The sequence below is a fragment of the Collinsella aerofaciens genome (assembly GCF_015670795.1).
Classification (GTDB): domain Bacteria; phylum Actinomycetota; class Coriobacteriia; order Coriobacteriales; family Coriobacteriaceae; genus Collinsella; species Collinsella aerofaciens_Q.
Genome location: NZ_JADPCJ010000001.1, coordinates 144,710 through 202,380, shown reverse-complemented (window position 1 = coordinate 202,380; position 57,671 = coordinate 144,710). Strand labels below are relative to the sequence as shown.

The following is a 57,671-nucleotide window of genomic DNA, read 5'->3' as shown; positions in this document are numbered from 1 at the left end:
GCGATTTTGGCCCCTACGCCCAGACCGAGCGCCTGGACCTGTACAAGCAGGCCGCCCAGAAGCTTTGGGACGAGGGCAAGGCCTATCCCTGCTTCTGCACCAAGGAGCAGCTCGACGCCGACCGCAAGGCCGCGCAGGAGCGCAAGGACCCCTTCCAGGGCTATCAGCGCCGTTGCCGCAATCTTGATCCCGAGGAGGCCCGCCGTCGCATCGAGGCCGGCGAGTCCTACGTCCTTCGCATCAAGGTGCCCGAGGACCGCGGCGACGTCGTTATCCACGATGCCGTCCACGGCGAGGTGACCTTCGATGCCAAGGAGCTCGACGACTTTGTCATCTTCCGCTCCGATGGCACGCCCACGTACAACTTCGCGACTGTCGTCGACGACGCCATGATGAAGATCACCCATGTCATCCGCGGCGACGACCACCTTTCCAACACCCCGCGCCAGGTCATGGTCTACGAGGCCCTCGGCGCGCCCGTGCCCACGTTCGCCCATATTTCCATGATTCTGGGCGCCGACGGCAAGAAGCTTTCCAAGCGCCATGGCGCCACCTCGGTGGAGGAGTACCGCGACGCGGGTTACCTGCCCGACGCGTTCGTCAACTACCTGGCGCTGCTTGGCTGGTCGCTCGACGGCGAGACCACGATCATCCCGCGCGATGTCTTGGCCAGCAAGTTCTCGCTCGACCGCATCTCCAAGAACCCGGCGACCTTCGATCCCAAAAAGCTCGACTGGGTCAATGCCGAGTACATCAACGGCATGTCCGACGCTCAGTTTGCCGACGAGATCATGGTCCCCGAGCTGCACGAGGCGGGCCTCATCGAGGGTAACGTCGAGTACGGCGAGGACTGGATCGACGCGCTTGCCGCCATCGTCAAGCCGCGCACCAAGATGCCGGCCGACGCCGTGACCGTCGCCGCCCCCATCTTTGCCACGGCCGAGACGCTCGAGTATGACGAGAAGTCCGTCAACAAGGGCCTGGCCAAGGAGGGCATGGGTGCCATTCTGGACGCCGCCAAGGCCGCGCTCGAGGGTGTTACCGAGTGGACCGCCGAGGCCATCGACGCCGCGCTTGAGCCGCTGCCCGAGCAGATGGACCTCAAGAAGCGCGTGGTGTTCCAGGCCGTGCGCGTCGCCATCTGCGGCAACATGGCGAGCCCTCCGCTGGGCGAGACCATGGCACTCGTCGGCCGCGATGACTGCCTGGCGCGCATCGACCGCGCCCGCACGATGGCGTTGTAACAGTCGCGTAAACGCATGTATCCGAGCCCCGCTCACCACGAGTGGGGCTCTTGTTTCTAAAGACGTATGGGATGGGAGGTACAGAGACCATGGCCGAGCAACTATCGCTGTTTGGTTCGCCTGAACCGGAGGAAGCTCCGAAGTCTGCGGCCCCTGCCGCCGCCCCGGCGCAGCCCGATTTCGCACCCGAACCCATCGCCGCCTACTCGAGCGTGGTCCTCGACATCCCGACCCGTGCGCTGTCCGAACCGTTTGCCTATGGCATTCCGCAGTCACTCGCCAACGATGTCCAGATCGGCTCCACCGTTCTAGTTCATTTTGGCAATCGTGCCGCCGCAGGCTACATCGTCGATATTGCACCCGAGCTGGGCGACCTGCAAGGCAACGACGCTCTCGATCCCGCGCGCATCAAGCCTATCGAGGCCATCCTCAGCAAGGCGCTCTTTACCGCCGAGGCCGCCCGCATTGCGCGTTGGATGAGCCGCGAGTATGTCGCGACGCTTTCCGAATGTCTGCGCCTGTTCTTGCCTCCGGGCGGCAGCCCGCGTGTTGTTAAGGGCGACGACGGGGCGTGGACAGTTGAGCGCCCAGCCGTCAAGCCTATCCAAAACCGTTGGGTGATGCTCACTCCCGAGGGCTTTGACTATACGCCGCCCAAGACTGCCGTTCGTCAGCGGCAGCTCATCGAGGCGCTCCAGTGCGGGCCGGTCACGACGCGCGACCTCAACCTGCTCTACAACAGCATGTCGGCGACCATCAAGGCGCTTGAAAAACGCGGTGTCGTGGTGGTGGAGGAGCGCCGTGCCTGGCGCGGCTGCAGCGAGCAGACTACGCTGTCCTCCGCGAGCGGCAAGGCGCCGGTCGCGCTCACGAACGGCCAGCAGCAGGCGCTCGCGCAGATTGAGCGCGCTCGTCTGGATGCGCACGGCGACGTGGTGCTCGTGGACGGCGTTACGGGCTCCGGCAAAACCGAGGTCTACCTCTCCGCTATCGAGCGCGTGCTCGCGGCCGGCCGCTCAGCGTGCGTGCTTGTGCCCGAGATCTCGCTGACGGCTCAAACCGTCGGTCGCTTCCGCTCGCGCTTTGGCGAGACGGTCGCCGTGTTCCATTCGCGCCTTTCGGCCGGCGAGCGCCTGGACCAGTGGGACATGGTCGCCAGCGGTGCAGCCCGTGTTGTCGTCGGCGCGCGTTCGGCGCTTTTTTGCCCGCTCTGCGACCTGGGCCTCATCATCATCGACGAGGAGCACGAGACCAGCTATAAGCAGGGCTCCAGTCCGCGCTACCATGCGCGCGAGGTGGCGGCCGAGATGGCGCGCCGCTATCGCTGCCCGCTCGTGTTGGGCTCGGCCACGCCTTCTGCCGAGGCCCTCGACCGCTGTCGCCGCGGCACGTACAACGGTGCCACGTGGACGCGCGTCGAGATGCCCGAGCGCCCGGGACATGCCGTGCTACCCACGGTTCGCATTGCCGACCTGCGCCGCGAGTTTTCGCACGGCAGCCGCTCCATGTTCTCAAAACCGCTGATGGAATGCTTGGAACGTGTTGTCGAGCGCCGCGAGAAGGCCGTGCTGCTGCACAACCGCCGCGGTTTTGCGCCGTTTTTGATGTGCCGCGAGTGCGGCTGCGTTCCCACCTGCAACCACTGCTCCACGGCGCTTACGTACCACGAACGCACCCATACGCTGCAGTGCCACACCTGTGGTTCGTCCTGGCGCGTGCAGCCGTATCCTGCACCCACGAGTCGCTGTCCCAAATGCGGTAGCCGTTACCTGGCAAAAATGGGCCTGGGCACGCAGCAGATCGAGGACGCGCTGCACCAGATGCTGCCCGAGGATGTCGCCATCATTCGCATGGATGCCGATTCCACGCGCGGCAAGGACGCACACAAAAAGCTTCTCGAGCAGTTCGATGCCGCCGATTGCGCGGTGCTGCTGGGTACCCAGATGATCGCAAAAGGTCTCGATTTTCCCGAGGTCACGCTCGTGGGCGTTGTCAATGCCGACTTTGCGCTGAAGCTGCCCGATTTTAGAGCAGGGGAGCGCGCCTACGATCTGCTGGAGCAGGTCGCGGGCCGCGCCGGCCGCGGCGATCGCTCTGGCGAGGTTATCATCCAGACCTATCTGCCCGAGGACCCGGTCATCCGCGCCGTCGCCGAGCACGATCGCTCGATCTTTACCGACTACGACCTGGGCCAGCGTCGCGACGCACTGTATCCGCCGTTCGTGCGCCTGGTCAACATTTTGGTGTGGTCGGCGAATCGTGCTAATGCGCAGGACTATATCGGGCGCATCGCAAGGCTGCTCAAGCGTCGTTGGCATGCCGCCGCTCCCGACTTTTTGCGGGCGGGCAGCGCGGTGCCCCAGGTGCTTGGTCCGGCTTCGTGTGTAATCGAGAGAGCCAAGGACCGTTACCGCTTCCATCTGCTTGTAAAGTCGCCGGTAGGGTACCATGTCTCTGATGATATCGACGCCTGCCTCAAAGAGGTGGGCTCCGTGCGCGGCGTGAGCGTGAGCGTTGACGTCGACGCCTATGATTTGATGTAACAACTCGAAAGGATGGCCATGGAAGCCAACGGAATCGTACTGTCGCCCGACCCTCGTCTGCGCCAGGAGTGCGCAGTCATCGAGGAGATCACCCCGGCGATCGAGGCGCTTGCCGAGAAGATGAAGAAGATGATGTTCGACAACGGCGGTTGCGGCCTGGCTGCCCCGCAGATCGGCGAGCTTATTCAGCTCGTCACCATCGACTGCGATTACAGCGACAAGAACGACTATGACCCCTACGTGCTCATCAACCCTGTCATTGTTGAGCAGAGCGACCACCTGGTGCCGTTTAGCGAGGGCTGCCTCTCTATCCCTGGCATTAGCTGCGAGATCGAGCGTCCCGATCATGTTGTCGTCGAGGCGTACGACCTGGATGCCAACCTGATTCGTTACGAGGCCTCGGGCGACCTGTTCTGCGTGTGCCTGCAGCATGAGATCGATCACCTGCACGGCAACACCATGTTTGAGCGACTGAAGCCCATGCAGAGGATCAAGGCAGTCAAGGAGTACCAGGACGCCCTGGCCCGCGGCGCTCGACCGGGCGAGACGGAGTAGGTCGTCCGTCCCCGGGGCGCCCGCCTATATCATCCCGTGCTCAAACATTCTCGCTGCGCTGCGAAACTGCGCGCGGGACGATATAGGCGGGCGCCCCGGGGACTACGTTGACGCTGCTTGTCTCGCCCGGGTGCCATCGGGCCAGGGAGGGGCGTCTTCGCTGATAGGTGCTTTGTTGGGAGGGCTGCTTTTATGCGGCTCTTTCTTTGGTTTTGGGTATATTTGTTCTTGTTGAATTGTTATTGCGGATGGGCCGTGTACTTGGCTTTCCGCCGTTATTTGTAGCTGTCTCGGCTTTGGTTGAGGGGAGACGTTCTTTATGCGTATTGTGTTTATGGGTACGCCTGATTTTGCTGTGCCTTCGCTGACTTCGCTTGTTGAGGCTGGGAATGAGATTGCGCTTGTCATTACTCGTCCCGATGCTGTTCGTGGGCGTGGTAAGAAGCTTGAGCCTTCTCCTGTTAAGGCCAAGGCGCTTGAGCTGGGGTTGCCGGTTGTTGAGGCCAATCGTATGACGCCCGAGGTTGTCGAGTCGCTTCAGGCTGCGCAGGCTGATATATTCTGCGTGGCTGCCTATGGCTGCATTTTGCCCGATGAGGTGCTGCATATGGCGCCGCTTGGTATTGTGAATGTTCATGCTTCGCTGTTGCCGCGTTGGCGTGGCGCCGCTCCCATTCAGCGTGCGATTCTTGCTGGTGATGAGGTTGCCGGCGTTTCCATTATGCGTATTGGGCATGGCGTGGATACGGGCGCTTATTGCGCGCAGGCCTCGACCTCGGTTGCCGGTAAGCATGCCGAGGCACTGACGATGGAGCTTGGCGAGCTGGGTGGTAAGCTGCTGGCCGATACGTTGCCCTCGCTTGCCGATGATACGGCGGTGTGGACCGAGCAGGATGAGTCCCTTGTCACGCATGCTGCCAAGATTTCCAAGCAGGAGATGCGTCTGGATCCGCAGATGGGGGCGTTCGATTGTGTGCGTCACGTGCTGGCTTCGTCCGACACCGCACCCGCTCGCTGCGTGATTGCCGGCAAGACCGTGCGTGTGCTCGATGCCGCGCCTGCCGACCTGTCGCTTGCCGAGGGCCTTGTTGCCGTTAAGAACAAGCGTGTTTACCTGGGTCTTTCCGATGGTGCGGTAGAGCTGCTCGAGGTTAAGCCCGACGGCAAGCGTGCCATGGCTGCTTCTGCCTGGGCTGCCGGCCTGCAGGGTGCCGATCTTACGTGGGGTGTTTTGTCATGAGCAAGCTTTCCCCCGCGCGCAAGCTCGCACTCGATGTGCTGATGGAGGCCGACCGTCGCGGCATGTATGCGCGTGACGTGCTCTCTGCTCGCGCTACGGCCAAGGCTATTGACCAGCGCGATTCCGCGTTTGCCGCTCGCCTGGCACTGGGTGTTGCCGCGACGCAGGGCATTTTGGACGAGCTGCTCGATCAGTTCCTCGATAAGCCCAAAAAGGTCGCGCCGCGTGTTCGCATGGCGCTTCGCATCTCGGCCTTTGAGATGCTCTACCTGCATACCCCTGGCCGCGTTGCCGTGAGCCAGGGTGTTGAGCTGGTTCGCAGCGGCGCTAAATCGGCTGCCGGTTTGGCGAACGCCGTGCTGCATAAGGTTGCGGACAACGTTGAGGACTTTGCCACTGCGGCGGATGCCGATGAGTCCGAGCGCCGATTGGTTCGCCTGTCTCGCCTGATGGGCATGCCGCGCTGGCTGTGCGCTCGCATTATGGCCTCGTTCGATACGCCCGAGGGCGCGCTCAACTTTGCCGGAAATCTTGCGCCCGCGCCGCTCGCTTTGCACGAGAACGCCTTTGCAACCAAGCCTGATCCGTACCTATCGCAGCTTGTGGCGCCGGTATTCCCGGGCTGCCATGCGCCGGTCGATGCGCAGGCCACGGTTGCGTCGGGTGTGTTTGAGCGCGCGGCTGCCGTGGCCTCGGACCTTAACGCTCAGCTTATCGCTACTGCGGCTACTCGTCCCGGGCGCTGCCTAGAGATTGGCGCCGGTCGTGGTACCAAGACGTATGTGATGATGTGCCAGGCTAAGCGTGCCGGCTACGACCGTCAGCACACTGCACTCGATTTGCACGATCGCAAGTGTGACCAGAATCTCGCGCGTCTGCATAAGGCGGGTATTACGGGTGTTCGCACGGTTTCGGGCGATGCCTGCGAGCTTGACGAGGTCCTCACGTCGTTCGACGCGATGCTTGGTAAACCCGTTCTGTTCGATACAGTGTTTATCGATGCCCCATGCTCTGGCACCGGAACCATGCGTCGTCATCCCGAGATTCCCTGGCGCCTTGCCGAAAGCGATGTGACGTGCGAGCTGCCCAAGCTGCAACTGACGATGCTCAAGGAAGCAGCCGCGCGCGTAGCTGCCGGCGGCGAGCTCATATATGCGACGTGTTCGGTCTTTGATGAGGAGAACGCGCAGGTCGTGGATGCGTTTTTGGCTTCGCCTGAGGGCGCAGGCTTTAGACTGGTACCCCTCTCCGAGGCGCAAATCCTGCAGCTCCCCGAGTTTGAACAAGCCAAGAAGCTCGTCTCCGTACGCCAAAACGACCGCGGACTTTTCCAAAGCGTGCCGGTAAACGCCGACTCCTACGACGGCCACTTCTGCGCCCGCCTGGTCCGCAAGTAACAACTAAGTTGCGGTGAAATAGGGATTGAAAAGCTGCTTCTACCTGCTAAACAGTCCTTATTTCACCGCAACTCAGGCGGTCATGCGAGCGGAGATCGCAATAGCGGTATTGAGTGGTAAAAATAGCTCTGTCTCAAACTTGCTGCTATCAAAAGTAGGGCGGATTACGGGGCCAGATTGGTGATGTCCGGCCATAGCAAAAATGGCCTAAATAAAACCGCAGGTAGATGGCTTGTTGAAATTTGCAAATGACCGGAATGGATAGAGGTTGTCAATTCAGCCCCGTAATCCGGCAGAGTTTTGAAATGTTACATACATAGCATCAGCCCGAAATCTCGTCTATAGAAAAGTTGCGGTGGAATAGTTCCTGTTTGGCCGTTGGATGGGCCGATTCAGGAACTATTTCACCGCAACTCATAAGGAAACCTGGGTAGCTAAAGAATCAGCCCCGCGATTGGTTTCGGTCGCGGGGCTGATTGGTTTCTAGTGATTATGCGGGCAGTTGGCGCAGCAGCCGTTGGTGGCGCTGGTGCTGGAGCCGCCACTGCGCTGGTCGGTGTTGTAGAAACCGCTGCCGTCGAACTTAATGCCGCTGGCCGAGAACGTCTTGGATGCCGGGGCACCGCAGCTGGGGCATACGACCTCGGGCGTCTCGGTCATGGGATGCTCAACCTCAAACACGTTGCCGCAGCTCGTGCACTTGTAATCGTAGCGCGCCATAATACTTCCTTTTCAGCACAAAGCGGGCAGATCACTCTGCCCGCAAAAATTCAAACAGCTGTAACTGTACCCTATATCCGGGGTTTTATCACGCTTCGCCCCAGAATCTATGGGTGCTGCGCAGGAGCTTCGCAGTTTTCTCCTCAGCCGCAGCAATGTCGGCCTCCTGCGCCTGCCAGGTCCAGTTGCCCGTGGCCACGCCCGGCACGTTCATACGTGCATCGTCGCCCAGCCCCAGCACGTCCTGCAGCGGCATCATCACGAGCGGAGCATCGCTTGCCAGGGCATCGCCCATGAGCTCGCTTGCCAATGCAATGCCGCTCGGGTCGTCGCCGCCCGCAAAGGAATGCGTGCACCATCCGGCAAGCGTCGAGGTGTCGTGCGTCGAGGTGTACAGGATCTTGCCAGGCGTGGGATGAATTCCGCAGCGAACGTCGTAGTTGCTAAACTCCAGCACGTCCATGCCGGGGAAACCGCAGGTCGAAGCCATGGCGCGAACGCCAGGCGTCAGATAGCCTAGATCCTCGACGATAAAGTTGAGCGGACCCAGCTCGTCGTAGGCGGTCTGGAACAGGTCTTTGCCTGGTCCCGCAAGCCAGCGGCCGTCGGCACAGGCCTCGCCGGCGGGGATGCTAAAGTAGCTGTGGAAACCCAGGAAGTGGTCCAGGCGCACACGGTCGTAGAGCGCGAACGCACGACGCAGGCGATCCATCCACCAGCGATAGCCGTTCTTCTTCATGTGATCCCAGCGGAAGGTGGGGTTTCCCCACACCTGGCCCTCGGGCGCAAAGTTGTCGGGCGGCGCGCCCGAAATTTCAATCGCCTTGCCGGTGTCGGATAGCCAGAAGTTTTCGGGCTCGCTCCACGCGTCGGCCGAATCGTCCGAGACATACATCGGGATATCGCCGATGACCTCGATGCCCTTCTTGTGTGCATAGTTCATAAGCTCGCACCAGGCAAGGTCAAAGCGATACTGCATGTACGCCTGCAGCTCGGCCTCGTCGTGGAATCGCTTGTCATCGATCAGGTACTCGTTGTAGCGCGCGACATCCGCCGGCCAATCGTGGCGCGACAGTCCCTCAAAGTGCTTCTTTACCGCCATGTAGACGCAGTACTTCTCGAGCCAGTCGGCGTTGCGATGTTTAAACGCCGTGTACAGCGGGTCGGCATCCTCGCCGCCGCGGGCCTTCCAGGTGACGAAGTCGGCGGCCAGCTCCTCGTGGCTCTCGGGCAGCAGGTCGATATTGCCTGCAAAGGCCGAGGGGCCGGCATAGGGGGAGCGGAAGAAGTCCGTAGGATTGACGGGCAGGACCTGCCAGTAGCGCATGCCCATGGCGGCCAGGTGATCGATAAATCGACGCGTGGGCGCACCGATTGTGCCGGGCTTGCCGTCATCGGTCGGCACCGAGGTGATGTGGCACACGACGCCCGCGCCATGATCGAGCGGCTCCTGCAGGCGCTTCTCGGCATGGTGATAGATGATCGAAGAGCCCAGCGAGTACAGGTCGAGCGTGACTGTGCCGTTGTGGATTTCGCACTCGTGTCCGCTGATCACGTCGCTAGCACATTCGCCGAGCGCCGGGATCGTCACGCAGTGCGAATTGCGCAGGCTGCGGTTGATGATAACCGTCGCGGCCTCGCCGTCTTTGCCCGTGCGGGTGTAGGCCAAGACGTCGTCGTTGAGAGCGAAGGCCTTGATCTCGCCATTGACCATAAAGGGTAGCGCGCGGCGCACAGCAGACGCGTTCTTAACGATGGCCAACGTATCGAAGTCGTGGAGCTGGTCCTTGGTCGGCAGGGTACGGCGATTGCCCGGATCGGTGAGGCCCTCCAGGCCGTACTCGTCGCCATAATAGATCGAGGGCACTCCTGGGAAGGTCATCTGCATGAGCGTTGCCAACCAAAAACGGCTCTTGGCCAGGCCCATCGAGTTCTCGTCCAGGCGCCATTTGCTGCGCTCGCTCTCGGGCAGCTGCGACTCGTCGGGGCCACCACCGAGCACCGAGATAATGCGCGGGCGGTCGTGGCTCGAAAGCAGATTGAGCGCGCAGGCCAGTGCCTCGCGCGGGTAGTTCTCGCGCAGGGTCTCGATGTCCTCAGCAGCTTGATAGGCATTCTTGTAGCCCATCAAAAAGCCGATGACCATGTCGCGGAAGGGGTAGTCCATAGCGGAGTCGAGCTCAGAGCCCTGCAGGTAGCGGCGCAGGTGGCCATAGCTGATCTTGTTGGAGGCGTCTTCCCAGACCTCGCCGAGCAGCAGTGCGTCGGGCTTCTCGGCGAGCACGGCCTTTTTGATTTCGGCAAGGAAGTCGTCGGAAAGCTCGTCGGCCACGTCCAGGCGCCAACCATGGGCACCGGCGCGCAGCCATTTGCGGATCACGCCGTCCTTGCCCAGGAGCCGCTCGCGCACCAGTTCGGAGCTCTCGTTGATGGCGGGCATGTTGCCCACGCCCCACCAGCAGTCATACGAACCGTCTTCATGGAAGTAAAACGCATCGCGCCACGGCGAGTCCTCGCTCTGCCAAGCACCGACGCCGGGATAATTGCCGTAGCGGTTAAAGTAGATCGAATCGTCGCCCGTGTGGTTGAAGACGCCGTCCAGGATGATAGAAATGCCGAGCTTCTCGGCCGCCTGGCACAGCTCCGTAAAGTCCTGCTCGGTGCCCAGAATCGGGTCGATCTTGGTGTAATCGGCCGTGTCGTAGCGGTGGTTGCTCGCGGCCTCAAAGATGGGGTTGAGGTAGATGGCCGTAAAGCCTAGCTCGGCAATGCGGGGCAGGTCATTTTGGATACCCTTGAGCGAGCCGCCGTAAAAATCCCAGGTCTTGATGGAGCCGTCTTCGGCACGCTCGTACTCGGGCGGCTCGTTCCAGTCCTCGACCATGCGGCGCTGGATTCCGTTGCGCGGTTTTTCGATCTCGGCCAGCGTACGCTCGCGCCAATGCTCGTCGCGGGCATAGCGGTCGGGGAAGATCTGGTAGACCATGCCCCGCTCGTACCAGGTGGGACGGTTCTCGCGGTGCTTGTAGACGGTAATCTGGAACGACGGGACCTCGGCGTAGTCGTAGGTTACGCCCTCGCCGCCGGTGCGGCCCTGCGGTGCACCCAAGCGGACCTCGGGCTGGCCCTCGATATTGCAGATAAAGCTGTACCAGATAAGACAGGGCTCAGTGCACTCAAGCTCTACGGTAAATATGCCGTCGCCCTCGTGCGTCATGGGGTACAGAGACTCACCGATTTCATCGACCCAGGTACGCAGGGTGAGCGTTGCCTGGTTGGGGTCGGCATCCTCCAAAATCACCGAGAGCGAAACAGAAGTTCCAGCGGTCACGGCGCCAAAAGGAGTGCGAAACTGCGGTAGACGGCTGTTGTGAATCAATCTCATAATACGGTCCAGTTCAATAGAATCACGGCCTGCGGGCCATGGGCTTTACGCACAGGATGTAAGTATATCTGTTGTACACAGGCTGTATAAACAACATCCGTTTACCATCGGCGAACGGTTGTCCTAGAAAATCGTTTTACCATCCAAATTTTCGCGGTATTCGAAAACGCCCAGACGGATACTATTTGTTGTCAAACAAAAGTACATCGGTTTACTACGACGAATTGAATGATCTTAACCACGGTCATTTTTGTGATACTAAAACCGCAGGTAGAAGCGTTGTCAATTTCGTAGATTACTCGCCGTGGTCGGCCTGAGCCATTTTGTCGTAGTAAACCGCCCTCTTTTTAACGCAGAAGTTCAACCAAGAAGAGGGCGCCTGGTTGGGGCGCCCTCTTTTGCGTTGGATTAAGTTTTAATCGTCCAGACTAGCGACGCTTGCGGGTGGCCGTTGCCTTACGGACGGAGGTCTTCTTGGTCGGAGCCTTTTCCTCGGCCGGAGTGGCGGGGGAGACCGGGGCCTCCTTTGCGGGCTCGGTCTTTGCCGTAGCCTTCGGAGCGGTCTTGACCTCGGCGGCCTTCGGCGCCGGCTCGCCCTTTACCGCGGGCTTTTCCTCGGCCTTAGCCTTTGCCTTGGGAGCCGCAGCCTTGGTTGTGGTCTTCTTCGCCGTCGTCGTGGTGCGCTTGCGCGTGGTGGTCTTGGCGGCCGGCTTTGCCTCGACAGCGGGCTCGGCCTTGGACTCGGCGGGTGTCTCCTCGACTTTGGCGGCCGGCTTTGCGGCGGCCTTCGCGGTCGTCTTCGCCGTCGTCTTCGCGGCGGCCTTCGTCGTAGCAGCTTTGGTCGTCGTCGACTTCGTAGCCGTGGCCTTCTTGGCGGTCGTGGTCTTGGACGCGGTCGCCTTCTTGGCAGCGGTCTTGTCCGGAGCCTTTGCCGCAGGCTTAGCCTCGGCCTTTACCTCGGGAGCGGCCTCAGCCTCGGCGGTCTTCTTGGCAGCGGCGGCCGTGCGCTTACGCGTGGTCGATGCCTTGGCAGTAGTTGCCTTGGCAGTAGTTACCTTGGCAGCGGTGGTCTTGCTCGCAGCGGCCTTCGTTGTCGTGGTCTTCTTAGCCGTTGTCTTGCGGGTGGTCGTCTTCTTGGCGGCAGGTTTTGCTGCGGGCTTAACTTCGGCATCGGCAGCCGGCTTCTCCTCGGCCTTGGGCGCCTCGGCGGCAGCGGGCTCCTTAACGGGCGCCACAGCCGCAGCAGCCTCCACAGCCGCCGGCCTCTCAATCTCCGGATGCATAAAGAAGTACAGGTCCAGATACTTGTCGGCCGAGCGCGTCCAGCTAAAGTCCTGGCTCATGGCCTGCGTGACCAGCTGGTTCCAGGCATCGCGGTTGTCCCAGAACAGGCGTGCCGCGCGGAACACCGCGTCGCCCATCTCGTCGCCGTTAAAGTTGCTAAACGAGAAGCCCGTGCCCTCGCCGGTAAACTCGTTGTACGGCTGCACGGTGTCCTTCAGGCCACCGGTCTCGCGTACGATAGGCAGAGTGCCGTAGCGCATGGCGATGATCTGCGACAGGCCGCAGGGCTCAAACTTCGAAGGCATCAGGAACATATCGGCGGCGGCGTACATGCGCTGCGACAGCGCAGGATCGAACTCGATGCGCGCGGCCATGGTGCCGGGGTACTTGTCCTGGAAGTAGCGCAGGCCGTCCTCGTAGTCGCGGTCGCCGGTACCCAGCACGGCCACCTGAACGCCGCCGGACAGGATTCGGTCGAGCGCGTACATGACCAGGTCCATGCCCTTCTGGCGCGTCAGGCGCGTGACCATCACCATAAGCGGGCGGTCGTCGCGAACCTCGAGCCCCAGCTCTTCCTGCAGCTTGGTCTTGCACACGGCCTTGCCCCCACGGTCCTCAACCGTGTAGTTGGCGGCAATGCGCTTGTCGGTTGCCGGGTCAAAGGCCGCCACGTCAATGCCGTTGAGGATGCCCTGCAGCGCGTAGGAACGCTCGCGCAGCACGCCGTCCAGGCCCTCGCCAAACTCGGGTGTCTGGATCTCGCCCGCATAGGTGGGGCTCACCGTTGTGATGGCGTCGGCATAGTGCAGCGCGCCCAGCATGTAGTTGATGCTGCAGGCGTCGCAGCGCAGCTGCGAGGCGGCCGCCGGAATATGCGCCACACCCAGGATGTCCTCCATCACGGTGTCGCTAAACTGGCCCTGGAACGCCACGTTGTGGATCGAGAACACGGTCTTGACGCGGTCGTACAGCGGCAGGCCCTGGTAGAACTCGCGTAAGAACACTGGTGCCAGTGCCGTCTGCCAGTCGTTGCAATGCAGGATGTCGCACTCAAAGCCGGCCGGCAGGTGCTGCAGGCTCTCGGTGATGGCCTTGGAGAAGAACGCGAAGCGCTCGCCGTCGTCAAAGAAGCCGTACGGATAGTCGCGCGCAAAGTAGCGCTCGTTGTCCACGAACATATAGGTGACGCCGTCGTGCTCGAGCTTCTCGAGTCCACAGTACTCATTGCGCCAGCCCAGGCTCACGTAAAAGTCGGAGAAGTGCTCCATCTGCGCCTTGTACTCGTCCTTGATGGTGGCGTACTTGGGCACCATCACGATAACCTCGGCGCCGGCGCGCACGAGCGCCGCAGGCAGCGAGCCCGCCACGTCGCCGAGGCCACCGGTCTTAACAAACGGTGCGCACTCGGCCGAGGCAAACACGATCTGCATCTTTTTGCTGGTTTCTGCCATATTGTCTCCCATGTTGTAATTCGAGAATAGCCGCCTGGCGCTAACCGGGCGGCTATTCTACATGTTACGAGCGATGTTGCGGTGCCAACGTTAACGCACGATGGTGGTGTCGGAAGTTAACGGAGCCTTGCCCAGCACCAGAATGTTCTCGGGCGTGCCGCGAAGCTCGGTATTGGTGGGGACCACGTTGTTCTTATCCAGGATGGCATTCTCAACGCGTGCGCCGCTCTTGATGATGCAGCTCTGGTTGATGATCGAGTTGGTCACCGAAGCGCCTTCCTCGACCACGACGCCGCGCGACAGGATCGAGTTGCGCACGGTGCCTTTGATGATGCAGCCGGCCGAGATGATCGAGTTGCACGCGTGGCTGCCGGTCGCATATCGCGAAGGCGGCACGTCGTGAGCCTTGGTCAGGATCGGGCGCTCGGGATCGAAGAGCTGGTCGGCTACGGTCTGGTCGAGCAGGTCCATGCTGCGGCGATACAGCGACTTCTCGCTAAACACGCCCACGACCTCGCCCTTGTACTCGTAACTGCACACGTCGATGTTGCCAAAGTCGCCCTGGAGCGCCTCGAGCAGGTCTAGATAGTCGGCGGCTTGGTAGTGGTCGATGATCTCGAGCAGCGTCTCGCGGTTGACGATGCAGCAGTCCATGGAGGCGTTGTCGCCGTACACGACGCCGGCGCTCACGCCCGTCAGGCGGCCGTTCTCGTTAATCTCGAGCTTGGTCTCGTCATCGACGTTGCGCGTAGCCTTGCAGTACACCACGGTCATCTGGGCACCGGAGTTCTCGTGCGCGTCGATGATGGTGTTGAGGTCCATGTTAAAGATGATGTTGGTGCCCATCATCACGACATAGGGCTTGTCCGAGCGCTGGAACAGCGTCTTGTTGGAGATGATGTCGCGCAGCAGGAAGCGCATGCCGCCCTTGGTGGTGCCATACGCGTTGCCGGGCACCATGAACAGGCCGCCCTTCTTGCGGTCCAGGCCCCAGTCCTTGCCCGAGCCCACGTGGTCGATCAGTGAGCGGTAGTTGCCCGGCATGACGACGCCGACGGTCTTAATGCCGGCATTCATCATGTTGGACAGCGGGAAGTCGATCAGGCGGTAGCGGCCCAAAAACGGAACGGACGCGATGGGGCGGTCCTTGAGCAGCACGCTGCCGTAGGTCGAAGAGTAGTTAGCGGTGATATAACCGATGGCCTTGCGATTGATCATCGGATCATTCCCCCTTCCCGATAACGACGTCATTTCCAACGACGGCCGTATCCTTGGTGGTATCGACAGAGCCGAGCTTCACGCCCTCTTCGACCGTGGAGTTCTCGCCCAAAATAGCGCGGCAGATGTGCGCGCCGCTCTTAACGTGCGCACCCGGCAGCAGCACGGAGTCCTCGACCACGGCGCGCTCCTCGATGATGACATCGGTCGAAATGATCGAGTGGCGAGCGGTGCCGTAGATCTTGCAGCCGTTGGAGACCAGGCAGTCGTCCAGGCGGCCGTCCGGGCCAATGTAGTGCGGCGGACGCGTGGTGATGTTGGACATGATGGGGAAGTGCTTGTCGAACAAATCGAACTCGGGGTTGTTGCCCAGCAGGTCCATCGAGGTCTCGTGGAAGCTGGCGATGGTGCCGACGTCCTTCCAAAAGCCGTGGAACTCGTAGCTGTACAGGCGCTTGCCCTCGCCGAGCAGTTTGGGGATGATGTCCTTGCCAAAGTCGTGGCTCGAGCGCTGGTCTAGAGCGTCCTCTTCGAGCGCCTCGATCAGCACGTCGGCCGAGAAGATGTAGATGCCCATGGACGCGAGGTTCGAATCGGGCTTATCGGGCTTCTCGGTGAACTTGGTGATGCGGCCGTCCTCGGGGTCGGTGGTCAGGATGCCAAAGCGGCTGGCCTCTTCCCACGGCACGGGCATAACGCTCACCGTGAGGTCGGCGTTGTTCTCAATGTGCGTCTTGAGCATCTTGCGGTAGTCCATGCGATACAGGTGATCGCCCGAAAGAATCAGGACGTACTTGGGGTCGTTGGCCTTGATGTAGTCCAGGTTCTGCGTAATGGCGTCGGCCGTGCCCGCATACCAGGCGCCACCGGTCTGCGTCTCGTACGGCGGCAGAATCGACACGCCGCCGTCGCGGCTGTCCAGATCCCAGGCCTCGCCGGAGCCCACATAGGCATGCAGCAGGTAGGGGCGATACTGCGTCAGAACGCCCACCGTGTCGATGCCCGAGTTGGAGCAGTTGGAGAGCGAAAAGTCGATAATGCGGAACTTGCCACCAAAGCTAACCGCCGGCTTAGCGATCTTTTGGGTGAGTGCCCCCAATCGGCTGCCCTGTCCTCCTGCGAGGAGCATCGCGATGCATTCTTTCTTACTCATCGATTTCTCCTTCTGTCATCGATGTTCCTAACCCATTAGCGACGGGCGCGGCGCTCGGTCGCGCCCGTCGAGTAATGCCGTGCTGGCATAGGGGAGCTCGCGCGCCTTTACGCGTGCCAGATCTCGTCGCGGTACTCGCGAATGGTGCGGTCGCTCGAGAACCAGCCGCTCGAGGCAGTGTTGAGCAGGGCCTTGCGGTTCCAGGTCTCCTGGTCGCCATAGCTGCCGGTGAGCTTCTCCCACGCATCCACGTAGCTGCGGAAGTCTGCCATGACCAGGTCGGGGTCGTTGTTGTTCATGAGCTCGTTGTAGATGCTCTCGAAGTTGCCCGAAAGACCCGCAAACGTGTTGTCCTTGAGCTCGTCCATCACGCGGCCCAGACGCTCGCGATCGTTGTTGAGCGTATCCCACGCAAAGTAGCTGTTGGATGCCCAGAGCTGCTCGACCTCAGGAGCGGTCAGGCCAAAGATGGCCTCGTTCTCGCGGCCGGCCAGGTCGGCGATTTCGATGTTGGCGCCGTCGAGGGTGCCCAGCGTAATGGCGCCGTTCATCATGAGCTTCATGTTGGACGTGCCCGAGGCCTCCTTGCCGGCCGTGGAGATCTGCTCCGAGATCTCGGCGGCGGGGTAGATGAGCTGGGCGTTGCTCACGCGGAAGTTGGGGATAAAGCAGACCTTCATGACCTCGTTGACGCGCGGGTCGTTGTTGATGACATCGGCCACGGAGTTAATGAGGCGGATGGTCTCCTTGGCGAAGGTGTAGCTCGAGGCGGCCTTGCCGCTAAAGATGAAGGTCGTCGGCGTCACGTGGAAGTTGGGATCGGCGATACGACGGTTGTAGATGTCCATCACCTTCATGATGTTCATGAGCTGGCGCTTGTAGGCGTGGAAGCGCTTTACCTGAACATCGAAGACGGTGTTGGGATCGATGACCAGACCGGTCTCGGCCTTAACGTAGGCAGCCAGGCGCTCCTTGTTGGCGCGCTTGGAGGCACCCACGGCTTTCAGGAACTCGGTGTCGTCCTTAAACTCCTTGAGCTTTTCCAGCTCAAAGGCGTCCTTGAGCCAGCCGTCGCCAATAGCCTCTGTCACGAGCTTGGCATAGGTGGGGTTGGCTTCGGCAAAGAAGCGACGGTGCGAGATGCCGTTGGTCTTGTTGTTGAACTTCTCGGGCGTCAGGGCATAGAAGTCCTTGAGCACGATGTTTTTGATGATGTCGGAGTGGATCTTGGCCACGCCGTTGACGCTGTGGCTGCAGATCACGGACAGGTTGGCCATGCGAATCTCGCCGTCCCACAGGATGGCGGTCTGACGCAGACGCTCCTGCCAGCCCTCCTGCGTGGTGTCGAACGACTCGTGCCAACGACGGCTGATCTCGTCGATGATCTGGTACACACGGGGGAGGAGCTTGGAGAACATGCCGATGGGCCACTTCTCCAGGGCCTCGGGCAGGATGGTGTGGTTGGTGTAGCTCACGACCTGCGTCACGATGTTCCAGGCGTCATCCCACTCGAGCTTCTTCTCGTCGATGAGGATGCGCATGAGCTCGGGGCCGCACATGGCCGGGTGCGTGTCGTTGGTGTGGATGGCAACAAACTGCGGCAGCAGATCCCAGTTCTCGCCGTGCTCCTTCTCAAAGGTGTCGAGTAGGCTGTAGATGCCGGCCGAGACAAACAGGTACTCCTGCTTCAGGCGCAGCAGACGGCCGTGCTCGCCGGCGTCGTTGGGGTAGAGGATGGCGCTGATGGCTTCGGCCTCGGCGCGCTCGGCGTCGGCCAGGGCATAGTCGCCGCGGTTGAAGGCTTCCAGGTCAAAGTGCTCCTCGACCGGCTCGGCGGCCCATACGCGCAGCTTGTTGACGGTCTCGCCGGCATAGCCCACCACGGGGATGTCATAAGGGACGGCCAGGATGTCCTGCGTGTCCACCGTGCGGTAGAACGTGCGGCCGTTCTCCTCAAAGCCCTCAACATGGCCACCAAACTTGATGGTCACGGCCTTGTCCTGACGGCGGACCTCCCAGGGATAGCCGTGGGTGAGCCACTCGTCGGTGGCCTCGACCTGGCTGCCGTTGATGATCTCCTGCTTAAACAGGCCGTAGCGGTAGCGCATACCGTTGCCGTAGCCGGCGATGCCCTCGGCTGCCATGGAATCCAGGAAGCATGCGGCAAGACGGCCCAGGCCACCGTTGCCCAGCGCCGGATCGGGCTCCTGATTCTCGATGACGGACAAGTCGAAGCCCATGTCGTCGAGTGCCTCGGCGACCATATCGCGCACGCCAAAGTTGAGCAGGTAGTTGTCGAGCAGGCGGCCGATCAAAAACTCGATAGAGAAGTAGTACACGCGCTTCTTGCCCTCGGCGGTGGCGCGGGCGTCGCTCTTGGTGGCAACGGTGCGGGCCTTCTCGGCCACGAGCTTGGCCAGGGCGTTGAAGCGGTCGAGGTCGCTGGCGGCCTCGACGCTCTTGCCGCTGATGCTCATGACGGCATCGCGATAGAGTTCGGTAAACTCCTGCTTGTTGTCGAAGATCTTATTCATACGTTCCTTCCCCCGGGGATGATTCTCCCGGAACGGTTATGACTTGTATCCTACGCCCCGTCGGGGCGGGTAATTACAGCTGTAACGGTTTTGTTACGGTTTCTTGGCAGGAGCCTTAACAGCAGCCGTCTTGGCCTTGGGAGCAGCCTTTTTTGTGGCCGCCTTCTTGGCCGTGGTGGACTTGGCTGAAGCCTTGGCAGCCTTCGCCTTGGCCGGAGCCTTCTTGGCTGCCGCGGTCTTGGGCTTCACCGAGGACGCACACTTGCGCGTCGCCTTCTTGGGCTCCTCGACCACGGGCGGCTTGTAGCTACTGGGACCGCGGCGTTTAAGCACCACGCCTGCCAGGCCGGGCACCTTAATCTCGATAGAGTCCATCTGCCCGTTCCAGGGATAGGGCTCGCTCGAGCAGGTGTAGGGCTCCTCACCGGCATAGCCGCTGCCACCAAACTCGGGACGGTCGGAATCGAAGATGACCTCCCAGTCGCCCTCGCGCGGCACGCCCACGCGGAAGCTCTCGTAGCTCGCCGGGTCAAAGTTGATCAGGATTACCAGGTCGTCATCAATATCTTCGCCCTGACGCACAAAGCTCACGATGGACTGCTTGGAGTTGTCCGCGTCGATCCAGGTAAAGCCGTCGTCGGTGTAGCCGCGCTCGTACAGGGCCGGCTCGGCGGTGTACAGGTGGTTGAGCGCCTTGATAAACGCCTGATGATGCTTGTGGGTCTCGTACTCCTCGGTCAGGAACCACTGAATGGACTCGTAGTAGCGCCACTCAATAAACTGGCCGATCTCGTTGCCCATAAAGTTGAGCTTGGCACCGGGGTGCGTCATCTGGTAGAAGGCCAGCGTGCGCAGACCTGCAAACTGGCGCCACCAGTCGCCCGGCATGCGGCCGATGAGCGAGCACTTGCCGTGTACGACCTCGTCGTGGCTGAGCGGGCAGATGAAGTTCTCGGTAAAGGCGTACATGATGGAGAACGTGAGCAAGCCGTGGTTGCCGGGGCGCCACGGAAAATCAGTCTGCATGTAGTGCAGGGTGTCGTTCATCCAGCCCATGTCCCACTTGTAGTGGAAGCCCAGGCCGCCGTCCTGCGGCGGATAGGTCACGAGCGGCCACGCGGTGGACTCCTCGGCCATCATCATCACGTCGGGGTAGTGTGCCTCTACAGCGCAGTTGACCTGGCGAATAAACGCGCTGGCGTCCAGGTCCTCCTCGGTACCGTACTTGTTGAACTTCTTTTGGCCCGGATCGTCGATGCCAAAGTTGAGGTACAGCATGCTGGACACGCCGTCCATGCGAATGCCGTCCACGTGGAAGTTCTCGAGCCAGTACAGCACGTTGGAGACCAGGAAGGAGCGGACCTCGCCGCGGGCGAAGTCAAACTTGTGCGTGCCCCAGTTGGGGTGAATCTCGTGCTCAAACAGCATGTGGCCGTTAAAGGTGGCAAGGCCGTGGGAGTCGGCGCAAAAACCGCCGGGCACCCAGTCCATGATCACGCCGATGCCCGCTTCGTGGCATGCATCGATAAAGTGCATGAGCTGCTGCGGGTTGCCGTAGCGCGACGTAGCGGCGTAATAGCCGGTTGTCTGGTAGCCCCAGGAGCCGTCGAAGGGATGCTCCATAAGCGGCATGACCTCGATATGCGTATAGCCCATGTCGCGCACGTAGTCCACGAGCTCCACCGACAGGTCGTCGTAGGTGTAGAACTCGCCGCGCTGCGCGGGGAAGGGATCCATGGGGCCGGGGTAGTTGCCGTACTCGTCGGGCTCGCCCTGCGGCGCGTCGCCGTGGCGCTTCCACGAGCCAATATGCACCTCGTAGATGTTGAGCGGCTGCGACATGTGGTTATGGTCGGCACGGCGCTTGAGCCATGCGGCGTCGTTCCACTGGTAGCCATCGAGGGTCCACAGCACGCTGGCGGTACCCGGAGGGCACTCGGCCTTAAAGGCGTACGGATCGGCCTTATAGAGCTTTTCGCCCTCGTTGGTCTCGATAAGGTATTTATAGAGCTGACCCTGCTCGGCGCCAGGAATAAAGCCTTCCCAAATAGCGCTCGTATGCATGGGCACCAGCGGGTTGGCTTGCTCATCCCAATCGTTAAATTCGCCAATGACATGGACGCTCTTTACGTCGGGCGCCCAAACGCAAAAACGCCAGCCGCGCGTACGGTTCTGCGTGTCGGGGTGCGCGCCCATCTTTTCCCAGCTGCGCTCCCACGTACCGATGCCAAACAGGTAGACATCGTCTTTGGTGAGCTCCGGCGCGTGCGGGGCGGCTTTACGGGTAGCAGGCTTTTTGGTTGCTGGCTTAAGCTTTGTATCGCTCACGTTTGATCCCATCATGACGCGGCAGCGTGTTGCCTTGGTGACTAGATGCGAAAGGTCCAAGGCTGCACGAATCGAAGGGACGGCGACAGTTCTATGATTCGTTCCACCTCGCGTGCTCGGTGGAACTTTCGGCAAAAACTACGATAACACCTGTACGTTAGTTTTATGAACGAAAGTGGATTTGCGGTGGCGTTTAATCGGTAAGCGCCATGTTTATACCACTGGCAGAATTGCGATGGTAAAACTCTTGACAGCTTTACCAATTAGGGTTTCTAGATTGTTAGGTTTACGTTTGGTAAAACGTTTTTAGCAGGTTGTTTACCATTTGACATCGAAAGGCTCGTTTATGGACCGCATCGCTGCCCCAAGTGTTGCTTTTATTTTCGATTGCGACGGCACGCTGGTTAATAGCACTCCCGTTTGGGCCTATGCCCAGCCCGAGTTATTGCACCGCCACGGAGTTGACGTGACGGTCGACGATTTTGCCCAGTTTGAGCATTTGTCGCTCGAGGACGAGTGCCAGGCCTACCACGATATCTGGGGCATTGGCACAAATGGCGAGGAGCTCTACCGCGAGTTGAGCGACATTCTGATCGATGGCTACTCAAAGGTGCCGCCGCGCGAGGGCCTGATTGCATTTCTGAAGCAGGCGAAGGAGGCCGGTATTCCCATGTGCGTTGCCACGTCCACGCCGGCCGAGCTGGTTACGTCTGCACTTGCGGGCGCCGGGCTCGATACCTACATGGAGTTTATTACCACGACGGGCGAGGCGGGACGCTCCAAGCAGTTCCCCGATGTGTACGAGCTGGCGCTGCGCCGCCTCGAGGAGCGCCACGGCTGCAAGTTTGAGCGCGCCTGGGTGTTTGAGGACGCCGTCTTTGGTCTAAAGAGCTCTGGCACCGCCGGCTTTAAGCGCGTGGGCATCTATGACCCGCACGGCCGTATGGAGCGCGATGAGGTCCGCGACAACTGCGAGATCTTTATCGACGGCTATGAAGACCTGGATCTGGCCCGCGTGCTTGCGTTTGAGGGATAGGCGAGAGCTGTGGCTTGCAAGGTATTGGTGGTTTGCGGCTCGCCCGTGGTGGCGAGCGCGGATCTGTTGCGTAGGTTGGCGGGGGAGTGCGATCACGTTGTCGCCGTGGACCGCGGGCTCGACGCGCTGCTGGGCGCGGGACTAGGTTGCGACGTCTACGTGGGCGACGCCGACACCGTAAGCGATGAGGGTCGCGCGTTGGTCGATGCCGCCGAGGCCTTTGAGGTGGAGCGCCACGACCCCTACAAGGATTATACCGATCTGGCGCTGGCGCTCGATTCCGTCCGCCGTCGCTGGCCGGGTGCCGAGGTGGTTGCGACCTGCGCCACCGGCGGCCGTCCGGATATGGCACTTTCCGTACTGGGGTTGCTTGCGGGCTACGAGGATGCCCCCGTCCGGATCGAAGAAGACGAAGTAACGGCCAGAATCCTGCACCAGGACGAGAGCTGGACCATCGAAAACGCCGAGGGCAAAACCTTCTCCATCATCGCCATAGCTCCCAACACAGAGATAAGCGAACACGGCCTAGAATGGGAACTAGACCACAGCCCCCTAGGACTCTTGGCTGACACGGGCATTAGCAACGTAGTAAGATCAACAGCCACGATCCAAGTCCACGCTGGCACTGCCATCGCTTACCTCCACAAGTAAAGGCCATCGCATCAGGGTTTTATCGGGACGGTGGCTAAAAATAATCGCTCGTAGAGTGATTATTTTTAGCCACCGTCCCGATAAAACCCGTAAGTAAGAAGATCAACCCAAAAAACATCTTGCACAACTAAGAATCTTCCCCTATAGTATCTCCTCGTCACGGGGGCGTAGCTCAGCTGGGAGAGCGCTTGACTGGCAGTCAAGAGGTCAGGGGTTCGATTCCCCTCGTCTCCACCACCGTGAATGCAAAGCCTCCGGGAAACTGGAGGCTTTTTTTCATATGCAGCCACCGCGCAAACCAAAGTGACTCCACACCAGCACCCACACCCAAAAAAGTTGCGCAATTTATTTCCCACTTCTGTACATAGTTTGTTAACCCAGCATAATTCCTTATTGCATTTCCCGCCGTCAGCGTTGTGGCTCGGGCGGTGCGTGCCAACAACTACACCCGCATAAACCTGCGTCAATGTGAACAAGTTTGCAAAATAACCCCCTTTAGCACTGCAAATGTACGATATGTTGCCGCGCACGGCCTAAATCGGTTTCTAGTTGCCTTGTGCTAGGATATCTATCGTTACATGGGTTCAACTGTGCCCACGGCTCCAGTAAGCCGCAAAGCGCAGGGTCGATCAGCATCCGGCCGTAACGGCGGTGCCAGAAAAACCACGAGCCCCAATAGCGTCGTCATGCGTATCGCATTGAATGATTTTGTTCTTGTCTATGTGCAAGTTCATTCGATTCGGCATTTCATGACAAATCGCAGCAGTCCTACAGCTGTTTGCGCGTGGTCCAGTTTTGTTCCCGCTTGACTGGATCGCGCGCAGCCAGCTGGAGTCGCGTTCATTTTTGCGATACACGTTCGCGACTCTAGCCACTGCACTTATACATACCGTTCACGGTGGGGCAGAGCCACGTGCTTGTCTAACTGGGCTCAGGGTTTGAATATGGAGCGCCTTCGCGCACAAGCGCCCTGGCGTAGCCATACCCAAACCCCGTGAGCCACACGTAAGACAGCAAGGGGGTGGTGCTCGTGTGGTATGTGATTCAGGTCATTAACGGTCGCGAAGACATAATGCGCGAGCGCATAGAGCATATGGTGCCGGCTGGCGTCATGCAGGAGCTCTTTTATCCCCAATTTCAGACCGAGATCAAGGTACACGGCGAATGGGTCAATACGACCAAGCCGCTCTTTCCCGGTTATCTTATCTGCGATACGGCAGATCCCCGTACCGTGCAACAGTACCTGCTACGCATGGACGACTTTGCCCGGGTGTTATCCCAGGACGGTCAGTTTGTGCCGCTGGCAAAAGAAGAGGTCCAGCTTATTGGCGGCTTTACGCATAGGGGAGACCGCGTAGTGCCCATGAGCGAGGCCCTAAAAGACGGCGACCAGGTCGTAGTTACGGCAGGTCCGTTGCTGGGCCACGAAGGCCTTGTCAAAACCATTAATAGACGCAAGAGCACTGCTTATTTGGAGCTCAACCTGTGCGGCCGTCGCGTAACTACGCGCGTTGGTCTCGCGGTGCTTTCGGCCGAGCAGCGCGTAATGCGAAACCTTAAAAAGGCGATCGTTTAGCTGTTGGCGACAGCTAAACGGAACAGGGAGGATCCTCGGGGGCGGGACGTAGGTTTGAAGGAAATACCGTCAGATTAAACTGAATATTCAGCAGAAGCGCCGGTGGGGGCCGCGCTTGTTGCCCAGGCCATGAGTGGCGGCGAGGTGACCGTTCGCTACAAGGCCATGGAGGCCGTGAAGGACTGGGACCGCACGCGTCTGGGCTACCGGGCCGTTAAACGCACGTTCGACATCGTGTTCAGCGGCTGCGTGTTGGCTGTCATCGCCATTCCGAGCCTGATTTTGGCCGCGGCCATCCGCCTGGAGAGCGAGGGCAACCCCTTCTACAGCCAGATTCGCATGGGCCAGACCCACCGCGACGGCAGCCTGTCCACCTTCCGCATGTGGAAGTTCCGCAGCATGTACAAAGATGCCGACGAGCGCCTCGCTGAGCTCAAGGAACAGAACGAGATTGCCGGCGCCATGTTCAAGATGAGGGAGGACCCCCGCGTCACGAAGATAGGCAAGTTCATCCGCAAGCACTCCATCGACGAGTTCCCGCAGTTCGTCAACGTGTTCCTGGGCCAGATGTCCGTTGTCGGCCCACGCCCGCCGTTGCCGAATGAGGTCGCGGAGTACACCGAGTACGACCTGCAGCGCCTGGCCGTGAAGCCCGGCATCACCGGCTGGTGGCAGGTTACGGAGCGCAACTCGACCGGGTTCGACGGCATGGTCCGCCGAGACTTGGAGTACATCGCCAAGCGCGGACCCGTTACGGACCTCAAGATCGTCATCCTCACGGTGATCGAGGTCATCACCGGCAAGGGTGCGTGCTAATGCTCCAAGACTATTCAAGATTCGCTGAACTCAAGCGCGTTCCCGTAATCGATGTTCCGATCACGGGAACCAATATGTCTGAGTGTGTCGAGTTTCTTACTCGTCATATAGATGAGTTACATGGCGAATATATTTGCGTTTCAAATGCTCATACCTCGGTTATGGCTCATGACGACCCCTCCTATTGGGTCTGCCAAGCCGAATCCCTCATGTCCGTTCCCGACGGCAAACCTTTATCTGTTATCGGATGCAAAACAATCGAGTCAATGGGGCGTGTGACCGGTCCCGATCTGATGCGAGAGATATTCAGCATTTCCGCGCAGCAAGGATGGAGCCACTACTTTTACGGCAACGAGCAGAAGAACCTCGAGGCTCTCAAAGATTCACTTCAAGAGGAATATCCGGGATTGAAAATCGCCGGCATGGAGCCTTCGGCCTTCCGTCCGCTCTCCGATGGAGAGAAACGAGAGCTATCCCGACACATCGCAGAATCAGGTGCGGACTTCGCATGGATCGCGTTGGGTGCACCCCGTCAGGAAGTCCTCATGCATGAGCTTAAAGGCGGCCCCCAACCTTTGATGATTGGCGTCGGTGGCGCGTTCAACGTTCTCGCTGGCGTGGTGCCAGAGGCGCCGATGTGGATGCAAAACCTGAGTCTTGAGTGGCTCTATCGATTGATGCAGGAGCCGAAGCGACTCTTCAAACGTTACCTCGTAACTAATACGAAATTTCTCTTTTACCAGTTTACAAAAGCCAAACGTAAGGAAGGCAAATAGATGAACGATTCGACCACCTTTAAAGACAAGACCCTCATGATCACGGGCGGCACCGGCTCGTTCGGCAACACCGTGCTCAAGCACTTCATGAACACCGACCTGGCCGAGATCCGCATCTTCTCGCGCGACGAGAAGAAGCAGGACGACATGCGCCACCGCCTGCAGGAGAGGTCGCCCGAACTCGCCTCCAAGGTGCGATTCTTCATCGGCGACGTCCGCAACGCCCAGAGCGTGCGCGACGCCATGCACGGCGTGGACTACATCTTCCACGCCGCCGCACTCAAGCAGGTGCCCTCCTGCGAGTTCTTCCCCATGGAGGCCGTCCGCACCAACGTCATCGGCACGGACAACGTGCTCCACGCAGCCATCGACGAGGGCGTCGACCGCGTCGTGTGCCTGTCCACGGACAAGGCCGCATACCCCATCAACGCCATGGGCAAGTCCAAGGCCATGATGGAGTCCATCATCTACGCCAACGCCCGCAACGGCGCCGGCCGCACCACCATCTGCTGCACCCGCTACGGCAACGTCATGTGCTCGCGCGGCTCGGTCATTCCCCTCTTCATCGACCGCATCAGGAAGGGCGAGCCGCTGACGGTCACCGACCCCAACATGACCCGCTTCCTCATGAACCTGGACGAGGCGGTGGACCTGGTGCAGTTCGCCTTCGAGCACGCCAACCCCGGCGACCTGTTCATCCAGAAGGCGCCGGCCTCGACCATCGGCGACCTCGCCGAGGCCGTCCAGGAGGTCTTCGGCCGCGTCGGCACCCAGGTGATCGGCACCCGCCACGGCGAGAAGCTGTTCGAGACCCTCATGACCCGCGAGGAGCGCCTGCGCGCCGAGGACATGGGCGGCTACTACCGCGTGGCCTGCGACTCGCGCGACCTGAACTACGACAAGTTCGTCGTGGACGGCGAGGTGGAGACCCAGGCAGACGAGTCCTACACCTCCCACAACACCGAGAGGCTCGACGTGGAGGGCACCATCGCCAAGATCAAGACCGCCGAGTACGTGCAGTTGGCCCTGGAGGGCCGCGAGCACGAGGCGGTGCAGTAGGGTGCGCGTCCTCGTCACTGGCGCCAGGGGCTTCGTGGGCAGGAACCTCTGCTGCGCGCTGAAGAACATACGCGACGGCAAGGACCGCCGCGAGAGATTTGCGGGCCTGCTGCCCCTCGAGGTCATGGAGTACGACATCGACTCGACCCAGGAGGAGCTGGAGGACTACTGCTCGCGCGCGGACTTCGTCTTCAACCTGGCCGGCGTCAACCGCCCAAAGGAGCAATCCGAGTTCATGGAGGGCAATTTCGGGTTCGCCTCGACGCTGCTCGACGCCCTCGAGCGCCACGGCAACAGGTGCCCCGTCATGCTCTCCAGCTCCGCGCAGGCGAGCCTCTCGGGCCGCTTCGAGGGCTCGGTCTACGGCGAGTCCAAGCTCGCGGGGGAGGGGCTGTTCCGCGAGTACTCGGATCGCACCGGCGCCCCCGTGCTCATCTACCGCTTCCCCAACCTCTACGGCAAGTGGTGCCGACCGCGCTACAACTCCGCCGTGGCGACCTTCTGCGACGCCATCGCGAACGGAAGCCCCTACACCGTGAACGACCCCTCGGTGGAGCTTGAGCTCCTCTACATCGACGACCTGGTCGGCGAGATGCTGGGCACGCTGCTGGGGGAGGAGCACCGCTGCGGCTACGACGGGCTCGAGCGTGTCGACGGTGATGATTTCTGCTACGTCCCCGACACCGACGTGAAGTCCCTGGGCGAGATCGTCTGCCTGCTCGACAGCTTCCGAGACAGCCGCGAGTCCCTCTCGGTGCCCGACCTCACCGAGGGCTCCTTCTCCAAGAAGCTCTGGAGCACGTTCCTGTCCTACTACGAGCCGGGCAACTTCGCCTACGGCCTCAGGCCCAACACGGACGCACGCGGCTCGTTCACGGAGTTCCTGCGCACGCCCGAGCGCGGCCAGGTCTCCGTCAACGTCTCGAGGCCCGGCATCACCAAGGGCAACCACTGGCACATGAGCAAGTGGGAGAGGTTCCTGGTGGTCTCCGGCACCGCCTCCATCAAGCTGAGGAAGGTGGGGGAGGATTCCAAGGGCAACCCGTTCCCCGTCGACGAGTACGTCGTCAAGGGGAGCGACATGCGCGTGGTCGAGATGATCCCCGGCTATACGCACTCCATCACTAACCTGTCCGACACCGAGGACCTCGTGACGATCATGTGGGCCAACGAGCCTTTCGACCCCGAGAGCCCCGACACCTACTACGAGGAGGTCTAGCCGCATGGGCAAGGACTATTCCGATATTGCATTCGAGGATGACGGCCGCCTGAAGCTCCTGATCATCGTGGGCACGCGCCCCGAGGTCATCCGCCTGTCCGAGGTCATCAAGAAGTGCCGCCGCCACTTCGACTGCCTGCTGGCGCACACCGGGCAGAACTACGACTACACCTTGAACGGCATCTTCTTCCGCGACCTGTCGCTGGACGATCCGGACGTCTACCTGGACGCCGTGGGCGCCGACCTGGGCGAGACCGTGGGCAACATCATCGCCGCGAGCTACAGGCTCATGGTCCAGGTCCAGCCCGACGCCCTGTTGATCCTGGGCGACACCAACAGCTGCCTGTCCGCCATCGCGGCAAAGCGCCTGCACATCCCCATCTTCCACATGGAGGCGGGAAACCGCTGCAAGGACGAGTGCCTGCCCGAGGAGACCAACCGCCGCATCGTCGACGTGATCTCCGACGTCAACCTTGCCTACTCCGAGCACGCCCGCCGCTACCTCAAGGACACCGGCTGCGCCCCGGAGCGCACCTACGTCACGGGTTCTCCCATGGCAGAGGTCCTGCGCGCTAACCTGGACAAGATCGAGGCGTCGGGCGTCCTGACCGAGCTCGGCCTGGAGCCCAAGCGCTACATGCTGCTCTCCGCCCACCGCGAGGAGAACATCGACACCGAGGCCAACTTCACGAGCCTGTTCACCGCGATCAACGCGCTGGCCGAGAAGTACGACATGCCGATCCTGTACTCCTGCCACCCGCGCTCCCGTAAGCGCCTGGAGGCCACCGGGTTCAAGCTTGACCCGCGCGTGCGCATGCACGAACCTATGGGCTTCCACGACTATAACTGCCTGCAGATGAACGCCTTCGCCGTGGTCTCAGACTCCGGCACCCTGCCCGAGGAGTCCAGCTTCTTCGCGAGTATCGGCCGCCCGTTCCCGGCCGTTTGCATCCGCACCTCCACCGAGCGCCCCGAGGCCCTGGACAAGGCCTGCTTCACGCTGGCCGGCATCAGCGAGCGGGGCCTGCTCCAGGCCGTCCACACCGCCGTCGAGCTCGACGCGGAGGGGTCGCTGCCCGAGGCGCCCGTCCCCGATTACGCCGACGAGACCGTGTCCACCAAGGTGGTCAAGATCATCCAGAGCTACACCGGCGTGGTGGACAAGATGGTGTGGAGGAAGGCTTAGCCATGGGTCTTGTCTATAAGATTCTTGACGGTGTCTCACGTGCCTATAACAAGCTTCTTCTAATGCCCTCGTTGCGCCGCTCCTTTGCTGCTTGCGGCAAGAACGTGACCCTGGGCCGCCGCAGCGAGATTGCCGGAGCGGGCAATATCTACATGGGCCATGACGTGTACCTTGGCCCTGGAGCAACGCTGCTCACAACCCGGGCGAAAATTCACATCGGCGACTATGTCATGAGCGGACCCAACCTTACCGTTATCACCGGCGATCACCGCACCGACATCCTCGATCGCCCCATGATGGAGCTTACCGATGAGGACAAGCTCCCCGATAACGACCAGGATGTCGTTATCGGTAACGACGTGTGGATGGGCAGTGGAGTGACGATTCTAAAGGGTGTCCACGTCTCTGATCATTCCGTTATTGCCGCCGGTGCCGTCGTAACCAAAGATGTAGAGCCTGAGTATTCAATCTGGGGGGGGGTTCCTGCTCGCATGATTTCTATGAGACCAGGATTCGATGAACATGAATAAAGGCAAAATCGAATATCGCGCAATGCAGTTGCGATATTGTGTGAGACGGTTTGCATATAAGGCCGGCAAACAAGAATATTTGCCAAAGTCTGCATTAAATCGCGACGATTTCAATACGGTTATTTCGAACTTAATTTTATCTGGTAAGCCAATCATGGTAGGCCGGTTTGGTAGTCAAGAGGCTCGTGCAACCGCTTGGGCGCTTGGCGTTGCCAAAGGATACGATAAGGCCATTCCTCTCTATGTTCAGAAACGCATGGCGGTAGGGCCTGGCTTTTTCCCGGCAGACGACGAACATATCAGGCGTTTCGGTCTTCTCATGGCCAAATCGGCAGCCGATTTGGATGCCCTGGCCTATTGGGACTCATTCATGCAGCAATGGCTTTTGAAAGAGGTTTGTGCTAAAGGCATCACCATTTCATATCTAGAAAACCTTGAGCCTTATCGAAATCAGGGCAATCCGTGGACGGCAGCTCTTTCTGGCAAGCGCGTGCTTGTTGTTCACCCTTTTGCAAAAAGTATTGAAGCTCAGTATTCACGGAAAGAGCAGTTGTTTGCTAATAGAAACTTATTACCAGACTTTGAATTGCAGACACTCGTTCCACCTCAAACGATAGCGGGCAGCGCTGATGCCCGTTATACCGATTGGTTTGATGCTTTGAAGCATCTTGAGTTTGAAGTTGACTCCAGGGAGTTTGATGTCGCAATCATTGGCTGTGGAGCGTATGGTTTTCCCCTGGCATCTCACGTGAAACGTTCTGGGCGGCAAGCGATTCATGGGGGGGATGGTTCAGATGCTTTTCGGTATCAAGGGGAAGCGCTGGGACCTCAAACCTATCTCCAAGGAGCTTTACAACTCAAGCTGGATCAGGCCGAGTATGGAAGAGCGGCCTGAACATGCGAATGAAGTGGAGAACGGATGCTACTGGTAAGGCACGGCAAGCAGGGGCTGGATTTCATGGCTAGTCGTGTGCTTATGGTAGGGCCGTCACCTGAGGCCTGGGGTGGCGTAGCAACTGTTGAGAAGAATATCTTGGATGCGGTCGCATCGACGGGTCGAGAGGTTCATTTCGTTGCAACGATGCGTGATGGATCGAAGTTCACGAAAATTTTGATGTTTCCGCAAGCATTTTTCGAGGTTCGTCGTGAACTCCGACAATGCGATGTTTGCCACATCCACACTGCGCTTGGCATGAGCTACAAGAGAAAATATCTGATTTGCAAGGAAGCGGCAAAGGCTAATGTGCCTTATATCCTCCATGTTCATGAGGGTGATTTTGAGAACCAGTACGAACATATGGGCGCCGAAGAACAGACGAAGGTTCGCTGGATGCTGCAGAATGCTTCCCGAGTCATAGCTCTCTCCGAGGAGTGGAGGAGCTATTTCGTCAGAAAGTTTGAGCTAGCAAATATCGTGGTGCTTGAAAATGCTGTATTTGTTCCGCAGGAGGTAAGTGAGCAAAAGGATCCTACGAAGTTTTACTTCTTGGGACGCATGTGCCCTAAGAAGGGTGTAGATACCCTTCTTAGGGCTGTTCGCTGTCTTCTTTTGACCCATCCCGAAACGAAAGTAATGCTTGCTGGGGGTGGCGAAGAACTGGAAAGCTATCAGCAGCTCGCCAACGAGTTGGGCGTTGGACGCAACGTCGAGTTTCTTGGCTGGGCCGACGATCTCATGAAGGCAAGACTTTCCGATGAATGCCTTACATCCGTGCTCCCCTCGGATGCTGAAGGGTTGCCCATGTGCGTGCTCGAGTCTATGGCAGCTGGGTGTGCCTCCATCGCCACTAGAGTGGGCGGCCTACCAAGTCTCATCGATGATGGGGTAAACGGTCTGCTTGTAGAGCCGCGTGACCCAGAGGGTCTTGCGAAGGCGATGAGCAGGTGCATCGAGGCCCCTGACTGGGCTCGTATGATTGCCCAACGCGGTCGCCAAACCATTATTGAACGTTACTCCATGAAGGCTTATCTCAAAAAACTGGAGAGTATTTATGAAAAAGTTGCGCGTGGTAGTGAGTGATTATTAACGCCTGCACTAACAGTACACCGCGAAGGAACTTGCTTGCCGACCGCAAGAGCCCCTCGCGATTGAGAGGCAAGCTTTATTCCAATAAATTGCGTTGCACTGTCTGCCATCAAAGAACGAGGGACTTCCTATGAGCGTCCTCGAGGCCATGGCGATAGACGTTTCAACCGTTGCGACTCCTGTAGGCGGAATAAGGAATTGAAATTTATAGTGATTCTGTCAGCTTAAACTAGAGGAATAAATTGAAATATACAAATTCAGCTCAAGAAGCTGGACATATTGTCTTTGTTCATCCTTCTTTGATGGGTGGCGGTGCCGAGCGCGTCTCTCTTGCGCTCGCATCATACTTCATTGCTCATGGCTTTAGGTTTACGTACCTGCTAACAAAGAGCCCGCTCATTGATTACGACATTCCAGAAGGGGTCGAGGTAGTTTCACAATTCGCTAGCTCCTCGGTTAAACCACTGCAGCAGATTCGCTACATACGTGGCTTCATGAGGGATAATCCGCAGGCGACCTTTATCTCTTTCCTGCCACATCAGAACATGTACACCCTCATAGCCTCCATTGGTCTGACCAACAAGGTCGTCGTGTCGGTTCGCAATGACCCACGCTTCGATTTTCCAGGCAACGCCGTGCTTCCTAAGATGCGCGATGCGCTCTATCGCAAGGCCGTGGCTATCGTATTCCAGACACAGGCTCAGAAGGATTTATTCCCACGACCCCTGCAGGAAAAGGGCACGGTCATCCTAAACCCCATTTCCGCTTCTGTGCCCGAGGCGTACGAGGGATCAAGACGCAAGGCCATCGTGACCTCAGGACGCTTGGAGGAGCAGAAGAATCATGGCATGACAATCCGAGCCTTCGCCGAGTTTCATAAGTCCCACCCTGACTACACGCTCGAAGTGTTCGGCAAGGGAAGCTTGAAATCCGAACTCATTCAGCTCGCAGACGACCTCGGCGTCGCAGATTCTGTCGTCTTCAATGGCTTCAGCCCAGACGCCCTTGAAGACGTGCGAACTGCGTCAGCCTTCGTCATGTCCTCGCGATTCGAAGGACTATCGAACTCCATGCTCGAAGCGCTTGCTATGGGCGTACCCACGGTCTGCACCCGCTGTCTGGGCGGCGGAGCCGAGGCGGTCATCGATGACGGCGTAAACGGTCTTCTCGTCGACGTTGACGACTTTGCTGCCGAGGCGCGCTCATTTGACCGGTTAGTAGATGACCTCGAATTTGCGCAAACCATATCGGCTCAGGCCCGAAGGCTCCGCGACGAGCTTTCGCTCGAGAACATCGGAAACTCCTGGCGGAGGCTGATCTCATAGCCATTATGAACAACAGATTCTTCAATGCCACGGCAGCGTCTCCCGTCAAGGACGGTGGCCGCAAGCAGGCGGTTATCCAGTACTTGCTTTGTTACTGCGTGCTACTCACGGGCAACTCGTATCTCATGGCATACTTCATCGAGCCCTACGTCAACTACCTCGCTTTCGTCGTCATAGCAATCGCGCTTCTCGTCCCCAGGTACTGGCACTTCCGCGATGTGGCGTTTGTAACGAGCGTCCTCGTGATGTCCATGTTAGTAAGGGTCACGGCTGGCGGTGCGGGCATCTCAGTATTCACCCGATATGCGTTAACCATTGGCCTTATCGTACTCGCCATCAAGTTATCGCCAGCGGACTTCCTCAAGCGCATGCTCCGAATCGTGTGCTTCCTTACTGCGGTGAGCCTAGTACTCTACTTCGCCCGTCTCGCAGTCCCCGGCCTGTACTACAGGTTGCCCTTCTATGAGTTCGAGTCGAAAGGCACCTATTACAGCATGGCGGCGGCGGATTCCGTGAACTTCCACACCAAGGGCCTTTTCCTGTGCTGCGTTCGCGAAGGCGAAACGCGCAACATTGGCATCTTCACCGAGCCTGGCGTCTTCCAAGGGGTCCTCACAGCGGCCCTCTTCTGTGTCGTGTTCATGTACGAGCGGCTGAGCGTCAGCCCCAAGGAGCGTGCCGTCTCTGCACTGGTCATCCTCCTCGGCATCGTTACCTGCGGATCTACGACCGGATTAATTTCTTTGCTTGCCATGCTTGCGTTCTATTTCATTCTCCCCTCCGGGGACCTGCGCAGACGAAAAGTCTCGGCGAAGAGTGGTTTCAAGCAATATCTGGTTCTCTTGGTGTCGTTGGGTCTTATGGCGTTGGTGTGCGACTACTACGTGCGCGGCGATGCATCCATCCTCGTTGAGTCCGTATTCAGCAAGCTCTTCAGCTCCGAGGGCTCCTTCAGCGTAAACCAGGGCAACGGCGCTGTGAGAATCGACTCGGTCGTGGCGTCCCTAGAGCTGTTGTCGCAGCACCCTTTCGGAGTCGGATTCGACGAGGTCCAGGCATACAAGGGCGCGCTGTCGGTAGGCGCCGGGTTGTTTACCACCACGGCCGCATTGGGCTTCCCGTTCGCCCTCGCGTACCTCTACTGGCTTTTGGCTCCCGTATTTAGCTCGCGTATTGGTGCCGCCGCCGTCTGCAGTTATCTGTTCCTGTACTTCAACTTCGCGGTTTCACAGTCGCTCGTACTGACGCCGCTGCTCGTGTCCATCTCTGTCTATCTCGCCCTGTGCAACGAGAAGGGGGTGACTGCCGATGAGGATAGCGTGGCTGTGCAACGCGCCGGTGCGCGCGATAAGCGAGGCGCTTGGGCGTAGCGGATCGGTAAATAGTGGATGGCTCGACGGCGCCTTCGCCGACGTGATGTCTGTCGGCGAGCATGAGCTCATCATCTTCTATCCTCAGAAAGCCGAGTCAAGGGTGGAGCGGTCCTCAGGTACCGGTTTCGAGGCCCACGGCTTTTTCTGTTCAAAGGGAGACTTCCGTGAACGCGATGCCGCAAAAGGCTTGTTCACCGAAGTCCTTACATCGACCAAGCCCGACGTCGTACACATCTTCGGCTCGGAGAACGAGTTTGGCGAGCTCATGGCACAAGCCGCCGGGGACTGCGGGCTGTTAGACAGGACGGTCGTCTCAATCCAGGGTCTCGTGTCCGTTATCAGCCGCCAGTTTATGGCCGGTTTCCCGGATACCTGGCTCAAGCGCAGGACGCTCTCTGAACTCAAGAACCGTTGCTCCCTTTATGAGCAGCGCGAGAGCTACCAGAGGCGGGGCCAAAGTGAGGAGCGCCTTATTGCGTCGGTTCACCATATCATTGGGCGCACGAGGTGGGATGAGGGCTGCTGTCGGCTTGTGAACCCAGATATCGAGTACCACCACGTTGGGGAGAGCCTTCGCCCTGAGTTCTACGATGCAACTCCGGCGAGAGATGCGTCGTCGCATAGACTCTACTTCAGCCAGGGCTCCAAACCTATCAAAGCCATGTACCGTCTCGTCGAGGCTCTGCCCGCTATCGCGCGGCGGGTGCCCGACGTGCGGGTCGTCGTCGCGGGCTCTTCCGGTCTGCGCACAGACCCCATGAGAGGCTCCTCCTACGATCGGTATCTAGCGAGGAGGATGGATGAACTTTGCGTTCGCGATCGTTTCGATTTCGTGGGTTCGCTCGGCCCCGACGAGGTTGTCGCCCAGATGGCGCTCTGCTCCGCCTTCGTGTCAACCTCGTCGATTGAGAACTCCCCTAACTCCATGGGTGAGGCCATGATGATGGGACTGCCCTGTGTCGCCACCTTCGTGGGCGGCGTGCCCGACATCGCGGAGCACGGCAAGGAGGCCTTGCTCGTGCCTTTCAATGAGACCGAGCTTATATCAGATGCCCTCATCCGTGTCCTCACTGACGATTCGCTCGCGCACGCTCTCGCTGATGCGGGCAGGAAAAGGGCCAACATAAACCACTCGAGAACTGTAAACCGGGACGCGCTACTCGGAGCATATGCCCGCATCGCGGCCCATGGCGTCTGGAATTAGCTGTATGGCGGATTATTCCGAGAAGAACCTCAAGAAGAACAGTGTGCTGCTTGCCGTCTACAAGGCAGTGAGCATGGTGTTGAGTATGCTGTACGTGCCAGTTATCTTGGGCTACTTGGGCACTGGTCTCTACGGCATCTGGGCAACAATCCTGAATGTAATCTCCTGGGTAAATTATTTCGATATTGGTATCGGCAACGGCCTCCGCAACAAACTCAGCGCCGCCCTGGCCAAGGACGCCGATGATTCGAGGGTCAAGTCCCTCATATCAAGCGCCTATGTGCTACTGAGCGTCGTCGTACTGGGCGTAATGGCCGTGGCGCTCGTCGTTTTCCAGTTCATCGACTGGAACGCCTTGCTCAACATCCCTGAGTCGCTTTACGGCAACGCCAAAGCCGTCGTAGCGGTCAGCTTTGCGCTCATGTGCATTGGCTTCGTGTTCTCCATTTGCAAAAGCCTCTTCTTTGCGGTGCAGGAAGCGCACATCGTTAGCCTGCTCGGCGTTGCACAGCAGGCGTGCATGCTCATGAGCGTCCTCACGCTCGGATTATTCGACTCCGACAGACTCATGTCAGTTGCCATTGCCTACGGTCTCTCTGCACTCGTCATCGAGCTTGCGTTCACGTTTGCATTCTTCAGGAAGCGTCGCCCCTGGGTGCCGACCCCGATGGCGTACGACAAGGGTATGGCTAGGGACGTCACCGGGCTCGGCGTCCAGTTCTTCATCATCCAGATGGCATCACTGGTCCTCTCGAGCACTGACAATGTCATAGTTTCCAACATCTTCGGACCCGAGGCAGTCACCCCGTACTCCACTGCCTTCAAGCTATTTACCGTCCCCGTGAGCTTGTACGCTTCCATGATTTCACCGTACTGGTCCTCCATAACGGCGCGCTACGCGCGAGGTGACGTTTCGGGCATCAAAGGCAACGTTCGGCACATGGAGAAGTTGCTCGCCTTGCCCGCAGTCTGCTGCTTAGTGCTCGCCCTTGCCTACACGCCCATCACGGACATTTGGCTAGGGCAACACCTCGATACCTCGACCGACCTCGTCTGGCTTATGTTCGTATATTGCCTGGTGTACAGCTGGAACGCCATCTGGTCGCAGGTGTCCAACGGTATGGCGTGCATGAAGATGATGATGGCGCTGGCCGTAGGACAGGCGATTGTGAACATCCCGCTTTCATACCTGTTCGCGAACATGATCGGGTCGAGCTCGGGCGTCCTGCTCGGCACCATCGTCACTATGCTCAGCTCCTCGGTCGTATATCCCGCCTACATCAACAGAAAGCTAGCGAAGGAGTCGGCCATTGAGCAGTAGCGACCGTATCCTCTACGTCGTCCAAGGTATTCCCGGCGGCAATGCGCCCACCAAGCACGCCTTCGCCATTGCCGATCTTCTCTCCATGTGCAATTACGAACCCCATTTCATGGTGGCAGGCATAGCCGACCCGAAGCTGCCCGCCCTCGTCGAGGAATTTGACTACCCAATCGAGTTCCCCAAGAGCCTGACCCTCGGCGGTCGCCAGCTGGCCGCAAAGTACGCCGAGCGCCTCATCTCGTGTGCGAGCATCCCCGCCTTCAAGGAAGCCATGGCCCGCATAAATCCCGCAGTCGTCATCTACTACGGAATCCAGAACCGCCTCGCCAAGGCCATAGAGCGTGAATGCCATAGCGCGGGCGTTCCGGTCCTCGTCGACGAGACCGACTGGTTCGAGACTCACTTCGAGGGCGACCTCGCCAAATGGATTGTGGCTAAGTCGCGGGAGAGACGCGTCACCGACGCCGATAAAGCGGTCGATGGGGTGCTAGCTATATCCCCCTTCTTTAAGGAGCACTTCGAGGAACTCAAAAAGGCACAGGGCGCCCCGCGCGTTATGTTTCTCCCGCCGCTCAACCGATCGGGCGACGCACTAGACGAAGTTCCGTCACCCGAGTTCGCCAAGAGGAAGTCAACCCGTTTCTTTTACGCAGGGTCTCCCACAGGCAAGGACTACATCGACTGCTTCGTTGAGGCTATGGCCTCCTGCGCAGGGTCCTTCGAGACTGAGCCCGAGCTTGACGTTGTGGGCGTGAGCCAGAGGGAAGGCGAGATCCTGCTGCACGGCCGTGGCGCGGGCGCTGCAGTCAGGTTCCACGGCAGGCTCCCGCATGCTGCTGTCATCGAGATGCTCCGCAGGGCGGATTTCGGCATCCTGTTCCGACAGCCCGCGCTCTACGCCCGTGCTGGCTTCTCCACCAAATTCGCGGAATGCATGTCCAACGGAGTGCCCATGCTTTGTAATGCCGTAGGCGGTGCCGATCTCGTGCTCTCGCCCGGCGTCGACGGCATCGTCATTCCCGACCTCAAACTAGCCTCGCTCGCCGAGGGCGTCAGGAGCGCCTGCTGCATGTCAGACGACGAATTGATCGACATGAAGCGCGCCACGCTTGCCAAATCCAAGGAGCTCTTTCAGACCGAAAACTACGTGGCACAGATGACTGGGTTCCTGGGGTCCTTGCGGGGGGTGTGCAGCCGATGACGGAACTCGAGTTCAGTATCCAGCGCCTCCGCGAGAGGCGGACTTTGGTTATGGGCATAGCGGCCCTTATGATCTACTTTGCCCACGTGTACTCCTACGCCGACCTGGGTACCCTTGGTGCGTTTTTCACCTACGCAAACTGGGGCGTTGACGTCTTCCTGCTCGTGAGCGGCTTCGGCATAGGCCACTCCATAGCTAAGTGCCCCATCGCCCGCAAATTTTATTGGAAGAGGCTCGTCAGGGTGGGCGTTCCGTACCTGATACTCGCCGTCCCGTTCTATTTCGCCTCCGACATCCTCGTTGCCGACCAGGGCGACTGGGGATTGTTCGTGCTCGACGTCTCCACGCTGTCGTATTGGCTGCTCCACCGGGGGGCTTGGTATGTGTCCATGCTTGTGCCGCTCTACCTCTTGGTCCCACTGGTGGGTAGCTTCTGCCGCCGCTTTGGCGCGCCTATTGTCTGCATCGTGGCGACCGTTCTGAGTGCCGCCGTCGCGCTATTCCTGAAGGCCGCCTTTACGGATGCCGGCCTCGCGCTCAACGTCGCGAATGTCTTCCAGCGGATTCCGTCCTTCTTCACGGGCTACCTACTCGCCGACCGCTTGATATCCGGAAAGTCTCGGGGGGGGGTATCTGTCAAAGCCGCTGTACTTGGGAGCGTTCTCGCATTGCTCGGCTGGTTCCTCTCTAGGAACACAGGGTGCACGTCCTTCATGCCCGCTCTCGTTATTGCCTTCTGGGTTTCCGCTCCGCAAAGGCTTCCCTTTGAGTGCTTCCTCGAAAAGCTCGGCAAGGCCAGCCTGGAGTCCTATCTGCTGAACATCTATGTCCTGGCTCTCATGCGTGACGCCTTTGGGTGGGCGGGCATCGCGGATTATCTCATTGTAACTGTGATATCAATGGTCGTTGCGTTGCTTTTGCACCATGCACTTGAGAGGCCGCTCGAGCACCTAGTCGCTATGAACCCCGTGAGAAGAACAGCCGTATAGAAAGGGATGTGATATGGGATTGCTATCCACGCTGAAATGGAAGCTCACTCCCGCCGATAAGAAGCTCGCCATTCTTAAGAAGGGCGGCCTCACCATCGGGAGGGGGTGCGAAATCCTCAATGGTTATGAATTGGGCTCCGAGCCATGGCTCGTCACCATCGGGGATAACGTTCGCATAACGGGGGGCGTTAAGATAACTACCCACGACGGAGGCTGCTGGGTACTGCGCCATAAGTACCCTGAGCTTGCGGATTGCGATCGGTTTGGCCGCGTGACCATCGGCGACAACTGCCACATCGGTATGAACGCCATGATCCTGCCGGGGGTCACCATCGGCCGTGACTGCATCGTCGGGGCATGCGCCGTCGTCACCCACGACGTCCCTGACGGCACTGTGGTCGCCGGCGTTCCGGCCCGCCCTATCTGTACGGTAGAGGAGTATCGCGACAAGCACGCACATGAATTACTTATGACCAAACATATGTCTCGCGACGAGAAGCGTGCCCACGTCGAGACCCATCTGCCCAAGTAATCGAGCAGCTCGGAGGAGCACATCAATGCAAGCGATATACAAGAAAGTAATGCGAAAGGCAGCTCGCGCCGCGACGACCGCAATCTACCCGCCACTGCGCGCCCGCGCCTTCGTGTCGCCAGTCACGGAGTACGACGTCTCGAGCCTTTCCGGCTTGGAGCGCGAGTTCCGCCCACCGTTCGTCGCCGTACCCTCGCCCGACCGCTCCGAATGGCCCGAGATTCCCGAGGTCGACGTTTCCTTTGTCGTGCCTTGCTACAACGTCGAGCGCTACGTGAGAGAGTGTGTAGAGTCCATATTGGCGCAGCGGACGTCGCATACCTTTGAGATTGTGGCAGTCGACGACGGTTCGACCGATTCGACGGGGACCGTTCTCGATGAGCTGGCGGCCGAGGATAGCCGCGTGCGCGTCATCCACCAGGCCAATTGCGGTTTCTCAGGCGCCCGCAACACTGGACTCGAAAAGGTCCGGGGGGGGGTAATCGTTTTTGTGGACTCCGACGACAACATTCCTGAGGCTTCCGTCGAACTGCTTATGGCACCCCTTGCAGATTCGACGATTGGGTTTGTCTCGGGAGGTGTCGTTTCGATTGACGAGAGCGGCGCACTCAGGAACGGAGGGAAGTCGACCTTAGCGGGCGGCACACCATGGGGTCACGCCTTCCGTCGAGAGCTATGGAGACGGATAGAGCTGCCTGAGGGCTATTGGTTCGAGGATACGGTCCTCAAATACTGCATCTACGGTATGTGGAAAGAGGCAGCCATCGAAGGGGTTGTCTACAACTACCGCAACAACCCAACAAGCATCAGCCATACCTCCAAGCGTTCCAAGAAGTCCCTGGACACGGTGTGGATAGTCCAGCAGATGATTCTCTGGCGCCGCGCGCTTGGCGGGGCGTTCGACCAGTTTATGTTCGACCAGACGCTCAAGCAGTTCGGCATGCTCGCCTACGACAGGCTCACAGCCCTCGACGACGCCGAGATGCGTTCGGCCTTCGCCCTCATGTGCGACATCCTCGCGTCGGTGCCTGAGTTCGAGGAGATGCAGACCACCATGCAGGGGCGCTGGCCCGACGTTCTGCTCGCATTACGTACGCGCAACTTCAAGCTGTGGAGCCTCGCCTGCTACTTCCTCTAGCGGGCGTAAGCGCGCTTTTTGAATTAGTACATTGACAACGAAAGAGGAGAAATGGCAAGTAAGGTATTGGTAACGGGCGCCGCCGGCTTCATCGGCGCGTTCCTCGTCAAGAAGCTGCTCGATGAGACCGACGATGTGATTGTCGGTCTCGACAACCTCAACAGCTATTACGACCCCGGCATCAAAGATGCGCGCCTGCGCATGCTCGCCGAGGCCGATGCCGACGGCCGCTTCGCCTTCGTGCGCGGTGACCTGTGTGACTCTGCACTCATCGAGCGTCTGTTCGCCGAGAACGGTTTCGACGTCGTGGTGAACCTCGCCGCCCAGGCGGGCGTCCGCTACTCCATCGAGAACCCGCGCGCCTACCTCGAGAGCAACCTCGTCGGATTCTTCAACATCCTGGAGGCCTGCCGCCACCACCCGCTCAGGCACCTCGTCTACGCGAGCTCCAGCTCGGTCTACGGCGGCAACAAGAAGGTGCCGTTCTCCGAGGAGGACCGCGTGGACTCGCCGGTGTCGCTCTACGCCGCCACCAAGAAGTCAAACGAGCTCATGGCCGCCGCCTACTCCAAGCTCTACTCCATCCCGGCCACCGGCCTGCGCTTCTTCACGGTTTACGGTCCCATGGGCAGGCCCGACATGGCCTACTTCGGATTCACCGAGAAGCTGCGCCGCGGCGACACCATCAAGATCTTCAACATGGGCGACTGCCGTCGCGACTTCACCTACGTCGACGACATCGTCGAGGGCGTGAGGCGTGTCATGGACGCCGCACCCGAGGTGAAGATGGGCGAGGACGGGCTGCCCCTCGCCGCCCATCGCGTCTACAACATCGGCAACTCGCATCCCGAGAACCTGCTCGACTTCGTCGACACGCTGCAGCGCGTGCTGGTGGAGGAGGGCGTGCTGCCCGCTGACTATGACTTCGAAGCTCACAAGCAGCTCGTTCCCATGCAGCCCGGTGACGTGCCCGTCACCTACGCCGATACCACGGCGCTCCAGCGCGACCTGGGCTACAAGCCAGCGACGCCGCTCGAGGACGGCTTGAGGGCCTTCGCCAAGTGGTATAAGCGCTACTACAACATTTAGCAAATCATGGCCCTGTAGCAGGGGCCATTTTTCATGCTGATTACTGTTCTTTGACAATTGGAGAATGACATGAAGATCGCTGTTGCCGGTACCGGCTACGTCGGCCTGTCCCTCGCTGTCCTGCTCTCGCAGCACAACGAGGTCCACGCGCTGGACATCGTGCCCGAGAAGGTCGAGAAGATCAACAACTACGTATCGCCCATCCAGGACGACGAGATCGAGCGGTTCCTCGCGGAGGCAAAGGCGGGGGAGCGCAAGCTCGACCTGCACGCCACCGTCGACGTGGCCGAGGCCTACGCGGGCGCCGACTACGCCGTCATCGCCACGCCAACCAACTACGACTCGGACAGGAACTTCTTCGACACGAGCTCCGTCGAGGCCGCAATCACCGCCGTGCGCTCGGTGAACCCGGACGCCTGGATCGTCATCAAGTCGACCATCCCCGTCGGCTACACCGCGGGCCTGCGAGAGAGGCTGGGCGACGACAAGATCTTCTTCAGCCCCGAGTTCCTGCGCGAAAGCAAGGCCCTCTACGACAACCTGCACCCCAGCCGCATCGTGGTTGGCGCGCCGAAGGACGACTCCGAGGCTGTCGCGGCTGCCGAGCGCTTCGCACGCCTGCTTGCCCAAGGGGCGGACCCCGCGGAGCTGGAGCGTGTTAACGCCGACGGAACTATCGGCATTCCCGAGCTCGTGCTGGGCACCACCGAGGCCGAGGCGGTGAAGCTCTTCGCCAACACCTACCTGGCGCTGCGCGTGGCCTACTTCAACGAGCTCGACACCTACTGCGAGGTCCGCGGCCTCAACACCCGCGACGTCATCGACGGCGTGTGCCTGGAGCCGCGCATCGGGTCCCACTACAACAACCCCAGCTTCGGCTACGGAGGCTACTGCCTGCCCAAGGACACCAAGCAGTTGCTCGCCAACTACAGGGACGTGCCCCAGAACCTGATCGAGGCCATCGTGGACGCCAACCGCACCCGCAAGGACTTCGTGGCCGACGAGGTGCTGCAGATGGTGTGGGACCGCGTGTATGAGGGCAAGGAGAAGCCGGTCGTGGGCGTGTACCGCCTGACGATGAAGTCCAACTCCGACAACTTCCGTGCGAGCTCGATCCAGGGCGTCATGAAGCGCGTGAAGGCCAAGGGCGTGCCCGTGGTGGTCTACGAGCCCACGCTGGACGCGCCGGAGTTCTTCGGCTCCGAGGTGACCCACGACCTGGAGGCCTTCAAGGCCGGCTGTGACGTTATCGTGGCCAACCGCTGGAGCGACGAGCTCGCCGACGTGGCGGACAAGGTCTACACGAGGGATCTATTTAAGCGGGACTAGGGGAGAGGGTTTCCAGCAGAGACTCTAACCTTGCGTATAAATCCATTTGTCGAAAAGAGGGTGTATCGGCGAAAGCCGATACACCCTCTTTTGATTTAACAAGCCCCATCAACCTCTGTAATATGTTTTGGTAGATATACGTAAGATTTTGGTCTCTACCTTGCAATTACCACCTGAGGGAGCTCATGAATAAAGCATCAAAAATAGATAACGCATCGTTATTGTCTCTATTTATGTTCACGGTGCAGGAATACGATGCTATTACTGCATGCGTCCCTTTGCCTACAAAGATTGAATGCAGTTCTATTTCAGACCCACTTGGTCTTCGCGGTTCTAAGATAGAAGATATCGAGATGGTCTGGACCGCAATTTGTGTCCGCATGATGCTTCAGCGGAAGTACTTTTCCAATAGCGAGCGCGTGCAGCTTAAGAAGCTTTTTGATATCGCCGAAACCGATTCGCGCTTCAATACGAAGGCTGTTGGAGATTTGCGTAAAAGGCTCAAACAGCCACTCGGAAGAGATATTGAGCTCATGTTACAAAACGGAAACGATGTACAAGGGCATTTTAGTAACATCGAAGACATCGTTTACGGTAGCTTGCTGCACGCAGATTACGACAGGGCAATGCGGCTGCAGGCGATTCCCAACCATGCAAGATTGCATGCCCTTGCACCATTTGTAATTTCACGCGAGCAAATCATTTTCAGGTTCAGAGATTTATGCATTTCGGCGGAAGTGCCTACGCTTGCAAGAATTGACGGCGACAAGGCCGCTGTATTGAACCTCGATACCTCCCGTGGCGAGGCTAAAGAGGTTATTGGCTCTCCCTACTGGTCGAATGTTGCTGGACACGATGCGGATGTTCCCGAAGTCGTTGATATCATAAAGGCTCTGCCAGTAGATGACGCATCGGCTATTTTGGCTGCGGACAGCTTTATAAATCTACTGTTGAAAAAGCCTCTAGATATAAGGAGTCTTACATCGGCAGTATGCCAAGACTCCCTGGCATACTGGGGTGATTTTGAGGATGCTTCAGAGATGATTCGTTCCATTCCCCAAATTGGAGCCGCTTCTAAGGTGGCTCATGAGGGCGGTACGGATTACGCACAGGTTAAACTACTTCCACATGTTTCAAATGCCTGGATAACCAGCACGCCGCAGTATTTGACGAATGTTTATCAACTCCATTTGGAAAAGCGCCGTGGAGAGTGGAAGGTCTGTGGGATCGTAAGGCCTTGTACTAATTAGTATCAGCATCAAAATCGGACTGGGGCTTTCGCGGTTCTTAATGAGCGGATTTTACTCGACTCGTAGATATGTCTCTGCAGGGTCATATCCTAAAGAAAAGAGACCTGCTGATAACTAGCAAATTCAATAGCGAGAAATGAGTGGTGTATGTTTGAATTGAACGCAAAGCAGGAGATGGCGTTATCTATTGTTTGGATGCGACAGGACCAACTTCCGCTTGATTTGACAGATCTGGAAATTACAAAGCATCTCGTGGCGCTTCGTGACAGCGGCATGATATCAATGCTGACCGACATGTCCAATTCGACAGCATATGTTGAAGCCTTATGCCCTGCTGGCCGCGAACACTATAGTCGAACGCGCCAAGCCAGAAGGAGGTTTAAGTGCATAAGCGATAGCGCCGACGAGCTTCTCAACATTCTGTGCTGTGACGACAACGCTAAGGCCCGTCAGGGACCTTCATATGTGAGCAATAGGGAAGGTGATTATCGCGAATTGTCCCGAAATGGTCTATTGAAGGTTGATTGGGCAGATAACATCGCTTATCGAGTTGCAATAGCCGACGACGGGTGGAATTACTTTGAAGGCTGGTTTTTGGACCAGGAGGTTCCAGTGAATATTAATGTAAGCCCCGTAATCAACAATAACGTATCAAACAACCCTAACATTTCCTCGAGTTCATCCTCGTCATCTACCTCCTCGTCGACTATGAATTCCACTCTTGCCATTCAGATGGTGCTTGAACTAGAACTAAATGAAGAAGACAGGAATGTAGCCCTCGGCGCAATCGCTGATCTAGATAAATCATCTAAAGGAGACGACAAGAAGGACTTTCTCGAAAAGGTCGAAAAGCTTTCGGCTATCGCAAAGAACGTTGGCCCATTAGCGTCAATTGTGATTCCGCTGATTGAAGTGGCTATAAAGCAATTTCTTGGTAATTAAATCAGTATGAAGACAAAGTGGTGGATGAGGACTATACGAGATATATTCACCTAGTGGTTTCAAAAATGTTTGATACAAACGGTAACGGAGTTTGGAAATGGAACCTAACCTATATGTAAAAGATCTCTACATCGAGGGTTTCAAAAAATTCGCATCACCAACTCATATTTCTCTATCTCCAGGCATTAACGTTCTCGCTGGTAATAATGATTCAGGCAAAAGCACAATTCTAGAGGCTCTTCATCTTGTACTGTCTGGTACATATCGCGGTACATCGCTCAATCAAGCTCTCACTCAAGATTTATTTAATGTTGACAACGTCAATTGCTATTTCAATACGCTGAAATGCGGGTCCGCTGTGATGCCGCCGTTAATTCGAATCGAAGCTACGTTCGATGGCAAAGATGACCATCAAATAGCAAAATATGAAGGTGACTACAATGCTGGTAAACAAAAACAATCCGGAATTGGAATTTTAATTGCGCTTAATCGCGAAGAATTTGGGTCGGAATTTGATCAATACGTAAAAGGGCTTGAAGGAAATGCCCTGCCTATCGAATACTATCGCGTTAAAAGGTATACATTTGCGCGCAGCGGATTAGTTACTTCTTCATTAAAGCTTCGTTCTTGTCTGATCGACTCTTCTGGATTCTCAAGGACTGGAAGTCAGCAGTCTTATATATCGCATCTTGCAAAAGACGTTTTAGATCATGATGGTCAAATTTCAGTCCTTCAGGCATATCGACATTCTCGACTCCAATTTAATGAATGCAATGCTGTTAGCGCTGCAAATAAAGTGTTATCCGACAAGGTGAATAGCCTATCGGGAAAAGCAGTCAGCTTCCGCAGCGATATGGGGAATAAGCGAGCATGGGAGTCCGGCGTAGTTGCAGCCCTTGATTCAATATCGTTTTCACATGCCGGTGCCGGATCTCAAAATATGGTTGAAGTCGAGTTGGCCCTAGCAAAAAACAGCGAAAACGGATCTAATGTAATTCTCCTCGAAGAGCCCGAAGCACACCTCTCGCACGCAAGTCTCAATAAGCTACTGAATGGTATTTGTGATGAATTGAATAGCCAGCAAGCTGTAATTACTACACACAGCAGCTTTGTAGCAAATAAGTTATATCTCGGTAATCTTCTTATGGTTGGCCCGGATGGCACTACTACCAGTCTCCGCAACGGTTGCACTGATGATACCTACCATTTCTTTGAAAAACTTCCAGGCTATTCAACGCTTCGCTTTTTGCTATGTAAAGCGTGTTTTCTTGTAGAAGGTGATTCTGATGAGCTCATAGTACAGAGAGCGTATATGGATTCCCATAACGGTCGCCTTCCCATTCAAGATGGCATAGAGGTTATTTCAGTCGGCAATTCTGGTTCCAGATTTCTACAACTTGCTGATGCGGTTTCTCAGTTCGCTGTCGCTTTGACCGACAATGACGGAAACATCGAGGCCAGAGAAAATCAATATAAGGCCTATAGTTTACTCGGCAAAGGCAAACCTGATGAGGACGCTAGAGTCGCCGTCAGTTTCCCAGAAAGACTGTTAAATCGAGGGTCAATTGACGGATACTCTTACAATACGCTTGAGCCTGAGCTAGTTGAAGCAAACGGGGTTGACTGCGTCAATCAGATATTGAGGAAAAGCTATAACACACGAGATAATCTGCTCCAATATATGAAAAGTCACAAAACTGAATGCGCGTACGAGTTTTTTAAAACAAGTACAGAAGTCAACTGGCCCGACTATATCACCCGTGCAATTGATTTCATTGATAGGGCCGTCGGGTGATTTAGATGTCCGGTGTATTCTATGACGCCGCGGCGGGATCTGGTAAAACGACGTATCTCGCTAGATTGGCTGTCGAGCATCGTAATGGTCACGTGCTTCTCACAACATTCACTGATGCCAATAGCGATGAACTAAACCGAGTTCTTCTAAATGAAGTTGGTAGCATCCCTGATACGATTGACGTCATGCCATGGTATACGTTCCTTCTAAACGAGTGCATAAGACCATTTCAGGGCGCATTTGGGGCGCTTGCAAATGAACCCATCGCCGGCATCGACCTCGTAAGCACCGCATCCGCATTAAGGACCAGGAAAACTGAATTGCGCCATTATGCTTGCCGACATAATGGCGATAACAAGATCAAAATATTTAGCGACAAACTTGCAGAACTCGCACTTTATATTAATGAGATTACAAACGGAGACGTTATCGATCGTCTATCTCGTTTATACACCATGATTTGTATTGACGAAATCCAAGATATGTCTGGTTATGATCTTGACCTTATCGCAAACATGCTTTGCGAAATTAGTGATATGCGCTTTGCTGGCGATCAGCGACAGGCAACTTTTCATACGGCAAACGTCGCTAAAAACAAGTCGTATCGCAAATCGGGGTTTGGCAAATATATTAAGGACAAACGCCTTAATTGCACTGTCGATGTCGACACACTCCGATTCTGTCACCGTTGTCCTCAGATTATTGTGGATTTGGCTGATGCCCTGTATCCGGAGCTTCCGTCAACTATTTCGACAAGGGATAAATCTGAAGCTACATCCCAACAGCCCATAAAATTAGTTAGGGTTTCGGATGTTGTCAGTTACAGCAACCGTTATGGCGCCGTGAGCCTTGTCTATGACAGAAGGACAAAAACTCCTCCAGGGATTCAGACAAATAACATGGGCGCTGTAAAAGGGCTTTCTTTTGACAATGTTCTTCTTTTTCCAACTTCCAATATGCGGAACTGGCTCTTTGACCATAGCACTAACCTATCTGAAGCCACGAAGGCGAAACTCTATGTTGCCGTCACACGTGCAAGGTCAAGCCTAGCAATTGTAGTACCGGATGATTTCCAGCCTCAGGCGCTTGATGCATGGCATATATGGATGCCTGGCGACATTAACATGGAAAAGAGCTGATCGGGAAGTATTGATCGAAGTTATTCCTTAAACAAGGGCACAACAAACCTCGTTAGCAATCTAAATTAATTGAATTATCAAATAGGGGATTCACGGTGAACATAGATCCGAATTATTCGCTCGATTTATATTGTCAGTCTTATTGGGATTATTATTTGGCAATAGAGGAGCGATTTGCACATACGGAACGTTATTGCGCTTTTTCAGAGCAAAACCGTGATACATATTCTATTGAATATTTGACTCTCTATCTTGCATCGTGCGGTGAGATAGATTCCCTAGGAAAGGGGATTGTTCGTCAGTTATTTCCAAATGTAGACCTTAATAAATGCACCATAAACAAATGGGGCTATTATCTTGGGGAAGCTTTTCCTGATCTTGGAATTAAGACCGTTGAGTTTAAGGGAAAGTTCAAATTTCGACCTTTCGATGGTTGGAAGCAGATTAAAAGCGAGAATAAAAATGGCAGCGCATATTACAAACGCGCCGATAATTCGAAACCCCTAACTTGGTGGACCGACTACAACAGTGTCAAACACAACAGAGTAGTAATTGACGAGGATACGGGTACCGGTAATTTTGAGAAGGCAAGTCAGGGAAATCTTCTCAAAGCCATCGGTGCTCTATTTCTTATGAATAGACTAATGATGTTGAAAATCGACAAAGATGGCTACTCCTCAATAAAGCATTCGAGCCTTTTTAAGTTGTGTGGCTCAATTGATGAGGCTAAATCTACTTTGTTCTATAGCAGCGATGGCCACCCATGCATGCGTGTTGAGGAGCCTCCTTCGGAATAAGGAAATACGCCCCTTCCTTTCACCGGCTGGCAAAACGATTTACACCTAATTATGGGAGTCGATCACGGGTTATATCATCGTCTATTGTCCGATCTCACTACAATAATAACTGCTGCTACCAAGGCATTTCCTGGTACAGCTCCCATTGGCTCTTGCGAAGATCGGAGCGGTTATGTTTGCCACCGCGTTCCACACCAGCCGAAACTACATCCTGCTTACTATCATGGCCTGCCTATGCGTTTTGCTGGGCGGGCCTTCTTATGCCGCGGGCGCGGACAGCCTGTTCATTGCGGGCGCCACGTACTACGAGCCGGGCGTGTCGGGTCTCGGGTGGGTTTGGGCCGATGCCGAACATCTAGAGCTCACCGGCTATGCGGGCGAAGCCATCGGCGCCGACGGCGACCTGGTGGTGACGCTTGTGGGGCAAAACTCCGTGGTCGAGACGCATGCGCCCGATGCGGACATTTCCATGAGCGGCATGGAGGTGTGGGGGAACCTTACGCTTCGCGGTTCCGGCTCGCTCGCAGCGACAGGTTCGCAATGCGGGATCCATGTGTCCCAGGCGCTAGTGGTGGACAGCTGCACGGTCGATGCCAGGGCCGACGGGGCAGGCGTTATTGACCAGACTGTTGCCGGCATTGCCGCAGGCAGCTTAACAGTACGTGGCGGAGGGCGCGTTGTTGCCGCGGGCGCGGGATCCGATGCAGGCTTGCACTTTTATGGCGTGCGCTTGCTCGACGAGGGGTTTGGTGCTGACGTTGCGAGCGAGACGCTTGTCGTGGATGCGTCCTGGCTGGATGCAACCGGTACGTATGCCGGCGTTGCCTGCGATCGCGGATCGCTCGTGGCTGCGCACTTTGTGACGCCTGCAGGCGGAGCTTTTGGTGCTGGTGGCGTGGTGGATGCTGAAGGGTCCGTGGCCACGCATGTGGTGATTGAGCCCGATGGTGCCACGGCCCCGGCGGGGGAGACCGTTACACCCGGCGGCGAGGTGCCAGGGGATGGAACAGGCGAGACTACTGGTGGCGCCGACCCGGCTGCGGGTCAACCCGGTGCGGGACAGGCGACGGATCCTGCGGTGAAACCCGCAGCTACATCGCCCAAGACAACGGCCACCAAGACCGCAGTCACCAAGACGACCAAGCCCAAATCCACTATGGCAACAACATCGGCGCTTCCCAAGACCGGCGACTGCTACTGGATAGCTGCCTCCTTAACGCTATTCCTGCTGGGGACAGTGCTTATGAGCGCCGCATATCACTGCTGATGCGGTACGACGCACTTGTCTGCGGCAACACCATGACGTTCGGCACGCTTTACGAGCTCCTCCATGAGCTCGAGATGGAACTTGGGCGAAAGGTTGATATCGTCACCAACCCACCAGAGCACATGCGCCCGACCTTCCGCAAAAGCATCGAGCAGGATGAGGTGCGTGTCTATGAAACACTGTAAGAAGGACGAGGGGTTTGCGAATATTTGGATTAGATAGAACGGCTCACCGCCTTAGGTTAACGAAGGCGATTGCGGGACTTCTTAACCCGCCTTGCATCGCTTTCCATTTATTTATATGCTTGTCCTAGAATTTGGTCGTAAGGCTCGACCAACGGAATCAAAAGAAAGCCTACCGAGAAGATCTTGGTCGCAGGGCGCGACCAACGCAATCTAAATAACGCTCGCGGAGAAGACGCCTTCAATCTTTCTGGTTGAAGGCGTCTCTATTTTGACTTATAAGCCCCAGTTTCGTTTCAATGCCGTCAAAGCCCAAGGCCAGCGCGAGCGGCGTGTTCCCCACACTCGCCAAAACTGCCGACTTCCACTGGATTGCAATGTCCTTGGGGCCTGCGTTGGCCGAAAGCGCGTCATGTGTGCGCGTTATCGCAAGTAAACGTCCTTCAGCACCTCAACGATCTGTTGCGCCGCAACACCCTTGATCCTGATTGTTTTGGGATCGACGGGGTCCAATTCATAGACCTCCATGAAGCGCCTCATGTCAGCACGAACCCCCTCGCTCATGGCGGGGTGCTCGTTACCCGCGAGCAAGGTGGCGAGGCGGCAGACGTCGTTGCGGTGTTTCTTCACGGTCTTCTCGTCGACGGCCTGACCTTCCGCGCGCTTGGCAGACAGGTCAAGCCACGCCTTAGCTTTGAAGGGGATAAGCCCCTCGACCGACAGGACAGCGACGCCGCCGGCCGACACCCTGTTCTCGACAAGCAGTCTGTAGTATTCCTCGTCCAACAGAATTGCAGAAAGGCTGGAAACCTCATCGTCGATGTGAATCGGCATAAGGCCGGAATCCCCTTCGCGCAAGTTGATGTCGGCGCACGCGAATAACTCCAGCATGGCGGGGAAGGCCGGGTCCTTCGGCTTAGAGAACCTGTAGAACTGCGGCTTCCCGCTACTCTTTTGTCTGTTCTCGTATCCGCCCTCCCGGACAAAGTCCCAGAAGACGCGGCCGAACTCAGGTGTCAGCGCTTCCACCAGAAGGACCAGATCTAGATCTTTCGTTGCCCTGAAATTCTGCCCTGCCTCGCCGAACAGCAGGTCGCAGGCGCCGCCACCGATTAGGACATATTCGTCCTCGCGGCCCACGAAGCGTTCCTTGAACTTATCGATTCCCTTCATAATCAACCCCAAGCACTCGATTCAAGACGTACTCGATCTCGCCCGCGACGCGCGGGTCGTCCCTCACATCGTCGGGAAGGGATAGGATGGCGGAAAGCGGGTCGCCAACACACCCGGGCGCTGGCTCGGGCTCGTAGCGCAGTACCTGCACTACGCACGCGGGCTCCTCTGACTCGTCGAATCCAGCGTTACGTGCACAGGTCGCCAGCCCCAGGGCGCGCTCTTGCGCTTTGGTCGCGGTGAAAGTCGGCCAGGGGTCGTCCTGCAGCATTGAGAGCTCGCACAGCGCCGAAACTCCTCCTGGTGGAAGGTCCGCATCAGGCATGTGGGTCAGGCGATGCTCCCTTGCGACCGGGCTTGCCATGTATGGTTCCAGCCGTCGCCACAGCGCCATCTTATTCCGGTCGGGGCGTAGGACCCGTCGGCGCCCTTCGGACACGACGATCGAGGGGTCGGCAGCGGCGAGTTCGTCGAACGCGCGCGAGACGGTCATCTTTGCGACAGCGAGAACACTCGCCGCCTGAGTGACGTTGGCTCCGTCGAGTTCACCGTAGAGCGCCATGATGGCGAGTCGCTGCGCCTGGGGCGAGAGCGTTTCGACGCTCACCTGCTTACGGTCGCCCGCATGGCCCTTGTCACCATTCAGCGCGACTCCCAGGAACGGCAGATACACCTGTTTGTCTGTAGCTACGAAGGCGAGGCCGGCCTCAAGCATTCGCTCGACCCTGTAGCCCGTCGCGCTCTCGAGAGCGAAAGCCACGGGAATCCCCAGAGCTATCTCAAGCGTGTTGCGGTGTTTCGCCATGGTCTTCACCGTCGCACTCTCGATGGGGGAAGCCATCACGAACGGCACGCCGAAGGCGGTCCACCGCTCAAGGGAGTACAACCCCCTCAGATACAGGGGAAGCCCCGAGACGTTAACGGGCTCACGCTCGACCCTCGTATGCAGCATCTTCTCAACGAATTCCCGCATGCCTCGCCTCCTTTTGTAACATGATATTTTGAAATGTAACATTAGTAATGTTACACGGCAAACTATTTAGTTACATTTATAGATGTCCTGTGAATACTTCCGTTTCAAAGCCGGCAAAACCCAAAGCGAGCGCAAGCGGCGTGTTCTTCACACTCGCCAAGACCGCCGACAGCTACGGGATTGCCATCTTGCTCTTTTGATACAGGTATCGCTCTGGCGATAGAGTGCTACACTATCGCCAGAGCGATACCTGTTAGGAGGCTCGCGTGGAACTGTGGCATGGTTCTCAGAAAATCATTGAGACTCCCCAGCTTGGCCTGGGGAAAGTCCATAACGACTATGGACAGGGATTCTATTGCACAGAGAGCCTCGACCTTGCAAGGGAATGGGCGTGCTCGCGTGATGCCGACGGCTTTGCGAATCGCTATGAACTCGATATAGCCGATCTCAAAATTCTCGACCTGCTATCGCCGCAATATTGCGTCCTGCATTGGATAGCGTTGCTTGTTGAGCATCGTTCTTTTCGCAAAGACACCGCCATTGCCGCGGGCGCGTGCGAATATCTCCACAATCATTTTCTACCTGACACTAGAGCTTGCGATGTGATTAGGGGATGGCGCGCGGACGACTCGTACTTTAGTTATGCCAGAGCTTTTGTGAACAATACGATTACCGTCGATCAGCTTGGTCGATCTATGAGGCTCGGCAACCTGGGAGAGCAGATTGTGCTCAAAAGCGAGCGCGCGTTTAAGAGTATTCGTTTTGCAGGATTTGAACGTGCGCCGCAAGCTCTGTATGGTCCATTGGCCAAGGAGCGAGATGAAGCGGCAAGGGCGCAATATCGAGAGCTGCTTGCCGAAAATCCATTTGAGGGAATCCGTATCGTCGATATCATTCGAGAGGGGATGACGGACGATGATCCACGCCTACAGTGAGATGTATCTCGAGGATGCCATGAGAACGCTGGGCGAGGCGGTCGATTTTGCCCTCTGTGACCAAGGGCTGACTCCGGCCGAGTTGACGGCCATCCTGTCGAACGCTCTTGAGATGAAACAGTTTGAGCGCGGCACACCTCGCGTCGTCTGCGGCATGGCGGGCGACGAGCTCGCGCGCGATATTATCGCCCATGCGGGACTGAGCCCCGTTGAATGCAGAGAGACCTATCCGTTCGACCGTTCGCCTCAGTATTGGGCGGGCTGGGTTTTGGCCTATGCGCAATGGATGAGCAGCTTGTGTTTTAGCGACCTGTTTGAAGTCGCCCCGCTCGATTGGATAATCGGCTCGTACCATCCGCTTCACGAGGCCTCCGAAGACAAATTCGCCCAGATTGTCATTGATAAATGGAACAACGCCCAGGCAGACAAAAAGGGTCTCAAGGCGGCACGAAAGTCAGCCGGACTAACGCAAAAACAGCTCGCCGCCCAATCGGGGGTTAAGCTTCGCGCCATACAACTCTACGAGCAGAACCAACTCGACCTACGCCGCGCCTCGGTCTCCTCGGCATTAGCGCTCGCAAATGCCCTGCACTGCACTATCGAAGACCTCGTCTGGCAACCGATCGCCCTGGAGTACGACTCCTAGTGCCACTGTGTTTGCTCCCCGGAATTGCATCGCACGTATAGAATCAAACCATCCGCACGCCAGCTATGAAATGGATTGGACACCACATGGAAATCCCCAGCACCCTGTGCAGCAATATCTACGACTTTGCGTTTTGCCCCGAGCCCTGTTACGACCGCCTGGTCGACCTCGCTGATCCCGAGGACTGGGGTCCCTGCAACCGCATCCTCAAAAACTACCTGTCGTTTTCGTTTAGCCGCGCGGTATTCCTGACCGAGCGCGACGTGGACCAGACCGCGCCGTCCAACCTGCCACTGGTGTTCGACGACGACCGCTGCCTGTTCAACACCGGCCTGTACACACGCCGTTACGAGACCATCTACGGTCTGTTTGAGCCCAACACCAAGCCCGATGCGCGCCAGCGCTGGTTTTTGACGGGTTTCTTTAAGGAAAGCGACCCCATGCTGGTCTCGTTTGAGTACCTGCCGTGCCGCGTGCGCTTTGCTGAGGATCCTTCCGAGCTGGTCTTTGACTACCGCCTGCCCATCCGCTCCAACATCGACCATATTCTGGGCGACGAGGAGAACTTTACGCGCATTCCCGCCAGCCTGATGGGGGAGGGCAACTCGCTGCTGCTGCGCCGCGCCTTTGAGGGCGCCGTCGTCGAGGCCGCCCGCCGCGCCGCCGCAAACTACACGCTCGCGGTCCCCCAGTTCTACGGCGGCCGGATCCAGCTGCTGCTGCCGCTGTGCCTGACCGGCGACAAGCCCGAGCTGGCGCTGACCATCCAGCGCGAGGACGGCTTTTACGCCGCGCGCACCTGCCTCACGCTCGACATGGCCTACAACAATGCGAGACTTATCTGCCGCCCCGAGACCTCGTGGATCAAGCGATAAAGGGCGGTTGAACTGCTGGTTTGTCGGTTGCCCTGATTGCGGCGCCGTGGTCTGTGCCCACGAATTTAAAATCGGGGACAAAAAGTTCTTGGTAAACCACGCGCGGCTATGATAGTATCTCTTTTGCCGAAAGGCGACGGGCGATTGGCTCAGGGGTAGAGCATATCCTTCACACGGATGGGGTCACAAGTTCGAATCTTGTATCGCCCACCATCAAAAGCACAGGTCAGAGGTATTAAACTTCTGGCCTTTTTCTTTTTGACACTAAAACTGACACCAAAAGTGACACCAAAATCAAATCGTAGTCCTCTAAGGCGTCATTTTTTTATCGCACCCTTTTTGCTGACGCCATTGCGCGTTCTGCATAAAACGCATACGTATTTTCATTGAATTCCCCTTGTGATCCGAGCGCAAATGTGGAGACAGGGACCACATGCCCAGAGCGCCTTCCAGCGGATTTTTATCACACGAAGGCTTATCGGCAGAACCCGTCAAGCTTTTGGTTTGCTTCCGGTACTTACCCGCATGATGCCCCAGTAGATAATCGGCCATACCCGCAATCCGCACGGCCTACGGCCGATACCAGGGGAGGCGCAAATGGACGAAATCGTATGTGCAAACACCGCATTCCGCTACTGGCGCTGCCCACCGCAGGTGCGCGATCTCTACCCACGCCTACCCAACTCCGAAGACGGCTGGCGAGCCCTAGCCCAAGCCCCTTTCGTAACCGACGTCCTTAAGACGCCAGTCATCACAGCAGCATCAACACGAAGCAACCTGCATTCCAAGACAAGACGGACCATCCGATGGAACAGCGCCTATACAGAAAAGGTTTCCATCGACACGGGTATGGGCTTTAGCGTCACAGATCCTCTTCATACGCTATTCACCATGACCCGAAGCGTTTCTTCATACGACCTGGTTCTGGCTATGTACGAATTTTGCGGATGGTTCTCGGTTTTTAAACCAACGCCCGCGGTCGACATGGCACTTGAGCAGGCAAAATCAGAAGAAGAGCAGTACACCACAGAAAGTCTGTTTGAACTAGACGAAACACAAGACGAGGCCCCATGGAAGCGAGTCTGTCCTCGGACGCACAAGAAGGACAGCGAGAATGATCAAAGTGGGCAGCAGGATGACGGATCCGGAAATAAAGCTGACGGAAAGGGCACATCACTCTGGATGAGAAAACCTCTTATTGAAATAGAAGAACTGCACAAATTTGCGGTGAAGGTTAAGGGCGAAATGTGGGGAAAGCAATTCTACGAAGCCGCACAGCAGGTAATGGGTATTGCTGCTTCCCCGGTAGAAGTTGCTGGAATCATGTTGCTAAGTCATCCGAGGCGTGCCGGCGAAGCGGAGTTTAAAAACATATTCGTCAACGACCTAACACCGCTGTCGAATTCAGCTCGGAAAATCGCAGGTCAGAAAATCTGTTACGGCGATATCGTCATCGTAAACCCAATAACAATGAAGGCAGTGATTATCGAACTTCAAGGAGAGGTTATCCATGGATCGGGTGCTGTGCTTGACCACGATGCCACCCGAATGACAGCATTGCAAAGCATGGGATACGACGTATTTCTTGTAACCCATGACATGCTCAATGATCACGATCAGCTTGATGCCATCATCCACAGTGTGTGTGAGCGATTAGAGTTGCGCTACAAGCCAAAAACCGAGGCGATGAGATGCGCTGAGACCAGATTGCGGGCCAACGTTCTGTGCAATTGGCTTGATATTGGTAAGTAATAATGCCCAACTGAGCATTTTTAATACTTTATATGCTGCCAGTAATTAAATGCCATTTTACAACCACGCCGGTTTACTACGTTGGATTGGGGGTAGCTGAGCACACCGAATTCGCCGCTCGTAAAACCGCAGGTAGATCGCCTGCCCGTTTTGCGAAAGTAGGCGTGAGGTCGGTAATCCGGGAATCGGCGTAGTAAACCGGTCCGTTTATGAAGCGACCAGCTTGGGCGAGCTACGCACGGTTCCGTAAAATGGTCCGAAGGCGTGCGGAAGGGCTCAGGTCCCCGGAAGCACCGCGGATCGCTTTGGTCTGGCCGGCGGCACCTGGGGCGACATTCCGAGCCCCGCGGACTATGTCGAGTACCGTGGGTCCTCTCGGCCCCGCGCCCGTTCCACGCGCCGCAAAATATTTTCCGAAATTGTCCTTGCATCGCCGTCCGAGTTCCCGTATAGTACTTCTTCGCACGGGGGCGTAGCTCAGCTGGGAGAGCGCTTGACTGGCAGTCAAGAGGTCAGG

At 57.7% G+C, this 57,671-nt stretch carries 48 protein-coding genes and 2 tRNA genes (1 of these 50 cut by a window edge); 39 read left to right on the top strand and 11 right to left on the bottom strand.

All coding sequences use genetic code 11. The annotated features are described in order from the left end of the window. From gltX to I4W09_RS00945, 5 genes are all read left to right on the top strand, one after another. Window positions 1–1,244, top strand: partial view of a glutamate--tRNA ligase gene (gltX, locus tag I4W09_RS00965; RefSeq protein WP_196031299.1) — the 3' portion only. 232 nt of this gene lie to the left of the window's left edge; the window shows 1,244 of its 1,476 coding nt (coding positions 233–1,476); its start codon lies beyond the left edge, outside the window; it ends in the stop codon at window positions 1,242–1,244. A gap of 89 nt (window positions 1,245–1,333) precedes the next feature. After that, window positions 1,334–3,787: a replication restart helicase PriA gene (priA, locus tag I4W09_RS00960; RefSeq protein ID WP_230318585.1), complete on the top strand. Its 2,454-nt coding sequence runs from the start codon at window positions 1,334–1,336 to the stop codon at window positions 3,785–3,787. Window positions 3,788–3,805: 18 nt separating this feature from the next. After that, the gene (gene def, locus I4W09_RS00955; RefSeq protein WP_117635192.1) at window positions 3,806–4,342 is read left to right on the top strand and encodes a peptide deformylase; all 537 of its coding nucleotides are present in this window, start codon (window positions 3,806–3,808) and stop codon (window positions 4,340–4,342) included. Between the two features lie 319 nt (window positions 4,343–4,661). Then, the gene (gene fmt, locus I4W09_RS00950; RefSeq protein ID WP_196031297.1) at window positions 4,662–5,582 is read left to right on the top strand and encodes a methionyl-tRNA formyltransferase; all 921 of its coding nucleotides are present in this window, start codon (window positions 4,662–4,664) and stop codon (window positions 5,580–5,582) included. Then, window positions 5,579–6,979 (top strand): RsmB/NOP family class I SAM-dependent RNA methyltransferase, encoded by a 1,401-nt coding sequence (locus I4W09_RS00945; protein WP_196031296.1) that lies wholly within the window; start codon window positions 5,579–5,581, stop codon window positions 6,977–6,979. The genes fmt and I4W09_RS00945 overlap by 4 nt, the downstream gene beginning before the upstream one ends. A 483-nt stretch (window positions 6,980–7,462) precedes the next feature. Here I4W09_RS00945 and I4W09_RS00940 read toward each other — a convergent pair whose 3' ends face one another. The 7 genes from I4W09_RS00940 to glgB all read right to left on the bottom strand — a co-directional run bounded on the left by I4W09_RS00940 (window position 7,463) and on the right by glgB (window position 21,067). Further along, entirely contained in the window at window positions 7,463–7,699 is a 237-nt protein-coding gene (locus tag I4W09_RS00940; RefSeq protein ID WP_196031295.1) for an FmdB family zinc ribbon protein, read from the bottom strand. Between the two features lie 88 nt (window positions 7,700–7,787). Further along, complete coding sequence (locus I4W09_RS00935) at window positions 7,788–11,084, bottom strand: 4-alpha-glucanotransferase (protein ID WP_196031294.1); 3,297 nt, start codon at window positions 11,082–11,084, stop codon at window positions 7,788–7,790. Between the two features lie 428 nt (window positions 11,085–11,512). Then, a complete protein-coding gene (glgA, locus tag I4W09_RS00930; protein ID WP_196031293.1) occupies window positions 11,513–13,819 on the bottom strand; it encodes a glycogen synthase GlgA in 2,307 nt (768 codons plus the stop codon). 90 nt (window positions 13,820–13,909) lie between these two features. Next, on the bottom strand, window positions 13,910–15,037 hold the full coding sequence (glgD, locus tag I4W09_RS00925; RefSeq protein WP_117736345.1) for a glucose-1-phosphate adenylyltransferase subunit GlgD: 1,128 nt from the start codon (window positions 15,035–15,037) through the stop codon (window positions 13,910–13,912). A gap of 4 nt (window positions 15,038–15,041) precedes the next feature. Further along, on the bottom strand, window positions 15,042–16,190 hold the full coding sequence (locus I4W09_RS00920; RefSeq protein ID WP_118080613.1) for a glucose-1-phosphate adenylyltransferase: 1,149 nt from the start codon (window positions 16,188–16,190) through the stop codon (window positions 15,042–15,044). 107 nt (window positions 16,191–16,297) lie between these two features. Continuing rightward, entirely contained in the window at window positions 16,298–18,724 is a 2,427-nt protein-coding gene (locus tag I4W09_RS00915) for a glycogen/starch/alpha-glucan phosphorylase (RefSeq protein WP_196031292.1), read from the bottom strand. Window positions 18,725–18,817: 93 nt separating this feature from the next. Next, window positions 18,818–21,067, bottom strand: a complete 2,250-nt coding sequence (glgB, locus tag I4W09_RS00910) for a 1,4-alpha-glucan branching protein GlgB (protein ID WP_196031336.1) — start codon at window positions 21,065–21,067, stop codon at window positions 18,818–18,820. Between the two features lie 331 nt (window positions 21,068–21,398). On the opposite strand from glgB, the gene I4W09_RS00905 reads away from it, so the two are divergent. The 29 genes from I4W09_RS00905 to I4W09_RS00765 all read left to right on the top strand — a co-directional run bounded on the left by I4W09_RS00905 (window position 21,399) and on the right by I4W09_RS00765 (window position 50,618). After that, window positions 21,399–22,088, top strand: coding sequence for an HAD family hydrolase (locus I4W09_RS00905; protein WP_196031291.1), 690 nt, complete (start codon window positions 21,399–21,401; stop codon window positions 22,086–22,088). A 9-nt stretch (window positions 22,089–22,097) separates the two neighbouring features. Continuing rightward, window positions 22,098–22,739, top strand: coding sequence for a thiamine diphosphokinase (locus tag I4W09_RS00900; protein WP_196031290.1), 642 nt, complete (start codon window positions 22,098–22,100; stop codon window positions 22,737–22,739). Between the two features lie 161 nt (window positions 22,740–22,900). Beyond that, a tRNA-Ala gene (locus I4W09_RS00895) sits at window positions 22,901–22,976 on the top strand. A gap of 787 nt (window positions 22,977–23,763) precedes the next feature. Further along, window positions 23,764–24,315 carry an antiterminator LoaP gene (gene loaP / locus I4W09_RS00890; RefSeq protein ID WP_271756680.1) on the top strand — a complete coding sequence of 184 codons (552 nt, stop codon included), beginning with the start codon at window positions 23,764–23,766 and terminating at the stop codon, window positions 24,313–24,315. Window positions 24,316–24,417: 102 nt separating this feature from the next. Continuing rightward, a complete protein-coding gene (locus tag I4W09_RS00885; RefSeq protein ID WP_271756679.1) occupies window positions 24,418–25,131 on the top strand; it encodes a sugar transferase in 714 nt (237 codons plus the stop codon). Next, window positions 25,131–25,907, top strand: a complete 777-nt coding sequence (locus tag I4W09_RS00880) for a WecB/TagA/CpsF family glycosyltransferase (protein ID WP_196031288.1) — start codon at window positions 25,131–25,133, stop codon at window positions 25,905–25,907. Before I4W09_RS00885 ends, I4W09_RS00880 begins: the two co-directional genes overlap by 1 nt. Beyond that, entirely contained in the window at window positions 25,908–26,966 is a 1,059-nt protein-coding gene (locus tag I4W09_RS00875) for a polysaccharide biosynthesis protein (RefSeq protein ID WP_196031287.1), read from the top strand. It abuts the gene before it with no gap. A 1-nt stretch (window position 26,967) separates the two neighbouring features. Then, the gene (locus I4W09_RS00870) at window positions 26,968–28,185 is read left to right on the top strand and encodes a polysaccharide biosynthesis C-terminal domain-containing protein (protein ID WP_196031286.1); all 1,218 of its coding nucleotides are present in this window, start codon (window positions 26,968–26,970) and stop codon (window positions 28,183–28,185) included. A 4-nt stretch (window positions 28,186–28,189) separates the two neighbouring features. Then, on the top strand, window positions 28,190–29,371 hold the full coding sequence (gene wecB, locus I4W09_RS00865) for a non-hydrolyzing UDP-N-acetylglucosamine 2-epimerase (RefSeq protein WP_196031285.1): 1,182 nt from the start codon (window positions 28,190–28,192) through the stop codon (window positions 29,369–29,371). Window positions 29,372–29,373: 2 nt separating this feature from the next. After that, the gene (locus I4W09_RS10600) at window positions 29,374–29,901 is read left to right on the top strand and encodes an acyltransferase (RefSeq protein ID WP_196031284.1); all 528 of its coding nucleotides are present in this window, start codon (window positions 29,374–29,376) and stop codon (window positions 29,899–29,901) included. Next, window positions 29,894–30,796 (top strand): hypothetical protein, encoded by a 903-nt coding sequence (locus I4W09_RS00855; RefSeq protein ID WP_196031283.1) that lies wholly within the window; start codon window positions 29,894–29,896, stop codon window positions 30,794–30,796. Before I4W09_RS10600 ends, I4W09_RS00855 begins: the two co-directional genes overlap by 8 nt. Before the next feature lie 24 nt (window positions 30,797–30,820). Beyond that, window positions 30,821–31,921 carry a glycosyltransferase family 4 protein gene (locus I4W09_RS00850; RefSeq protein WP_196031282.1) on the top strand — a complete coding sequence of 367 codons (1,101 nt, stop codon included), beginning with the start codon at window positions 30,821–30,823 and terminating at the stop codon, window positions 31,919–31,921. Between the two features lie 100 nt (window positions 31,922–32,021). Continuing rightward, window positions 32,022–32,129, top strand: a complete 108-nt coding sequence (locus tag I4W09_RS10620; protein ID WP_371732484.1) for a glycosyltransferase — start codon at window positions 32,022–32,024, stop codon at window positions 32,127–32,129. Window positions 32,130–32,169: 40 nt separating this feature from the next. Beyond that, on the top strand, window positions 32,170–33,252 hold the full coding sequence (locus I4W09_RS00840; protein ID WP_196031281.1) for a glycosyltransferase: 1,083 nt from the start codon (window positions 32,170–32,172) through the stop codon (window positions 33,250–33,252). Window positions 33,253–33,257: 5 nt separating this feature from the next. Continuing rightward, window positions 33,258–34,622, top strand: coding sequence for a hypothetical protein (locus I4W09_RS00835; protein ID WP_196031280.1), 1,365 nt, complete (start codon window positions 33,258–33,260; stop codon window positions 34,620–34,622). Next, a complete protein-coding gene (locus I4W09_RS00830; RefSeq protein ID WP_196031279.1) occupies window positions 34,561–35,829 on the top strand; it encodes a glycosyltransferase family 4 protein in 1,269 nt (422 codons plus the stop codon). Before I4W09_RS00835 ends, I4W09_RS00830 begins: the two co-directional genes overlap by 62 nt. Window positions 35,830–35,833: 4 nt before the next feature. Next, window positions 35,834–37,150 carry a lipopolysaccharide biosynthesis protein gene (locus I4W09_RS00825; protein ID WP_196031278.1) on the top strand — a complete coding sequence of 439 codons (1,317 nt, stop codon included), beginning with the start codon at window positions 35,834–35,836 and terminating at the stop codon, window positions 37,148–37,150. After that, a complete protein-coding gene (locus I4W09_RS00820) occupies window positions 37,140–38,351 on the top strand; it encodes a glycosyltransferase family 4 protein (protein ID WP_196031277.1) in 1,212 nt (403 codons plus the stop codon). The genes I4W09_RS00825 and I4W09_RS00820 overlap by 11 nt, the downstream gene beginning before the upstream one ends. After that, on the top strand, window positions 38,348–39,340 hold the full coding sequence (locus I4W09_RS00815; RefSeq protein ID WP_196031276.1) for an acyltransferase family protein: 993 nt from the start codon (window positions 38,348–38,350) through the stop codon (window positions 39,338–39,340). Before I4W09_RS00820 ends, I4W09_RS00815 begins: the two co-directional genes overlap by 4 nt. A gap of 13 nt (window positions 39,341–39,353) precedes the next feature. Beyond that, window positions 39,354–39,872, top strand: a complete 519-nt coding sequence (locus I4W09_RS00810; protein ID WP_196031275.1) for an acyltransferase — start codon at window positions 39,354–39,356, stop codon at window positions 39,870–39,872. A 49-nt stretch (window positions 39,873–39,921) separates the two neighbouring features. Next, window positions 39,922–41,010: a glycosyltransferase family 2 protein gene (locus I4W09_RS00805; protein ID WP_196031274.1), complete on the top strand. Its 1,089-nt coding sequence runs from the start codon at window positions 39,922–39,924 to the stop codon at window positions 41,008–41,010. Between the two features lie 51 nt (window positions 41,011–41,061). Then, window positions 41,062–42,099 carry an NAD-dependent epimerase/dehydratase family protein gene (locus tag I4W09_RS00800; RefSeq protein ID WP_196031273.1) on the top strand — a complete coding sequence of 346 codons (1,038 nt, stop codon included), beginning with the start codon at window positions 41,062–41,064 and terminating at the stop codon, window positions 42,097–42,099. Window positions 42,100–42,168: 69 nt separating this feature from the next. Beyond that, a complete protein-coding gene (locus I4W09_RS00795; RefSeq protein ID WP_196031272.1) occupies window positions 42,169–43,428 on the top strand; it encodes a nucleotide sugar dehydrogenase in 1,260 nt (419 codons plus the stop codon). Between the two features lie 185 nt (window positions 43,429–43,613). Further along, on the top strand, window positions 43,614–44,678 hold the full coding sequence (locus tag I4W09_RS00790; RefSeq protein ID WP_196031271.1) for a hypothetical protein: 1,065 nt from the start codon (window positions 43,614–43,616) through the stop codon (window positions 44,676–44,678). Between the two features lie 147 nt (window positions 44,679–44,825). Next, window positions 44,826–45,620 (top strand): hypothetical protein, encoded by a 795-nt coding sequence (locus tag I4W09_RS00785; RefSeq protein ID WP_196031270.1) that lies wholly within the window; start codon window positions 44,826–44,828, stop codon window positions 45,618–45,620. Between the two features lie 97 nt (window positions 45,621–45,717). Beyond that, window positions 45,718–47,415 carry an ATP-dependent nuclease gene (locus I4W09_RS00780; RefSeq protein ID WP_196031269.1) on the top strand — a complete coding sequence of 566 codons (1,698 nt, stop codon included), beginning with the start codon at window positions 45,718–45,720 and terminating at the stop codon, window positions 47,413–47,415. Window positions 47,416–47,420: 5 nt separating this feature from the next. Then, window positions 47,421–48,554, top strand: coding sequence for a hypothetical protein (locus tag I4W09_RS00775; RefSeq protein ID WP_196031268.1), 1,134 nt, complete (start codon window positions 47,421–47,423; stop codon window positions 48,552–48,554). Between the two features lie 95 nt (window positions 48,555–48,649). Continuing rightward, window positions 48,650–49,351, top strand: coding sequence for a hypothetical protein (locus I4W09_RS00770; protein ID WP_196031267.1), 702 nt, complete (start codon window positions 48,650–48,652; stop codon window positions 49,349–49,351). Window positions 49,352–49,523: 172 nt separating this feature from the next. Continuing rightward, window positions 49,524–50,618 carry a hypothetical protein gene (locus I4W09_RS00765; protein WP_196031266.1) on the top strand — a complete coding sequence of 365 codons (1,095 nt, stop codon included), beginning with the start codon at window positions 49,524–49,526 and terminating at the stop codon, window positions 50,616–50,618. Here the strand turns inward: I4W09_RS00765 and I4W09_RS10490 are convergent. The 3 genes from I4W09_RS10490 to I4W09_RS00755 form a co-directional block, all read right to left on the bottom strand. Then, entirely contained in the window at window positions 50,609–50,740 is a 132-nt protein-coding gene (locus I4W09_RS10490; RefSeq protein ID WP_268865626.1) for a hypothetical protein, read from the bottom strand. The genes I4W09_RS00765 and I4W09_RS10490 overlap by 10 nt on opposite strands. 483 nt (window positions 50,741–51,223) lie before the next feature. Further along, on the bottom strand, window positions 51,224–51,973 hold the full coding sequence (locus tag I4W09_RS00760; protein ID WP_196031265.1) for a hypothetical protein: 750 nt from the start codon (window positions 51,971–51,973) through the stop codon (window positions 51,224–51,226). Then, window positions 51,957–52,946, bottom strand: coding sequence for a hypothetical protein (locus tag I4W09_RS00755; protein ID WP_196031264.1), 990 nt, complete (start codon window positions 52,944–52,946; stop codon window positions 51,957–51,959). Before I4W09_RS00755 ends, I4W09_RS00760 begins: the two co-directional genes overlap by 17 nt. A 266-nt stretch (window positions 52,947–53,212) precedes the next feature. Here I4W09_RS00755 and I4W09_RS00750 point away from each other — a divergent pair, with 266 nt between their 5' ends. From I4W09_RS00750 to I4W09_RS00735, 4 genes are all read left to right on the top strand, one after another. After that, window positions 53,213–53,881 (top strand): DUF3990 domain-containing protein, encoded by a 669-nt coding sequence (locus I4W09_RS00750; RefSeq protein WP_196031263.1) that lies wholly within the window; start codon window positions 53,213–53,215, stop codon window positions 53,879–53,881. Then, complete coding sequence (locus I4W09_RS00745; RefSeq protein ID WP_196031262.1) at window positions 53,862–54,527, top strand: helix-turn-helix domain-containing protein; 666 nt, start codon at window positions 53,862–53,864, stop codon at window positions 54,525–54,527. Before I4W09_RS00750 ends, I4W09_RS00745 begins: the two co-directional genes overlap by 20 nt. 86 nt (window positions 54,528–54,613) lie before the next feature. After that, the gene (locus tag I4W09_RS00740; RefSeq protein ID WP_196031261.1) at window positions 54,614–55,402 is read left to right on the top strand and encodes a DUF3825 domain-containing protein; all 789 of its coding nucleotides are present in this window, start codon (window positions 54,614–54,616) and stop codon (window positions 55,400–55,402) included. Between the two features lie 138 nt (window positions 55,403–55,540). After that, window positions 55,541–55,615, top strand: a tRNA-Val gene (locus I4W09_RS00735). A 96-nt stretch (window positions 55,616–55,711) separates the two neighbouring features. On the opposite strand, the gene I4W09_RS00730 is transcribed toward I4W09_RS00735, so the two are convergent. After that, window positions 55,712–55,954: a hypothetical protein gene (locus I4W09_RS00730; RefSeq protein WP_196031260.1), complete on the bottom strand. Its 243-nt coding sequence runs from the start codon at window positions 55,952–55,954 to the stop codon at window positions 55,712–55,714. 45 nt (window positions 55,955–55,999) lie between these two features. Here I4W09_RS00730 and I4W09_RS00725 point away from each other — a divergent pair, with 45 nt between their 5' ends. Continuing rightward, window positions 56,000–57,154: a putative endonuclease domain-containing protein gene (locus I4W09_RS00725; RefSeq protein WP_196031259.1), complete on the top strand. Its 1,155-nt coding sequence runs from the start codon at window positions 56,000–56,002 to the stop codon at window positions 57,152–57,154. Window positions 57,155–57,671: the final 517 nt, after the last annotated feature.

Coding starts and splice junctions, on each gene's coding strand:
- priA (WP_230318585.1), top strand. CDS start 1,334: ATGGCCGAGCAACTATCGCTGTTTGGTTCGCCTGAACCGGAGGAAGCT.
- def (WP_117635192.1), top strand. CDS start 3,806: ATGGAAGCCAACGGAATCGTACTGTCGCCCGACCCTCGTCTGCGCCAG.
- fmt (WP_196031297.1), top strand. CDS start 4,662: ATGCGTATTGTGTTTATGGGTACGCCTGATTTTGCTGTGCCTTCGCTG.
- I4W09_RS00945 (WP_196031296.1), top strand. CDS start 5,579: ATGAGCAAGCTTTCCCCCGCGCGCAAGCTCGCACTCGATGTGCTGATG.
- I4W09_RS00940 (WP_196031295.1), bottom strand. CDS start 7,699: ATGGCGCGCTACGATTACAAGTGCACGAGCTGCGGCAACGTGTTTGAG.
- I4W09_RS00935 (WP_196031294.1), bottom strand. CDS start 11,084: ATGAGATTGATTCACAACAGCCGTCTACCGCAGTTTCGCACTCCTTTT.
- glgA (WP_196031293.1), bottom strand. CDS start 13,819: ATGGCAGAAACCAGCAAAAAGATGCAGATCGTGTTTGCCTCGGCCGAG.
- glgD (WP_117736345.1), bottom strand. CDS start 15,037: ATGATCAATCGCAAGGCCATCGGTTATATCACCGCTAACTACTCTTCG.
- I4W09_RS00920 (WP_118080613.1), bottom strand. CDS start 16,190: ATGAGTAAGAAAGAATGCATCGCGATGCTCCTCGCAGGAGGACAGGGC.
- I4W09_RS00915 (WP_196031292.1), bottom strand. CDS start 18,724: ATGAATAAGATCTTCGACAACAAGCAGGAGTTTACCGAACTCTATCGC.
- glgB (WP_196031336.1), bottom strand. CDS start 21,067: ATGATGGGATCAAACGTGAGCGATACAAAGCTTAAGCCAGCAACCAAA.
- I4W09_RS00905 (WP_196031291.1), top strand. CDS start 21,399: ATGGACCGCATCGCTGCCCCAAGTGTTGCTTTTATTTTCGATTGCGAC.
- I4W09_RS00880 (WP_196031288.1), top strand. CDS start 25,131: ATGCTCCAAGACTATTCAAGATTCGCTGAACTCAAGCGCGTTCCCGTA.
- I4W09_RS00875 (WP_196031287.1), top strand. CDS start 25,908: ATGAACGATTCGACCACCTTTAAAGACAAGACCCTCATGATCACGGGC.
- wecB (WP_196031285.1), top strand. CDS start 28,190: ATGGGCAAGGACTATTCCGATATTGCATTCGAGGATGACGGCCGCCTG.
- I4W09_RS10600 (WP_196031284.1), top strand. CDS start 29,374: ATGGGTCTTGTCTATAAGATTCTTGACGGTGTCTCACGTGCCTATAAC.
- I4W09_RS00855 (WP_196031283.1), top strand. CDS start 29,894: ATGAATAAAGGCAAAATCGAATATCGCGCAATGCAGTTGCGATATTGT.
- I4W09_RS00850 (WP_196031282.1), top strand. CDS start 30,821: ATGCTACTGGTAAGGCACGGCAAGCAGGGGCTGGATTTCATGGCTAGT.
- I4W09_RS00835 (WP_196031280.1), top strand. CDS start 33,258: ATGAACAACAGATTCTTCAATGCCACGGCAGCGTCTCCCGTCAAGGAC.
- I4W09_RS00830 (WP_196031279.1), top strand. CDS start 34,561: ATGAGGATAGCGTGGCTGTGCAACGCGCCGGTGCGCGCGATAAGCGAG.
- I4W09_RS00825 (WP_196031278.1), top strand. CDS start 35,834: ATGGCGGATTATTCCGAGAAGAACCTCAAGAAGAACAGTGTGCTGCTT.
- I4W09_RS00815 (WP_196031276.1), top strand. CDS start 38,348: ATGACGGAACTCGAGTTCAGTATCCAGCGCCTCCGCGAGAGGCGGACT.
- I4W09_RS00810 (WP_196031275.1), top strand. CDS start 39,354: ATGGGATTGCTATCCACGCTGAAATGGAAGCTCACTCCCGCCGATAAG.
- I4W09_RS00805 (WP_196031274.1), top strand. CDS start 39,922: ATGCGAAAGGCAGCTCGCGCCGCGACGACCGCAATCTACCCGCCACTG.
- I4W09_RS00800 (WP_196031273.1), top strand. CDS start 41,062: ATGGCAAGTAAGGTATTGGTAACGGGCGCCGCCGGCTTCATCGGCGCG.
- I4W09_RS00795 (WP_196031272.1), top strand. CDS start 42,169: ATGAAGATCGCTGTTGCCGGTACCGGCTACGTCGGCCTGTCCCTCGCT.
- I4W09_RS00790 (WP_196031271.1), top strand. CDS start 43,614: ATGAATAAAGCATCAAAAATAGATAACGCATCGTTATTGTCTCTATTT.
- I4W09_RS00785 (WP_196031270.1), top strand. CDS start 44,826: ATGTTTGAATTGAACGCAAAGCAGGAGATGGCGTTATCTATTGTTTGG.
- I4W09_RS00780 (WP_196031269.1), top strand. CDS start 45,718: ATGGAACCTAACCTATATGTAAAAGATCTCTACATCGAGGGTTTCAAA.
- I4W09_RS00775 (WP_196031268.1), top strand. CDS start 47,421: ATGTCCGGTGTATTCTATGACGCCGCGGCGGGATCTGGTAAAACGACG.
- I4W09_RS00765 (WP_196031266.1), top strand. CDS start 49,524: ATGTTTGCCACCGCGTTCCACACCAGCCGAAACTACATCCTGCTTACT.
- I4W09_RS00760 (WP_196031265.1), bottom strand. CDS start 51,973: ATGAAGGGAATCGATAAGTTCAAGGAACGCTTCGTGGGCCGCGAGGAC.
- I4W09_RS00755 (WP_196031264.1), bottom strand. CDS start 52,946: ATGCGGGAATTCGTTGAGAAGATGCTGCATACGAGGGTCGAGCGTGAG.
- I4W09_RS00745 (WP_196031262.1), top strand. CDS start 53,862: ATGATCCACGCCTACAGTGAGATGTATCTCGAGGATGCCATGAGAACG.
- I4W09_RS00740 (WP_196031261.1), top strand. CDS start 54,614: ATGGAAATCCCCAGCACCCTGTGCAGCAATATCTACGACTTTGCGTTT.
- I4W09_RS00730 (WP_196031260.1), bottom strand. CDS start 55,954: ATGGCCGATTATCTACTGGGGCATCATGCGGGTAAGTACCGGAAGCAA.
- I4W09_RS00725 (WP_196031259.1), top strand. CDS start 56,000: ATGGACGAAATCGTATGTGCAAACACCGCATTCCGCTACTGGCGCTGC.